Raw genomic sequence first — 57671 nt, 5'->3', positions numbered from 1 at the left:
GCCATTTGACGCGCGGTTGCTTATTGTGCGGTGCAACAACCTCGTAAGATCTCGCATATTGCTGCGCAAAAAATTTATGGAAGAAGACAGGGGGGCAGCTGAATTGCTGGCCACCACCCCATTAGACCGCGAGTTTCTCAAACGATGTGACAGCTACATCGAGGCCAATATGGCTAATTCTGACTTCTCCGTGGACATGATGGCCAAGGCTATGATGATGGGTAGGAGCAGCTTTTTCAACAAGTTCAAGGAGCTCACGGGCATGACCCCAAACGACTATATGCAGAACTATCGGTTGCGTGCCTCCGCTATTTGGCTGAAAGATAAACCTGATTTGCAAATATCTGACATTGCCTATCGGTTAGGGTTCAGTTCGCCACGCTATTTTTCTTATTGTTTCAAGACTAAATATGGCATGACCCCTAAGGAGTTCAGGAGCAAGGACGCATAACAACGCTTGGATGACTTGAGTATTTGAAAATATAAGACAAAAGGGCTTTCATTTTTCGCTTATTTCCAAACGATGGCATGCTTGCTCGTAAATACGCGAAAAATGGACGTGTTTTGTATTATGCAGTTGTACAGCAAGTTATACAAATTTTTTAGTTTTTCTTTCAAAAATTCATATTTTCTGTGTTGCGATTGGGTATTCATGGCGGGCCGATTACGCCTTGATCGTATTGTGTGTAAGGCTTAAACGCGTTGCGATTGGGCACTAAAGGCGTTGCCAATGGGTAGCAATGGGCCTAAACCTATGTGAGAACGCTGGTGACGAAGCTGTTTTTACCTGTAAAATTTATAATTTTTTATGTAGAAGAGATGGCGTTCAGAGGTCTTTTTTTATGATTTAAAATTGACAAAAAGTATTTGCTGTGGTGTGTTTCCAACTTTTCTGTTGCGATCGTAGGGCTGTTAGCAGGGTGGAAGATAACCATGAATTTTACAATATGATTATACTGCATTGTCTGTGCCATATTGAGTTAATGCTTTGTGAGACAGTATGGATAGGTATCTGGAATGCTTGTTAAAAACTATGATTAGATTATTTTGTACATAGTTTGTACAATGGTGGCACCTGCTCGTGGATAGTATTTCGTAACTTTGCGACGAAACAATCAGGAAACTTTGCATAGTCTATATTTTAATTTGAATAATCTATATAATTTAATATGAGAATAAGAACGAATAAAGGTGTTGAACTGAAAAAGACGTTCGGCATATTGGCAGGAAGCATGGCTATGGTGCCACAGATGGGCCTGGCTCAATCTGTTGCCTCCCAAAACCCGAGGCTGCCAAATGTGGTTTATGTTTTTCCTGATCAGTTTCGCAACTTTGCTATGGGATTCTGGGGCCGGCCAGAATATATGAACAAACTACGTACAGTGGGCGATCCGGTCCATACGCCCAATATAGATAGGTTCGCAGGCGAATCAGTGGTGCTAAGCTCAGCCATGAGCAACTGCCCACTGAGTAGCCCGCACCGTGGCTCCTTGATGACGGGGATGTACCCCAACAAGAGTGGAGTGCCACTGAACTGTAATTCGAGTAGGCCGTTGAGCAGTCTGCGTGATGACGCCAAGTGCGTGAGTGACGTGCTGAGTGAGGCTGGCTATGACTGTGCGTATATCGGCAAATTGCATGCCCACACCCCGCTTCGCAATGACCCTGACCGTCCTGGACAATACGTGGAAGACCGTGTGCCAGCGTGGGATGCCTATACACCGGCTAACCAACGCCACGGCTTTAACTATTGGTATTCTTACGGAACCTTTGACGTGCACAAGAACCCACACTATTGGGACACCAATGGTAAGAAGCACGAGCCTAAAGAGTGGTCGCCCATTCATGAGGCAAAAAAAGCAGTGTCCTATATCAAGAACGAGGGCAACGTGCGCGATTCGAACAAGCCTTTCTTTATAATGGTGGGTATGAATCCGCCTCATAGTCCCTACAGGTCTTTGGACGACTGCATGTCAGAAGACTTTGCGCTCTATAAAGACAAACCCCTTGACCAATTGTTGGTACGTCCTAATGCCAACACCAAGATGGAAAAAGCAGAGAGCGCTCGTTATTATTTTGCTTCGGTTACGGGCGTGGACCGTGCGTTCGGCATGATTTTGCAAGCCCTTAAAGATGCCGGCTTGGACCAAAACACTATCGTGGTGTTCACGTCTGATCATGGAGAGACCATGTGTAGCCAGAACACTGACGACCCGAAAAACTCGCCTTACGCTGAGGCGATGAACGTGCCGTTTATCGTGCGATACCCCGGAAAGATGACCCCTCGCGTGGACAACTTGTTATTGTCATCGCCAGATATCATGCCTACGCTGCTTGGTATGGTCGGACTGAAAGACAACATACCTGCCGAGGTGCAAGGAACCGACTATTCGCAGCTATTTTTTGACAAGAATGCCAAGATAAAAAGACCAGAGGGCGTGCTATACATACAAAATGTAGATGGTGATAAAAACGCCGAGGGTAAGGTAATGAACTATTTTGCCAAGGCTCGTGGTATCAAGACCGCCGACTATACGCTGGCTTTTTATGTAAACCGAAAAAACCAGTTGCAAGAGGTAAGATTTTTTGATGACAAGAATGATCCATACCAAATGCACAACCTCGCCATAGAGAAACACCCCCAAACAGTCAAAAAACTATGTGCACAATTGGGAAAGCTATTGAGAGAAATAGACGATCCTTGGTATCAAAAACGCGTTTTGCCCCAATTGATAAAATATTGATACGCACACAAAATATTAACTATATAAACATTAATCTATAATAATCCTAAAAATTAACAGCATGGAAACTTCTAAAAGTAATGTGCATTTGAAGAGGGTGTTCCTGTGTACGGCAATGTCTTTGACATTTTTTGCGCCCATGGCGGGTGTTTATGCCAGTAACACTAATGCCCTCGTCTCTGCCCAGAAAGTGGCTCAAGACGCGATAACCGTGAGCGGAACCGTGTCTGATGCCTTGGAACCCATGATAGGCGCGACCGTCATGGAAAAAGGCACTACAAATGGAGCGGTGACAGATATTAATGGACATTTCACCATCAAGGTATCTTCACCAAACGCCACGTTGGTCATTTCGAGTGTGGGATATGTGACGCAGGAGATCAAGGTAGGTTCGCAACGCAACATCCGAGTGACCCTGAAAGAGGACAACAAGTCGCTCAATGAAGTTGTCGTGGTGGGTTATGGTACCCAGAAAAAAGTAAACATGACAGGCTCTGTATCGGCTGTAAACGTGGCCGAATTGGCCGAAAGCCGTCCCATCACCAATGTGTCGCAAGCCTTGGCAGGTATGGCGGCCGGTGTGTCTGTGCGCTCAAACAACAATCAGCCTGGCAACGACAACGCGTCTATCTTGGTTCGCGGTCAGGGCACATTGAACTCTTCAGCCCCATTGGTGATTATTGATGGTGCCGAGGCTGGTATCAACACGGTGAACCCACAAGACATCGAGTCGGTGTCTATATTGAAAGATGCTGCCTCGGCCGCTATCTATGGTTCGCGTGCTGCTAACGGTGTTATCCTTATTACTACCAAGAAGGGTAAAGCCGGCAAGGTGAAAGTGGAATATAACGGTTATATGTCGTTTGAGTCTATTCGCAAGACTTTGACGCCAGTTTCTGATTATGCCACTTACATGGAATTGATTAACGAGGGCTATATTAACAGTAAAAAGGCGGCTCCTTTTACCGAGGACGTAATCAAAGAGTGGAGAAACGATGGTGGCAAGAACCCACTGAAATATCCCAATACCAACTGGATAGACGAGACATTCAAGCCAGCCGTGGCAACAAACCATGTGGTTTCGGTGTCGGGCGGTTCGGACAAGGTTCGTTTCTATGGTTCGTTCGGCTACCTGAACAATCCCGGCGTGATGGCTAACGCTGGTTTCAGCAAGTACAACGGACGACTCAGTGTGGACGCGGACGTGACAAAATGGCTGAGCGTGGGTATGCAAATCAGCGGGTATGTGTCTGACATGCAACCGGGTGTAAACGAGATTAAGAATGTGTTTACCTATACCGCGGCCACCACACCGGGTATGGTATTCAAGGCCCCTGACGGTCGGTTTGGTGCCGTGAACAACACGCAGGATGCCTCTCAATCGTCTAATAACAACCCGTTAATTCGTGCTTACGCATGGGAAGGAGACAATCGCAAGAATAATTTCCATCCTCGTTTCACGGCTACCATCAAGCCAATGCGAGGGCTTTCCTTGGCACTGAGCTACTCGTATGAGTTCCTCGATCACTTTACTTCTCGCAAACCAGTGTTCCTCGAGGGTTGGAATTTCTTGACAGAGATGCCTACTTTTACTAACAAGAGACGAACTACTTATCAAAATTATAATGGCAAGACGGAGCGTTATTTCAATGACGCGGTGCTGCGTTACGACAACAAGTTCTTCAAGAAGAGCCTCGCGATGAACTTTATGTTGGGCGCAAGTCAGGAGCTTTACCGTTTTAAGAGTTTCAGCGCGAGCAAGCAGGACATGATAGATCTTAGCATGGACGCCTTGGATGGTACCACGGGACAGGCTAACGCTGGTGGCTCGAGAACAGAATGGGCTATGCGTTCTTTCTTCACCCGTTTGAATTTAAACTGGCAAGAGAAGTATCTTTTTGAGTTTAACCTGCGCGCCGATGGCTCGTCAAGGTTCCAATCAAATAAGCGTTGGGGATATTTCCCATCAGCTTCTGCCGCATGGCGCATTGACCAAGAGAGGTTCATGGAAGGAGCTTTCAATAATCAATTGAGCAACTTGAAAGTCAGAGTGTCTTATGGCGCGCTGGGTAACAACGCTGTCGGAAACTATGATTCTCAATCGCTGTACACCACCAACAAGAACGAGTACAATTACGTTTTGGGCAATAGCATGGTGACAGGTTTGGCAAAAGCAGCTTTGGCTAATCCGCTTTTGACATGGGAGAGTACCAATGTGTTTGACGCTGGTTTAGACTTTGGATTTTTTAATAACCGCTTGACAGGTACGATCGACTACTTTAACAAGCGTACTACCGACATATTGATTAACCTTCCGGCACCCGGTGTGCATGGAACTACATCATTGCCTAAATCTAACAGCGCCATCGTGACCAACAATGGTTTTGAGCTTACGTTGGGATGGCAAGACAAAGTGCAAGATTTCACTTATGGCGCAACAGCCAATTTGACTTATGTCACTAACAAGGTGAATAAGTTCAAGGGTACTGACAAAGGTGGCATGGCCATCAGTGGCGCCAACCTGATATGGGAAGGACACAGTATCAACTCACAATATTTGCTACGAGTGGACAGAATTTTGCAAACCGATGAGGACATGAAGCTTGTTCAGCAGATGATTGACAATGCGCCGATGGGCTCTGACGGAAAGAAAGTAAATCCTTTTGCCGCTTTCGGCAAGCCAGAAAAGGGTGACCTGTTCTATAAGGATGTGAACAAGGATGGTATCATTGACAACACTGACAAGGAAATAGTGAGCGACGGTCCCAACCATAAGGTGATGCTTGGACTTAATCTTAACGCCGGGTGGCGAGGCTTCGACTTGGCCGTTTTAATGCAGGGAGCTTTTGGAGGAAAAATGTTCTGGAGAACAGACGCATACAACACTCCATCCGTTCGACGCGGATACCAACTCAATAAAGAAGTTGTGGAAGGCCGTTGGTATGAAGGACGCACAGATGCCACATATCCGCGCCTGCTCGAGTATGGCGATAGGAGAAACCTTGGCTTTAGTGATTTCTTTTTGCAAGACTTGAGTTTCGTCAAGATTCGTAACATTCAATTGGGCTATTCGTTGCCTAAAACTCTTATCGGCAAATTGGGATTGGGGCGTGTTCGTGTATATGGCAGCTTGGAAAACTTCTTTACCTTCACCAAGTATAAAGGCTTCGACCCGGAGGTTAGTGGTATGGCTTACCCATCGATGAAGCAAGCTGTATTTGGTCTTAACGTATCATTCTAATAAAACGCAATCACAATGAAAAAGAAATATATAACAATAGCGTTGGCTGCCATGACATTATCGCTTTCAGGTTGCTATGACCTTGATCGTGTTCCAGCAGACCAACTCAGCGCCAGCAAGTTCTACAAGAACGAGGATCACGCCAAAGCCGCGATGATGGCCGTGTATAGCAAGATGAAACATGAAGAGGTTTTTGGCCTGCAATTTGCGATGGACGGTCTGGGAGGCATTGCCATGGGTTATGACAATGCGTCTTATCAGGTGTTCCAGCGTGGCAGGTACGATGTCAAAGCGGGTAAGGTCTTGGCAAAATGGCAGCATCTTTATGAGGGTATAGCGCGGGCCAACGACGTGCTCCAGAATGTGGACAAGTGTGAGATGACCGACGAGTTGAAGGCCCAATACAAGGGCGAGGCCAAGTTTATGCGCGCCTTGTACTATTTTACGTTGATGGATTTCTTCGGCGGCGTGCCAATCTATGACGAGTCTGTTGTCGTGGCCGATAGCTATGCGGAGATGAAAGAGCCCCGCAGCTCGGTTGAGCAGGTGAGAGAATTTGTGCTTAAAGATCTCGCCGAGGCAGAGCGCGTGCTTCCCGAGGCGTGGGGGAAAACTGATGAAGGTCGTGCCACCAAATATGCGGCCATAGCCCTCAAGGGTAAGGTTTATCTCTACAACAAACAGTATAAAGAGGCAGCCGACTGCTTCAAGTCTGTGGTAAATAGTGGTAAATTTGCCCTCTACGATAATTATGCGGAGCTTTTTAAACCTGGAGGCGATGAGAGCTCGGAGATGATTTTCGCCATCCAGAACATGGGAGGCGTGGGCACCGACAAGGGTATGCCTATGTGCTTCTATATGGGAACGCGCGCATCGTTTGGCAGTTGCTGGAACAATGTGATGGTGGCCACTACCTTTGTAGACCAATATGAGTGCAAAGATGGAAAGCCTTTCAATTGGGACGATTGGTTCCCCGGCATCTCCAAGGACAAGAAAGTGAAAGAGAACACGTTCCGCGCAAAATTGGATAAGAAAACGGGCAAGGTGGTCAAGTATCCTGACGGAAAGGAAAAATTGCTCCAAATGTATGACCAGCGTGACCCGCGCATGGCTGCGAGCGTCATCCTGCCATATTCGAATTATATGGGATGGTTTAAAAACCAACTCGCCCCTTGTGAGTATGTGATAGCTGGGGGAATTAACGATGGCAAGGGTTACATTCGTGTAAATGGAGGCTACGAGACCTATCTGTGGCGCAAATTCGTGCCGGAGGGCAACATGGATGGGGCTCTCAACAACCGCGCGCACACGCCAATCAACTTCCCACTGATACGTTATGCTGATGTGTTGTTGATGTTGGCCGAGTGTGAAAATGAACTTGGAAACCAAGCCGAGGCGGTCAAATTGATTAATCAAGTGCGTGCCCGCAAGTCGGTTAACATGCCTGGTATCAACAGTGGCCCCGCTTGGTTGAAGGCCAATACCAAAGAGGAGGTATTCGCTCGCATACGCCATGAGCGCGCCGTTGAGTTGGCTGGAGAGGGACTCAGCTTTAGTGACATGAAACGCTGGCATCTGCTTGAGACTCTCAATGGAAAGAAAGAGAATGACATTACAGGTAAGTTCCGCTACGAGCGCGTAGTGACTTCACGCGATTATCTTTGGCCTATACCGGCTGATGAAATCGAGAAGAATGACAAATTGGTGCAAAATCCAGGTTGGTCATAATCTTCAATCAGTGTATTCAATATAAATAATGATCATGCTCCCTGTATGGGTGTGAATCTGTACAGGGAGCTCTTTTGAAAAATCAATTACATTATGAAGAAATCTCTTGCCTTCATAGGTTTGCTCTTCTTTATGCTTACACGTTTGCAAGCATATGAAATGCGCAATCTTTTGCAACATTCCGCAACAGAAAGCCAAGTGCGCCAATCCTTGGTAATGGATAGAAAATGGGTGCCTTATCCAGCTTATTCTGACAGAGAGGGATGGGATAAGTTTTTGGGAAATTACAAATCCACGATCATTAAGAGCGGCGAAAAGTATCTGGATTATCATTGGCGGGTCGTTCGCGCCTCTGAATATTTGGAGTACGAGAAATCGGGAAGCCGCAAGATTATGGAAAATCCCAATAACAGTAACGCCATAGCTTTCAGCGCAATGTTGATGGCAGAGCTTGCCGAGGGAAAGGGACGATTTATCAATGACTTGATGAACGGTGTGTTTTATTTTTCTGAAATGACTTCGTGGGCGGAGTCTGCACACCTTATGGCTTACCAAAAAACCAAGCGGTCTTTGCCCGACCATCGTGAGCAGATATTGGAACTGCATCAAGGTGGGATGGCGCAGATGCTTTCTTGGACCTACTATTTCCTCAAACCACAGTTTGATGCCATTGACCCTGTCATTGCCATACGCTTGCGAGACGAACTTCAAAAGCGTGAGCTTGACCCTTATTTGCGGCGTGATGACTTCTGGTGGATGGCCACAAACTATAAGCCGGGCAGGATGGTTAACAATTGGAATCCATGGTGTAACTCCAACGCGCTGTTCTGCTTTATGCTTTTGGAAGATGATCCCGATGTGTTGACAAAGGCTATATGTAAATCAATGAGGTCTGTAGACCAATATCTTAACTATGTAAAAAGTGATGGGGCCTGTGAGGAAGGACCTTCTTACTGGGGGCACGCGGCGGGCAAACTCTATGATTATCTGTCCGCCCTTCGCATGATTACGGGCGGCAAAATCAATCTATTTACAAATCAACAGGTCAAAGCTATGGGCGAATACATTGTCCACTCGTATATTGGTGATGAGTGGGTGGTTAATTTTGCCGATGCCGCCGCCCGCGCGGTGGAGGTCAACACGCCCCTGATTTATCGTTATGGCATGGCTGTTAACAGTACGCCCATGAAGGCTATGGCAGCCATGCGAGAAAGAATGTATCCTACAAAACTGCCTTCCAAGTGGATGGATTTGTACATTGGGCTTGAGACATTGCGTTTCTTGCCTCTGTTACAGGCTGAGACAGCCGTTTACAAACCTGCCGACTTTACGTGGTATCCACAAACCGAGTTTTGCTATATGCGTAGCGGCAAGGCTTTCCTCGCGGCCAAAGGCGGTTTTAATGATGAGAGTCACAACCACAATGATGTGGGTACTTTCATCTTCGCTTATAACAATACGCCCCTTCTCGTCGATGCTGGCGTGGGCACTTACACCCGTAAAACCTTTAGTAGTGAGCGCTATTCTATTTGGACTATGCAGAGCAACTACCACAATTTGCCATTGATTAACGGCGTGGCGCAGCCTCATGGGGCTGGCTACAAGGCTTCTGGCGTGAAGGTAGACCGGCGCAAGCAAACCTTTGCGGCCAATATCGCGACAGCCTATCCGGTTGAGGCCCAAGTGGCCAAGTGGGTTCGCGGCTACAAACTAAAAAAGAATGGCCTGATCGTAACCGACGATTTTGTGTTGAATAAAGTCAAAGTTCCCAATCAAATAAACTTTTTGACGTGGGGCGATGTAGATATTACGACCAATGGCGTTGTCAAGATTGTTGCCAAAGGAGTAAGCGCTCATCTCAAATATGATGACACTACGTTCAGACCTTCGATAGAAAAAATAGAACTATCAGACCCTCGTCTTTCCAATGTTTGGGGCAAGTCGCTCTACCGTGTCACCCTAACGGCAAAAAAAATGCCCAGTACAGGCGACTATAAATACGAAATACAGGTCGTAAAATAGACTTTAGTCCATGAGACGTTGTCACACATTACGCAGTGCCGGAGACACACTTCGTCTAAAAAAATAAACCATATAATATAGCAAATCACATGAGAAAAACTATCCTGACTTTAGCTTTTTTGTCAAGTATGACAATGATTTCGGCTAAGCCCAATTGTGGCCCGAATATTTTGGAGACCAAAAAGGCCATCGAGAATGCCAGCGCGCAGCTCAAGAATGAGTTAGACGTGATAGCGCGTAGTGGCAAACTGCTCAACCCTGTGACTCTCACCAAGGACAACAAGGTTTTCTATTGCGACTACGAGGATTGGCGCAGCGGTTTCTTTCCCGGCAGCCTATGGTATATGTATGAACTTACCGGAGACGAATATTGGGCTGACAAGGCCGCTACGTTCACCAAGTCTATCGAGCAGGCCAAGACCTTGACATGGCATCATGACATTGGCTTCATCGTCAATTGTAGCTTTGGCAATCAGATGAGACTGTCTCCCAAAGGCTACGAAGAGGGCAAGGAGGCCATGATAGAGGCCGCCAAGTCGCTCATCACCCGTTTCCGTCCATCGGCCGGCATAATCCAGTCGTGGAACGTTGACCGTGGTTGGCAAGCCAAACGAGGCTGGCAATGTCCTGTTATCATTGATAACATGATGAATCTCGAATTGCTTTTCAAAGCTACGCAGCTCACCCACGACTCTGTATATTATAAGGTGGCCGTGAGCCATGCCGACCGAACTATGCAAGAACAGTTTCGGCCTGACGGCAGCTGTTACCACGTTGTGGACTATGATTTGAGTGATGGACACGTGCGTCACCGCCATACTGCTCAGGGCTATTCGCACGAATCTATCTGGAGCAGGGGCCAAGCATGGGCCATTTATGGATATACCATGTGCTATCGCTATACCACTGACCCTCGCTATCTCAACCAAGCTATCAAGACTTACAAGATGATGAGAAATCATCCGGCCATGCCTGCCGATGGCATTCCTTATTGGGACATGAGCACTCCAAGTATTCCCAACGAGTATCGCGACGTCTCTTCTGCTTCGTGCATAGCCTCTGCACTCTATGAGATGAGTACCTACGATTTGCAGAACGCCAACGAATACAGGGCCTATGCAGACAAGATTATGACGAGTCTGGCCTCGTCGGCTTATACAGCCAAACTTGGTCAGAATGGCAATTTCATCTTGATGCACTCTGTGGGCAGCATTCCGCATGACAACGAGATAGACAAACCGCTCAACTACGCCGACTATTACTATCTCGAGGCATTGGTGCGAAAGGCCCATTTGGATCTTTATTTCCAAAAGATAATTGCGCGAGAAAAGCAAAAGTGAGTTGAGAAAATAGGATGAAATACTAAAATAAATAAGAAGAAAAAATAACAAAATAAAGTTATTTGTCTTTTAATGGCTGGAGCAAGTTTTTTGAAACTTGTTCCAGCTTTTTAGTTAATATGATAAAAAATGATTTTATTTAGTTTTATTTAGTTGTTTACCATAAGTTATAAAATGTGTTTTTTAGTACACAAATTCTTTAGGAAAGTAGCTATTTATGTATTTATTTCTTAAAATTAGAATTATTTTTTCGTTTTCCTTAAAAAAAAGTCGTTTTAATTTTTGATTTTTTTCAGATTTTCTTTAAATTTGTTCCCGAGTAATTATCATAGTTGTTTCTTGGTGACAAGACAACACATATGAAGAAATTGACTATGTTTTATCAACTTTGACATCCTGTTGGCGAGACAAGTGGTCTGCTCCATATAAGGACGTTTTTTATTTTGCAGATGAAAATCTCCAATTGAACGAACAGAAGTTGAGAACAAAATACATAGTTCTTTGCTATTTGAAATGCATCTTCTCTTGATGAGAAGAATAAGTGTAAACCATTGCAGAACATTCTGCTCTCTCTCTTAGTTAACCAAAGAATTTGAAAAATCGCAATTTGTAGATGTACAGGTTGACCAAACGCAAGGCAAAAGAAATAACTATTAATCAATATTACAGGTAGGAAATAAAACTGTGGTTGCTTTTTCTTTGACATTATTTTTTTATTAACCAATTTATTAAACTCAATCTTATTATGAAAAATTTCAAATTGCACTCGCCAAAGATCTGGCTCTCGATTGCAGCCGTTTTGGCTTTTAGTGCTTGTTCAAGTGAGGATCCATTGGTCGATGAGAACACCAATCCAAACGTTAATGAATCGTTCTCATTTTCCAATTATACACTTGGCGCAGGTATGTCGCGTAGTGGTGTACCAGGTCCTAACGTTCCTCCCACGCCCACTCCAGGCACCGAAACTTCTTCTTACGATTTCGAAAATGGCGTTCGTGGTGTAAAAATTACGCGCACTACCTATCACCAGTCAGGTACGGCTTACAATGAGTTCATGATTTTTAACCCTGCACAGACATCCATCTATCCAGGCCACGTGTTTGTAGGCGGAAGCGTTACCAGTGGTGAGTACAAACCCGTTAAGGGACAGAAACTCAATCCTGTCGTTATTTCCAACACACTTGTGCCAAGAGAACCGGGTTCGTTGAGTTCTAGACCGCTTAATGACCCAACATGGAGCTCTTATCAGGATGTGCTCAAAGATTGGCTCTCTTTTGGTGCACAGGACGCTGGTGCAATGACCGAATATGAGTATCATCAGGTAACACTTGACAGATCTGGGTCTGTACAGCTCTCTGGGTCTATCGGTACTTCTGCAAAACTTACATGGGACTTGAGTAATTCTTGGCAGCGCAATAAGACACATGTGCTGTTGAAGTTCATCCAAAAAGTTTATAGCGTTTCCATGGATACGCCAACAGGATGTATTCTTGCCAATGCACCTGAGGTGGCAAAAAATTTCGAGGGCACCATTCCTGTTTATGTTAGTGACGTGTATTATGGACGCATCGCTTACATGTTGGTATCGAGTAACTATACCTATGACGAAGTTACAGCCGCTATTGGCTTGTTGCTTCCCAACTGGGGCAATCTTAGTTTGAACTTGCAAACACAATATAAGAAGGTGCTTGATGAGTCTGCGCTCCATCTGCTCTGCATTGGTGGCAAAGCTGAGCAACACGGACGTCTCGCTGATGGTGGCTGGGAAGGTTTCCGTAAGAGCCTCGCCGAGCCCATGCCTATTTCTACAGCAGAACCAATTTCTTACACGCTCCGCTATGTAGATGACAACTCTGTGGCACAGGTGCTTACTACAGATCGATTCCCGATTATTTCTTCGGTATTTGTACCAGAGTGCAACAGTATTTCTTTCAAACTCACACCTTCCGCATTGGAGGCCGCCGCAGCCAACAAACCAGACCTTTATGTTTGGGGTAACGCAACGATGAAATTGCCAAATGGTCAAACGATATCCTTGTTCAAAGCTCCTTATTCAGATGCTTACAAGATGAATGGTCCGAACATTTACACCCAAATCGATGCACCTACAGCAACAGTTACGCTGAATAGAAACGGCATGGACATGGATGCATTCCTCAATCAGAAGGTCGAAATTAACCTTACGTTGGGTAATACTGTTGCAGCAGGAACCACTAAGGGTGACGATCTTGGTACAGTTACTATAACCAAGACGCTAAAAGACTTGATTTTTGATGCAAAAGATTACCAGTTCGGCATGCAGACACGCCGTAAGATATCAGTGGACTTCCACGGTTCTATTGTCTTTGACGTAAGTTACGCTACTGAATAATTTTTTCTTGGCGGAGAAAGTTAAATTCTCCGCCAAGCATATTACATGCTATAGGTGGAAAGTGTAAATTCATTAAAAATTTGCACTTCCCTTTATTCCTATTGGCTTATATAAATCGTACTTTTCACATTATTAATCCTTTACGCTGATGAAACGTTTTTCCAAATTATTGTATGGCCTTTTCTTCGTTGGCTTGTTCACCCTTTGGGGATGCCAAACTGATGAATTCCAATCCATCAGCACAAACAATAGCGAAAGTAATTTTGTAGAAGAAAAAGAGGCCTTGGAAATCGCAGGGAACTTCCTTGAGCAGAACAGTGATGTGGCCCAAGTGAAAACCAGGGCGAACGGCATACCTGAACTAAAAATGGTTTATACTGATGGTAAACCGCTTACCCGTGCTTCAAATGCACAACGCTCCACTTATTACATCATCAACTATGGTGATGATGGCTATATTGTAGTATCCGCTTCGAAGGGTACCTATCCCATTCTTGGCTATTCTACCAACGGTAAGTTTGATCCTAACAGGATACCTGTGAATATGCGAGAGCTTCTTGACGGCTATTCTAAAGAGATACGCTTTGCCTATGACAATGTAAAGATAGACGACCGTATCAAGCAAATGCGCCAGACGGCTATTGCAGGAACCAATCAAGAGATGAATGCGCAAACAGCAGTAAGTCCGCTGTTAGCAAATATTCATTGGAACCAAGCCCCTTATTACAACGCTTACTGTCCAGCCAACTGTCCTGTGGGTTGTGTAGCTACAGCTACATCCCAAATCATGCGCTTCTATGAGTATCCTGCTCGGGGCAAGGGATACCACTCTTACAACTCCAGCTATGGAACACTATCTTTCAATTACAACTATGATTTGAATTGGAAGAACATGCCGTATTCAGTGCTCCGTGGCTCCAACGACGATGTGGCAAGTCTGTGTTACGGTGTCGCTGTGGGCCTGGACATGGGCTTCTCGCCATCTGGTAGCGGTACTTTCCAGCAGTATGTTCCGCAGATGTTGAAGAATTACTATTCTTATCCTGATGCCGTAACCAGTTTAGAGCGTTCAAACTATTCCACCACACAGTGGGAGAGTATAGTGCGCAATGAACTTGACAATCGCAGGCCCGTGCAGTATGCCGGAAGCGGCGACGGTGGCGGTCACTCCTTTGTTTGCGATGGTTACAGTTCTAACGGATATTTTCACATCAATTGGGGATGGGGCGGATATTCAGATGGCTACTTCCTGCTCAATGCGCTCGACCCGAGTGGATTAGGTATTGGTGGTGGCTCCGGTGGTTTTAACTATTGGCAAACCATTGTGGTGAATTTCGCACCTCCAGGTTATAATGATGGTAACGACCCTGATCCGACGCCCGATCCAACGCCGACAGATAATTACGCGCCTTCTTATTCAGACTATTTCAACTCCACCTACATCTATTATGTAAGTATCGGCGACATGCAAAACTATAGTGGAGCTTCTTCCTACACATTCTTCAATAATAAGAAAGTGGAGCTTGAGGCTGGTAGCAGCAACTACATTACGCTCATGCCGCGATTTCCTAACGGGGTTTATCCCATGTACTGGTGTGTGTGGGTAGACTTTAATGGTAACAAAAAGTTTGAGGACAACGAGCGTGTGTTGGCTCAGTACATGAATTCTGACAACTATTTCTATCGTATGTTCAAGGTTCCCACCGACGCCGTGAAGGGAGAGACTCGGGTGCGTGTCAGTGCAAAATGGGGTAGCTATCCTAAGCCTGACGAACATTTCACTTATGGCGAGGTTGAGGATTATACAGCTGTCATTACGAAGCCTTCTGTGCCAGAACCTGATCCTAAGCCAAATCCAGACCCTGACCCAGACCCTAAACCAGATCCCAACCCCGACCCGACACCCGATCCTACACCTGATCCAGACCCTGATCCGACACCCAATCCAACTACTTACTGTACTGTTGGAGCTGCCAATTTCTCATCAGCTTATATCAGCCAAATTAGTCTTAGCACCATGACGAAGGTGTCTGGCGGAAGTGCATACTCTGACTTTACTTCTTACATTGCGTACGCAAGCCAGGGGCAGTCTTTTAAGTATGTGCTCACTCCGGGTTTCAAATCTTCTTTCAGAAATAAGATGTATTGGCGTGTTTATGTTGATTTCAACAACGATGGAGTATTCTCACCAAACGAGAAGAAGGTGGAACGCTACTCTTATTATGGTTTCTCGGGCTACATATATGTACCTGCAACCACTCAAAAGGGTAACTATCGCATACGAATTATAGCCAGCCCCGACCGTTATCAAGATCCATGTGGAGGATTCTCTAATGGTGAGGTTGAGGATTACACGCTGCAAGTGCGTTAAATTTCAAGCCGTTTAGAGCTGATAGATCAGTAAAACAATAATTAAAAGTCCGTAATACCAGTGATTGGTATTGCGGGCTTTTGCCTTATACACAATATGCCTGTGCGAGCCTTTCTTCTTTCTTTATCCCACTTTTTGTTGCGTATGTATACGTTGATCCGTCACTTTGAAAAGCTCTTTATCAACATATTGCTTGATAATTTTGAAAGAATATCTTGCATGTAGCCATACTTCACATATACTGTTTCAACCCCAAAAAATCTGTTGCATAAATGTTATTTCTCTCTTTTTTTATCCCTAAAATAACGGACAAATGGTGGCTCAGGATTTGTGTATTTGCAATCGCCTACCTCTTTGCTCGCAAATACGCCAAAAATGAACGGTTTTTACAACGTGTTGTAACATAGATAGTTGAGGCGTATTAGAAGTTGCGCCAACTAAAATGGTCATCTGTTGGCTTGCCATTAAGCCTTAATCGCCATGCGTTTAAGGCTTAAAGGCGAGTCGATTAGGCTCGAAACGCGGCGCGTTTGTAACCTAATTGCGTTGCCTATCGGTATCAATCGCATGCTACCAGTGCTATGACTGTGTTACCGTAACTTGTCTTTTGATGAATTTGCACGATTTTCAGGCTCTGTAATGGCAGTGTGGTGGGTGCCGTTTTTTGTGATTATTTTTTGACAAATTGTCGTGGGTGAACACGTTTGCGTATCTCTTAAGACTATCATATATAATAGCCAAGCGGAACAGACGCTCACTTGTCGTCTGTCCCGCTTATAATACACTCAAGGCTTAGCCTTGCGAGCTTCCCATGACGTGTCGCATGGCGGAAAGCTAAGCAAAGCTCCACCACGGCCCCATGGGTTAAGGCTTGGTCTTGCTTACCTTGGTGAATAACACGCGCAAGGGGCATGACAACATGACGGGTTCACCCTCCACAGCAGAGTATTCCATCATCTCATAGGTTTCTTTCCATGTAGATCCCCAATCCATCTTGACGGTGTTTTCCACTGGCTTGTAGTCGTAGATGGTCATCTCAAGCATCTCCTCGCCAGTTTCCTCGCTCTTCACCAATCTAAATCCTACGCGAGCCTGCTTTATGTTTTGGTCTTTCTCGTCCATGGACAGGTTCACGTTGTCTATCCTCAAGACGCTAAGTTGCACTTTGGGCATTGGCCATCCGCCATACTCTTGCATCATTTCTATGCGCGTGCCCATGTAGGTGGCCTTGCCCGGGGCTGTGAAATAGTTTTTCAACTTGCCTTTCAGTTGAGGCGTGAAAATGTAAGCGTCGTTGTCTCCCTTGAACGTTATGAAGTCGTTTTCGGGCGTTCCATCTACCAATACTTCCGCGTTGGCTCCCATGTTATCCTTTAGCCACTTGGCGTTAGACACGGTCTTGAAGGCCCACGTGCCGTTGAAGTTGGCCGGCCCTACTATTTGTATGGTCATCATGGCGTTTTCTCCTACTGACAGGTTGTCGGTAGCGGGCAGCCTGAGCACTATTTTGTCCTTGCCTTTTTCAAGTTTCAGAAAGTCGAGGGTGATAGTACCGGTGTTGTCCCCTGGCTTGAAGACTATTTTCTTCTCGTCGTTCGCAAATTTGAAGTGTGTGCCCTCGACGGCCGTGGAGAGCTCTTTGTCTAACTCGACATCTAATTTTGTCTCGGTGTTGAAGCTGAAACGGTCACCCTTGTCGGTCCTGATGGACACGGCGAAAGCGTTGGACAGCGCCAACTGAGCCTTGGTGTCCTCGAACGAGTAGATATTGGCTCCCACGAAATACACCTCAGAATACTTGAGTATACCCACTTTCACGCCGTTTGTAGGTTGCAGCGTTGCCATGAGAGTCTTGCTGGCAGACACTTTTTTCCGGGTCAATGTGATAAAGGCTTGGCTTTCGCCTTTTTTTACATGAAAGGCGTTTGCCGATGCCGTGAAGTCCACGCCCTCTTCGGCTCCGGTGAATTTCACGGGTATCTCAAGGTCGGTCTCGGCTGGCTTGATGGTTTTCATGCCAAGTCTTACCGTGGCCCCCACCTCGTTTTGGAGGGTGTAGTAGGCTTTCTCTGTGCCTACGGGCATGCCTGTCTGTGTGCTCTCGTCTTCTTTGCAAGATACGAAAACAAGGCAGAGCAGCGTCATTAGAAATATGGTTTTCTTCATGATTGAAAGTCTATATGTCAATAATGTTATGCCTATTTTACGGCGTTCTCGTACTCATTTTTCACGCTGTCCACCATGTCTCGTTCCTCATTGGTTAGCGAGGTGGGGTCGGGCAGCTTGTAAACACGGTTTGCCGTGGCGTTTTTGTCAATGCGCGGTGGCATCTCATCGGCCTTTTCGCATGCGCAGAAAGTTGCCATGCCGATACACATCGTGACTGTGAGCGCTAATTTGAATATATTGTTTTTCATCGTTCGTTCTCCTATATTGAATGTTATATGGCATCTTTGTAGCCTTCGTTTTGCACGATGCCGGGATTAATGCGCAGCTCAGACTCTGGGATGGGCATGGTGTACATGTATTTCTCCGTGTTGTAGCGCAATCCGTCGTAGGCAGTCCAAAATTCGGGTGTGCCGTTTCGTTTCAGCTCAAACATGCGATCGCCCTCCATGAACATCTCTTTGCGGCGCTCATTCAGAATCACAGCCATAAGTTTGGACAGTGGTTTGCCCTCGGCGTCTACCACGATGCGTTCTTGGCTGTTCCTCTCGGGCAACTTGTCGAGGCTCAGTGGCTGGGCGTCTTTAATGCGCAGGCTACGCAGCAGGTTGATGGCGGCCAATGCTTCGGCATCTTTGCCCATGTGGGCGTAGCTTTCTGCCAGCATGAGTTGCAGTTCGGCGGAGCGCATTCCGCAGAAAATGGGCTTTGTAGCCTTGCGCTTTTTGTTTACAAATAGGCTTGCTCGCACATCGTTTGCTATCTCGTCTTTCGCGAAACACTGCATGTAGCGCTTGCTTACAGGCCGATAGGCTATGGAAGCGGCTTTGCTTTCGTACTCCTGCACGGTGGTGGTGGTCGTCGAGCGATATGCGGTCATGATATGGTTGCCCTCTTTTGGAGAGCCGGGGTTGATGACCATCATCTTGTATGCCTCGCCTCCCACAAGTGGGTATAGCTTGATTAGCTCGTTTGCCAAAGGCACCACCTTGTCCCATTGTTCTGTCCAGAAATAGAGCTGGGCTAAATATCCTTTAGTGACAGGCTCCGTAAAACGATACAAATCGTTAGTGCAATGATAGTTGATAGAGGCTTTTAGGTCACGCTCTATTTGGTCAATGGTTTGCTGTAAGGTGCTACGGATAGGCCGAGCTTCCATGTCAAAGCTGACCACCAATGGCAATCCTAATTGCTTGTCGAACTGTCCTTTGATGGGCGAGGGGCAAAACATGCGCATAAGCTGGTAGTAAGCCACGCCGCGCAGGGCATAGGCGGCGGCCAAGACATTGTTAGCCTCTTGGGTGTCTCGTTCTTTCATGTTGGCGATTACGATGTTGCAGTCTCGAATCAGGGCATAGTTTCGCCAATATGCCGATTGCGAATAGCTGTTGACAATGTTGCCGATATAGAATGGCATGGCTCTTCCCGATTGCTCGGTGAGGCTGGCTTCGAAGTCGTCGCCCCCCGCAAGGTCAAAGTCAAGACAAGCGGAGGCGTTAAATACAACATAGTTTTCGCTGCCCTCATCAATGACGTTGAGATATGGGTGGATGAGAGCGGCAAACTCTTCTGCCGTCTTGGGGATGGTGCGTCCATACGGTTTGATGTCAAGGTATTTATCGCACGAAGTCAACAGCAGTATTGTCGATATGATAATGAATATTTTCTTCATGTTTTGATGTGTTATGATTTAGAAACCTACTGATAGTCCGAATGTGAATGTTCGTGCCATGGGGTAAACCGCTCCGGGAGTTTCTGGGTCTATTCCCGAGTAGTTTGTCAGCGTGAGCAGGTTGTTCATGGTGAACGATACAGACAGTGAACTGAGGCGTAATGAGCGAATAATCGATTCCTCAAACGAGTAGTTCAGATAGAGAGAGCCTATTTTGAAATAGGATACGTCTTCCAATGTGGATGCCTTCGTAATCGTGCTCTCCGTTGTCATGTAGTTCTTCAGACCTAAAAACTCGCCGTATGCGTCGATAATCCGTGGGTATGCGTCGGTGCGTGGGTTGTCTGGAGTCCAGCGGTTTACCACGTCACGCCGCACGTTGAGATGGTTGACGTACAAGTCGTTGATTTGCGCGGGGATGCGCTCAATGGTCTTACCCTCGAGAGAGCTGTAGTCCACGGGGCAAGTTACGTCGTTCACGATTTTGCCACCAATAGAGAAAGAGCCTCCCACGCCAATGGAGAACCGCTTGTAAGATAGACTGATGCTGTAACCACCATTGGTGGGTGCGTTGCCCGTGCCAAGGTAGAACAGGTAGTTCTCATAGTTGTAGTAGTCGGCCGCGCTGTTGAACACCGCGTCGGGGCGAGGCTGGTAAGCGTAAATACCGGTCATTTCGTCTACGCCGATAAGTTTTCCGCTGAAGATACTTCCCAATGGATAACCCTCGTATCTCCCAGAGCTGAGGCCCGAAGTGGGTGGCGTGTACTTCACCAACTTGTTGTAGTTGTATGCCATGTTGGCAGTCAACGAGCCGCTCCAATCTTTTGTTTTCAGGAATTGGGCATACAATGTAAGTTCCAATCCATTGTTTTCAAGGGTTGAGGTGTTAAACTTTTGTGTGCTAAAGCCTGTTGTGTAAGGCACTCTTATTTCTGACACGGCATCTTCCGTACGCCTTTTGTAGACCTCGGCGCTTAGTCGTAGTCGCTCGTTGAAGAAGCCCGCGTCTAATGATAGTTTCATGTCGCGTGTCTTTTCCCAGCGCAGTTTGTCGTTGGGGGCGTTCTTCAGGAAGCCCATGCGATAGTAGTCGTTGTCGGTTCGCCTGAACACATTGACATAGTCCATTACTAATTGGGGATAGACAGATTTGTTAATGTTGCCCGTATAGCCGAAAGCTGTTCTTACCGACAGACTGCTCACGATGGGTTTTAAAGCTTTCATGAAGTTTTCTTGGTCCACGTTCCATGACAGGCCGAGTGACCCCGTGGGGTTGAATTGTTCGTTGCTGCCAAAGTTGTTGGACCCATCTGTGCGCGCCGTTAGGCTTGCTACGTATCGATTGCGGTACGAATAGTCCATCGACATGTAGAAAGACGCGAATCGATCTTCCACGATGCTCTGTCCGCTCAGGCCGTTCACGATACTCGCGTAGCGCAGCAAGGTTCCGGTGTCAATCTTCGTGCCCTCGGGGAATGTTGGTATGGAGGCGTTTCCTGACACAGGGTCGTAGCCGTAACGCTTGGTGAAAATGCTTTTGGCATATTGCCCGCGAATCTCCGCCCCCAACAGCGCGCTCACGTAATGGTTATCCTTGAATGTGTTGAAGAAGTGGAATTGGCCGCGCAAGTTGTAGTTTTTGTTGTAAGCGGAAGATTGCGATATGGAGCTGTACACTCTTTTCGAGGTTTGGCGATTGGGCTCGAATGGCCTGTCCATCCAAGCCGCGTAGGTGTCCTTGCCGTTATAGTTGTCAGAGTTGTTGTTATTGTATCCATATGAGGCCAAGCCCTCGAAGTTCAGGCAATCGAGTATTTTCACCGATAGGTTGGCGATGGTCGTGACGTTGAAGTTCTTGGATTCAGAGTTTGTGTTGTTTAGCTCGCGCAGCACGTTGAAGCCGTTGGGCGGCATGGGAAAATCCATGTTGCCATTGGCCAATCGCAAATAGTGGTATGTTTGGTCACCGGCGTAGCTGCCGTCATCGTTGTATGGCCGTTCGTAAGGGTTGGCGAAGTAGGCGTAATTGAACATGTCCACCCCGGCGGATGAGCCGTGAGACCCTTGCCAAGACAGGTCTATGGATAGCCCTAACTTGACCCTGCTGTTGGCTTGCATGTCTAATTTTGACGAAATGTTATAGCGGTCATAGCTGCTTCGTTTAACCAAGCCGTTGTTGTTGCCATATCCCAATGAGATGTAATAATTGCTTTTCTCGCCACCTCCAGACATGGATAGGTAGTGGCTTTGCGACACGGAGTTGCGAAACAGCTCTTTGAACCAGTCGGTGGAGTGACCTCGCAGTTTTTCTATCTCGGCGTCTTGCTGTTGCTTCGACAGCCCCGCGTATTTGCCATATCCTGACCTTATCATGCCCACCGCACCTATCACGGGGTATGTTTGCTTGTTGTTGAAACGGCTGGCGGAGAACTGATCCCAAAGTTTTTGCTCCCAGTCGAGTTTCTCGCTTGCGTTCATCAGGTTGGCGTCTCTTGGCGGTGTCGTGGTCAATGACACGTTGGTGGAGTAGCTCATGTGCATTTTTCCTTTTTGTCCGCGCTTGGTTGTCACCACGATTACGCCGCCAGCGGCACGCGAGCCATAGATGGCGGCTGCCGAGGCATCTTTCAATACCGTCACGGACTCTATGTCATTGGGGTTGATGCCGGATATGCCATTGGTGAATATCTCGCTGAAATCGCCAGCCCTGATTTGGCTGTTCGTGGCTATGGTGGGCACGTTCTGTTGCAATGGCACGCCATCTACCACCCAAAGAGGGTCCGCGTTGCCGGTGATGGTGTTGGTTCCCCTGATTCTCACCTTAGCCGTTTCGCCGGGTCTACCTGACAATGCTTTCACGTCCATGCCCGCAACCTTGCCTTGAAGCAACAGGTCGAGGTTGTTCAAAGGTCTGTCTTTCAGTTCCTTGGCGTCTATCGTGGCCACCGAGCCTGTGATACGGCGCTTCGTGGTGCGCTGATAGCCGGTAACAACAACTTGATCGAGTGTCTTCTCGTCATTGCTTAGCGTGATGGTGCCAGATATAGGCTTGTTCACAACGAGCACGCGAGGCTGCATGCCCAAATACGAGACGGTGATTTTTTCACCTTTCCTAACCCAAAGTTTGACCTTGCCATCCATGTCGGTCAACACGGGGATGGGCTTGCCCGACACTTTTACGGTAGCTCCGGGCAGGCCTTCTCCTGTCGCGTCCACAACGACAATGTCGACAAGAATGTCGGAGTCGCCGTGCGTATTTTGTGCATAGGTAGCTTGCAGAACGCATGCACAAAACAACATCAATAATAAAACTTTTAATTTTGTCATACTGTCCGTCATTTTGTTATTTATGGTTGATAATGTCAATGTCTCTCCCCGAGGGGTTGATGAGGTTCTCCTTGAAGTAATATCTTATCAGGTTTTGATAGTAATTGTCCCACACTCCATGGTCTTTCCCGGGCAGGATTATCATGTCAAACCGCTTGTTTTTGTCTATGAGAGCCTTGGCCAAGCGCAGCGTCGAGGCGTAGGGCACGTTGTTGTCCACGTCGCCCGATATGAGCAGGAGCTTGCCTTTGAGGTTCGCGGCCAATTCCATGTTGGTTGGAATCTTCTTTAATCCGTGGAAAGTCTCTCCCCACCACTGTATGTAAATGTTGTTGTCATGGTTGCCGGAGGCCGCCACCCCCACCTTGTAGAAGTCTGGATAGGTCATCATGGCGGTCGCGGCCATGGCTCCACCGCCGGAATGCCCGTATATACCCACCCTTGTTGTATCTATAAACGCATATTGCCGGGCGAGCGTCTCAATGGCGTGTTTGTCGTCCGCGATGGCGTAATCGCGCAAATTGCCGTATCCATAGCAGTAAAAATCGCGTCCTCGCAGGGGCGAGCTGCCTCTTGGCGCCACTGTCACCACCACGAATCCCATCTCCGCCAAACTCTGGTTCCCGTTGTCGTCAATGGCAAACGAGCGTGGCAATTGGTCGTCTTGCGGTCCTGGATAGACGTTGGAGATGATGGGATATTTCTTGGCTGGGTCCATGTTTGTGGGCGTGTACATCAGTCCGTAAAGATCCGTCTTGTTGTCGGCGGCCTTCAGTTTGACGCGCTTGGGTGGCATCCAGCCGGCTTTTCTCAATTTGTTGTCATCGCGTTGGGCAAACTCAAAATACCGATTGCTGTTTTTCATGGACACAATGTTGTACACTGTCGGCAAATCCATGCGCGAGTAACTATCTATGGCATACATGCCGTCATCGCAGAATTGCAATTCGTGCGTGCCGTCTCCGTGGCTCAGGCACTGTTGCCCCTTGCCATCAAGCGAGGCCCTATATTGATATTTGTAATAAGGGTCAACGCCCTTTTCATTTCCGTACCCGGTGAAATACACTTGTCGTTTGAGCGTGTCGATACGGATTATGTTGCCCGCCACAAGATTGTCACCTTTTGTCACTCGACGTATCAACTTGCCGTTCCTGTCGTAAAGGTAGTAATTCCCTTTGCCTGTTCTCTCCGACCACCACAAAATTTCCTTGCCTTTATTCAGCAGTCGGTAATCGAAGAGGTTCACGTTGACATGTGGACGGCAAACCTCGCTTATCACGGTCTCCACCTTTCCAGTGGGAATGTCGACCCGACAAAGTTCCAGTGTGTCCACCCCTCGGTTCCTGCGTATGAAATATAGGTCATCGCCCGCGTCGCCAAAGTTCATTGACACAAACTGGTCTTTAAATTTATAGATGGGCAACAAGCGGCCTTCCCGCTTGTCCGCGTCATACCAAAACAGCTTGAACTGCCTCACATGCTTCTCGTTGGGCAGTGGCATTTTTTTTGTTATGAGCTTGGGGCGTCTTTTGGCCAAGGCGTTGATGATATACAGGTCGCCCACCTTGCTGTCGTCATTGACAAAGTTCAGGTATATGTGCCCTTTCCATTTGCCGCTCTGGTTGCTTTCCAAGAGCGTGTCTTTGGCCGATTTGTAGCAGTATGAGCCGTTCTCCACGCCGTCTGTGGTGAGCTGTGTCGTCTTGCCGGTGCTATTGTCCCGTACGTACAGGTTGTATTTGTCGCCAAGCATTGTAAACGTGGAATCGACCGTTGATGAGCCAGAATGGTAAGATGGCACGCGCGAACGGTTGCTCCGCGACGTTGTTTCGCGATTGTCCAGGGTCATTTCTCCGCTTTTCCTATGGTACACCAAGCGTTTTCCTTTGCGTGTCCAGTAGAACTTGGACGTGTCGTCTGCGCTCATCTCGATAGAGTACAGCGTAAAGTTAGCGGTGGTCATCGTGGTGTCGCCGGTGAGTTTGCGATATTGTCTCACAAAGTTGTCGACGTTGGCTATCAGTCGTTCAGGCCTCCTGTTTTTCAGGCTTACTATATAATATACGTTCTGCCCATTCTCCATTTTGTTGTATTTCACGAAGTGAGAGCCTTTCACCCAATCGGGCAAGACGGCATTCTCGTAATACAATTTAGAGAGGTTGCCCTCTGACATCCGCTCCACGCGTTTCCAGTCTACGTTTTGGCTTTTGGCCGTGCACGCGCATAAGCATGCCACGCCAAGTATGGTTAGTTTAAAAAATCTCATATATCCTATTTGTATTGTCGTGCCATTTTCACAGCCGCTAACGCATCTACAATGCCGTTGCACACCGACAGCCCTTGCTCGTCCATGCGCGAGGCGCTCTCCATGAGAATGTGTTTCACCTCTGTGGCGGTGAGTCTTGGAAAATAAGAACGTATCATTGCCGCTACGCCGGCTACCACCGGCGCGGCCAAACTGGTGCCCTGCGAGAGGTCTTTCTTGTTGCCTGGAAATACGGATGCGATGTACTCGCCCGGCGCGAAAATATCAACGTTTCGCGCTCCATAGTTTGACATTTTTGAGACGCGCCCATGCATGTCCGTCGCTCCCACGCGTATGTAGTTGTCAAAGCGCCGTCCCTGTTTGTCCACCGCTGTCGGGAAGTAGTTCGTGCGGTCTGTGTCCTTGTGGTTGTTGCCTGCCGCTTGCACGATGAGCGCGTCGTGTCGCGCCGCGTAGGCGATGGCATCGTTCACCATGTCAGCCTGTGGCGAGGTGTATTTTCCAAAACTCATGTTGATGACCTTGGCGCCATTGTCAACGGCGTAGCGTATGGCCGTGGACACGTCCTTGTCATACTCATCGCCGTCGGGACAAATCCTGATCGTCATAATCTTGGCCTCGGGACAGATGCCCTCATATCGTTTGTCGTCTGGCGTTTGTCCGGCGATGATGCCAGCCACGAACGTGCCGTGCTCGCATCCATCCACCGTGAGCGTGTTGTTGCCATAGTGGATGTCGCTTGCGTCGTTCATGTTGTCACCCATCAGGGTGCGCTTGTCAATGTCGCGCTCTATGCTGGCAATTCGATTTTGCATGAGTTGCAGTGCCGCTTGCTGCCTCTGCTTGAACTTTGTCCAACTCATGCTTCCTCCGGAGCGCACGATGTCTGCTATCTGCGTGCTCACCCAACTCTCCCATCGAGGCTCGTTCACGTCAAGTCGCATCACGTTTGTCACGCTCATGGTATCGGCGTCGATGCCCGGCATGGCTTGTACGATCGAGTCTATGGCGTGGCGTGCCATGGCTTTTTGTTGTGCAAAGGCGTAAGCCTTCAAATATCCGTTAATGCTCGCGGCCTTGCGCATGGCCAGATAATATTGGTATTCGGCGTTGTTTGCCATCTCTTCGGCGTTGACATGCTTGTATTTTGGGTACAAACGCTTAAATTCCCTGAACTCCTGGGTGCCCGCGGAGGTCATGTTGAATGTTCCATCGGCCGTGCCAAGGAAGTTCCAGCCGTGCAAATCGTCCACGTAGCCATTGCCGTCATTGTCCTTGCCATCTGGTTTCTCCTTGGAGTTAGACCATAGGGCGGGCCGAACGCTCTCAAGGGTGGTGTCTATGCCTGAGTCTATAACACCGACAACGATGTTTTTTTTGTTGCCAAACCATCGTTCACCCATGTATATTCTTGCCGCCTCTGTGTTGGCTCCACGCAGGTTCTCACCGCACAGCTTGTGCCACCCGGCGTAATTTCTTATTTGTTTTGATTGCGAGAGGGCGGACGTGAAACACGCGCCCAAAATCAAGAGAATACCTATTTTTTTCATGTCATATACTTAATAAAAAGCGTAAAGCATCATAAAAAAATACAAATTTAGCTATAATAAAATGATTTTCCTACTTTTTCGCCTGTTTATTTGTAAATAATCATGTTTTTATGTTTTTTTACTCACATTTTCTTACATTGCAAACGCTGTTTGCAATAAATCCTCAAAAAAAACGGACAAAAGGTCTCTCGTGCTTCGCGTATTTGCAAGCAGCCGACCTTTCGCTCGCAAATACACGAAAAATGAGCATATTTCGCAACTGCCTATCATTTAGAAGGTTACGTTGTTTTGTATGCGAACCTGTCATTGAAAAACATTTGTGGGCTTGCCATTAAGGCTTAATCGGCATGCGTTTAAGGCTTAATGGCGAGTCGATTAGGCTCGAAACGCGGCGCGTTTGCAACCTGATTGCGTCGCCTATCGGTACCAATCGCATGCTGTCATCGCTATGACTGTGTCACCGCAACTTGTTTTTTGATGAGTTCGCACGGTTTTCAGACTCTGTAATGGTCGTGTGTTGGGTATCGTTTTTTGTGACTATTATTTGACAAATACGAGTTTGCTTCGTTGCGAAAAACAAAAAGAGGCAAACTGCTTTTGCGCAAGTTTGCCTCCAATGAAAAGGTCACTAATAGTGTAATTTTAAACTGCTCAGACTTGATGCCATTTGGCATTTCGCGTCACTAATCTCTATTGCGGCGTGATCTCTGTGCCCAAACCTCTTGGGCTGTCGCCACATGTCATAGCCGACCGATTTTTTTGCCGTCGCGTATATACAAGCCTTTGGGCAATTTGTCGATGTTGGTGCCCAGATAATGACCGTTAAGACTGTAAATATTGGGGTTATGTTGGCGTCTCGTCAGCGTTGTGTGGCCTATGCTTGTGGGTAGGGTGTTTCCGTCTTTGTCTTTTATTGTGATGCTGTACACATAGATGCCATTGCTCGAGGTGATGGCCACGTCGCCGTCTTCGGCCACTTTTCCGATGCAGATTTGCTCTTGCAGGTTGTTCGGCGCGGCGTTGCCAAAGCCCTCTTCCACATTAAGGTTGTGAGCGTCGAGATAGCGAGGGTTTTGACTTGTCACCGACCGGCATCCCACGATGACCGTTTGTCCCGCTTTTAAGTTGGGTATAACGATGGCCAAATTCTTGGCGTTGAGGTTGATGGCTTGCCTCTCAGCGTCGGTGTATATGCGCAGTTTGCCTATGCTTACAGGCTTCACGGTTTTTGTCTCGGGTATGTAAGTGCAAAACAACAGTCCACGCGCAAAGGTGGGTTCCATGTTGTTGACCATGAGTTTGCCGGCGTATTGCGACAAGTGCTTAGCCTCTACCGGCTCGGTGCCTGCCTTACCTATGGCGCTCGCGTTTTGGAACACGGGGTTGTTGCCGTTGTCAGTGGTTTTCTGCCATTTGCCAACGCCGCTTGCGTCGGTTTCAAACGCGTTCCTGTCTTTGTCGGCCATGAAGTTGAAAATCCATGTTTTCCCGAGTGCCGACACATGGTCCACACGCTCGAGTTCTGACAGCCACGTGGGCACGTGCCCCAATCTTTGTTTCAGTTGTTCAGCGTAGAGCGAGTGGGGTAGTACGGGTGTGCCGTGGCTTTCGTCGCGTTTGGTTTGGCCGTCGGCGAATTTCATGTCGTAGTCGCCGTGTATGCCCACGATGGTAGGCGGCAACATTTTTATCCAGATGTTATTGTTGTCCCACCAACGGTAGGGCAGCATCTTGAGCGTTTGGAGCGACGTGTTGGTCACGTACAGGTTCCAGAGCGTGAGATCGTCAAGGTGGTTGGGCAGCTGGTATTTGTCTCCACCGCATCGCAGTTGCATCAGTCCGCCCCGGCATACGTCTATGAGTGTGGCTCGTGGCTGTGTGGCGTGCGCCTCGAAACATGCGTCCACGCCCCATGCGCAGTTCCAGATGACAGTGCCTATGCTCTGCTTGGACACGCCACAAGCGTGATATTGGCCCACGCTCTTGGCCCATGCGTTGCGCGTGTCGTTGTAAATGCCATCAGAGTAGTCGCTCACTTTGCCGATAAACACGCGCGAGGATGCCTGCGAGCGAATGGAAGAGTGGCCGCGGTTGCCTGTGATGAGGATGTCGTAAGCCGAGCAGTTGGCGCACCAAGTGAAAGTGAGGGCCTCGCTCACGCTGTGAAACGCCACGCGGCGCACCCACGAGTTGGCCAGCCTGACCATGTCTAAAGGCTTGTATGCGCCATCGTCTTTCCACGATCCGTGGTGCTTAAAGTCGGGTTTGGCATCGCCCACGAAGGTCACATCCTCCACGCCCACATTCTCAAAGCACTTGTAGTTTTGGATGGTCCAGCCGTATTGACTTTCCACGGCGTGCATCAACGGCTCCTTAAATGTCACTTTGCCGTTGCCCACCGCCGCCACTTGATGGTAGTCTACAACCTGCACCCCCTCGTTTATGAGGTTTGTCATGGTTTTGTACAAGGGTTGTCCTAACAACTCCTTGTCGATAAGCGCGCGATCGTTGTTCTTGAGATGGAGCGTCACCCAGTCTCCCACGTGGATGTTCTTGGTATCGTCAACCGCCACCTCGAAGCTCCCCTTTGGGGCGTTGGCGGTCACGTTGGCCCATACAGGGACAGGCTTTTCACCATTGTTCCTGATAGATAGCATGGTGGGTGAGGTCCACATGTTTTTAGGGTTTTTAGGCAAGTTGGGGTCTTGCATCACCAATTGGGTTTTGTCACGGCCTGCGCCCTTTATAATCAGGTTGCCCGCGACGATATTGATGGTCTTGGAGGCAAGCTTCCCAGCGCTGTTTGTGAAATTGTCCGCGCTGGTGTGTAGGATGTATCGTCCTGCTGGGAAATAGATGATGGCGTTGGCTTGGCCGCCATTTTTTCTCGCCTTGTTGTTGATTTCGCCCACCAACCGGTCAAAAGCGGCACGGTCTGAGAGATCGTCGGTGCCGTCAAGCCCATATTTTGTCACGTCGTATACGGTGTAACCCAAGGTGTAGACATCGGCGGGAGCCACCTCGCCGTGCTTGTATCCGGCGAAGGAGAAATCCAAGAGTACGTTGTCGGTCGATCGGTTAACAAACTGTTGCCATGCGATGGCAGTGTTAGAAACACCACCATCCGCCATGAGTGGCAGGGTGGTGGTGAAAAGTATTGATACCAGTAAGTTTCTGTATCTCATAGATAAATGTTTCAAGATTATTTGACGATCTTCTTGCCGTTCACGATGTAAACACCCCTCTGCAGGTTGTTCAGGTCGTTGCCCACATATCGTCCGTTCAGGTCGTAGGCCTTACCATCAGCCGTTGTCTTAGCCTCGATTTCTCCAATGCCTGTCAAGACGTTCAGCTCATCTATGGACAACACTTTGCCAGAGGCATTCTTGACGGTGATATCGTAAACGTATATGCCTTTTGTTGAAGTAACCCAAGCAGCACCATCTGCAGCCACTGTGCCTTCACCGGTGTGATCTGTCTTGCCCGGTTCAGCATCTGTGGGTGCCACGAAAGTGTGTCCATCTTCAAAGTTAAATCCGTTAAGATAACGGTTCTCCTTGGATGTTGTGGAACGATATCTCACACTGACCTTCATTCCTTTCTTCAAACCGGGGATAATGATGGCCAAATTGCTGGCGTTGAGTTGCAACGCATTCTTGAATGCCTGTGTGTTATCAACATTGAACCAAATATTTCCAATGCCTGTTTCTTTTTTGGGATATATAGCTTTACATTCCTTTTTCTTATCCACATATATGGCGAACAGCGGACCTTTTGTGAAAGAAAACTCTTTTTTTGATTTGTTAACGAGCGGATCGCCGCCTAACTTGGCAATGTTAGTGCAATCTACTGGCTTTTTGTTTCTGCCAATTCTTTCTGCTGACTTGTAGACGTTGTTGTCTAATTTCCATGAACCATCATTGACAGCAACTGTCAATTCTGCTTTCTGTGCATCCGAGAGGTTTGCAAAGTCATAAGTCTTTGTCGTTTCCTGCGCATTCATGGTCACGGCCACAGCGCACATCATGGTGATGAGTAAAGATTTAGTTTTCATACACTTAAATTTAAAAATGGTTGTATTTGTGTTATTATTGATTAAGTTCCAAGTCGTAGCTCAAGCCGTCTTTGCAGACAAATCGGATGGTGGTGGTCTTGCTGTCTTGCGCCACTAACTTGATATTGTCTGTCTCGTTGAACTTCCATTTGCCTATCAGAGTGACCGTGACGGGTATCTCCAAGCTTGGATTGTCTCTCCATGGGCGACCGTAGATGCTGCGTTCCACGCGCTTGCCGTCTTTATAGACATCGTCGCTGGGCCCGCGATAGAGTGCGAGATCTGGCTGTGCCACGGTGAGTATCATGTGTTTGGGCGTGATATAGCGCGCCATGGCAAGGCACGAGGTGTCCGTTCGGGCTATCGAACTGCCCGGGAGGTAGCCCTTGGGGGTCTCGAAGAGTGCGTAAGAAATGGTGTTGGTGGCCTTGGACGACACGATGTGCGCGTCTCTGTTTTTGGCAATCACCGTGTAAGAGGGATGCTGCGCGAACGCCTCCATTTGCTCGGCGGTGGCCTGAGGCATCATGGCATACTCGTATTCGGCATTCTTGGGTGCCTTGCCGTGGTTGATGACGAGCGATGTCCATGTGCCCTCGGTCTCGGATCCGGTCTCCTCATTGCGCGATTTTTGCAGCACCAAGGGTGTGAACTCTGCCTTTTGCGGCGAGTAATAGCCCGTGCCGAGATTGTCTAACCACCATTTTCCGTTGTCATGGAAGCCCTGCCAATACTTGCGGGCGGCGTTATCGTTGGCCTCCAATTGGAATATTGTGGTCTCGGTGGGGTATTGGTCTACGTCATTCTCAATGTCGCTGCCAAGACAAACGATAACCCTGTCGAAGAAGTGGTACGACTTGCGGGCGCGGTGCGAGCCGTTATACTTGTCGTGCTCGTGCAGCTTCATGGCGAAGTTGCCGTTCACGCCAAGTTGCGACAGGCCGCCTGCGAATGCCTCGTCAGAGTATAACATCTCTTCAACGCCAGACGAGATGTCCACGTTTCTGATCTTGGCTTTCAACTCATCGAATGGCAAATGTATGGACGTTACGCCCGGAATGCGGTTCCAGTCGAACCCGTCTTGAACCCATCCGCTGGTTTTTGGCGTTACGTCTACGCCCTCGGGGGCGGTCATAATCTGCATGCTTCCATAGCCCAAGTAGCGTCCGTAGAGGTTCTCGCCCACGTAGTGCTCGGCTCCCCAAAGATAACGGCTTGTGCCACGAACCACGGCCGACCAGTTGGCGCGGCGCTGTACGGCGGTGCATCCATAGCTGAGCGAGAGGTTTCCTTGTGGGTCTTCCTCTGCAAAACAACCTTTGATTTGGAACCGCTGGTATGTTTTTTTCTCCAATGTGGAGCGTGGGTTGTTGCCCAGACGCATGTAGACGGCCGCCATGTCGCGGTCGAAGTCGTGCTGTTTGTCGGGTGTGCCTGCCATCGCCATGTAGGCATAGTGTATGGGTGTGAGCCTACCTTTGCCGTCAGGATGGCGACCGGATAGGGCGAGTGGGAAGTGCAGCTTGTTGCAATAGAAACGCATGGCTAGCAAAGCGTTCTTCACTGTTTGGTGTGCTAACTCGCCAACGGCAAACTGTGTGTCGCTCAAGATGTAAATCATCTGCGTCGCACCGTTGAGGCCTCCTACCGCATAGGCAGGATAATTGTTGCAATGGTGGTAGCCAGAGCCATCAATCTTGAATGCGTCGGCCAGTCCGGGGGCAGGTCGGCATCCCCAATCAAGCCAACGACTGCACGAGCGAAGGTATCTCACTTTCTCCGGAGAGTCGTCCATGAGAAGTATGCTCGACATGCATCCCACTGACGAAGTGTTGAACGTATCCATGTCAATGCCATTGCCAACCGGTTTTTGATAGAGCTTGTTGGTTTGCCCATACCATAGCATGGTCTTTACGGCCTCGTCTAATTTGCCCTCTTTTTTGAGTGCGTCTTTCATCAGGAAGTAGGCTATATACATGTCCCTGAGACTGTAACCATAATGATGAATGTTGCCCCAGCAAGAGCCAAAGGTAACGCCTTGGTCAGTGATATGATCGTACATGAGCATGAACATATCCTTCAATGCGGCCTTGTCTGTCTCGTTGGTGGCATTGTTATAGCCAATGGCCATGCGTTGCATGAGCTTGAAATAGTCGGCCATCTCAAACCCGGTGCGTGTCAACATGTCCTTGTTCCAATTGGGAATCATTCGCTCGTAGGCCTCGGCATGGCGCACAAACCATATCGGCATGCCAGAAATGACGCCCTTTTTGCGGCTGATGCGATATTTGGCGAATTGCGTCCGCATCTCATCCATCTGCTTGGGATAGAGTTTTGCGGGTGTGTAGATGATGGAGCGGAACTTGTCTTCCATCTTCTTGATGTCGCGTCGCTGTTCGTCGGTGACAGGTTGCAAGGCGATGTCGGGCTGTATGCGGTAACTTTGGTTCACCACCAACCAGTGATTCTTGGTTTTCTTGTTGACGAAAGGCACTTGCAAGTCGGCCGTTTGCTGTCGTGGATCCACCTTGATGGCGGTGATGAGATGGTCGAAAAAGAGCGTGCCCTTGGTGTCGGGGGCCACTATCTTGACTTCGTCCATGCCCACTTCGGGTTTGCCCTGCATGTCGCGCTCATAGCATACCCATGCGCCCCGCCACCCTTTGAAGTTGATGCCAAAGGGAAACGAGGTGCAAAGTTTGCCGTTTTTGAGAAATTGGAAGGTAATGGTTTTGCCCGGTTGGGGCTTCTCGCTGTACACCCAAACGATGAAAGCCGAGAGATAGTTGTCCCTATCGCCCTTTATTTTAGGCTCAAACCGCAGGTCTCTTTTAAGGCTGAGAGTCGCGTTGGGAGAGTAATTCCATTGCAATGACTTCTTGCCGTTTTTGTAATGGGCGGTCGAAAGTTCCACGCTCGATTTGACGGTTTGCGCCGATTGCAAATCTTTCTCGTTCTCGAAAGAGAACATCCTTGGGTCGTCGAAGAGCTGACCCTTCGCCCCCATGGGTGCAAAGAGCCAACCGATCGCACCTAAAAGTATGATAGAAACTGTTTTTTTCATGCTTATTGATAATAAAATGTTGTTATCAATCCACGACCTTAACCTTGATTTCGCGGATAACTCTTGACTCGTGCTTGTAGTTGCTGTTGGTGGCTACGAACGTGGCCTTGTATTCTCCCGTCTTGTTATAGGTGTGGGAATAGCTGTTGAGAGCCTTGGTGATGTTTTTGATGGCCATGCCTTGATCGGGCGAGCAGGCATTGGACATGATAAGATCGGACACAAGCCAGCTGTATTTGAGGGGGGCACCGCTGCCTGAACTGTGGATAAAGAAGTTGCCTTTGCCTGCGTCTTCCAGGTTCCAGATGCCACTCATGTTGTTGGTAACGGTGCCGTAAGCCCTGTTGTCTTTCATGTTTTTCTGGTCTTTCAAGTTGTGTCGCCACATCATATTGAGGGGCGTGAAACCGAAATTACCTGCATAAAGGGTAGAGGTTGTTCCGTTTTTCAACTTGTTATCTATCTTCATATCCACGAAATTCATGCGAGGTTGGGCAGCCTTGTTGCTGTGTCCGGTATAGGATATGGCCAATGCAAAGCGTTTTCCCAGATAGGGTTTGAGGTCGATCTCGTAAGATAGCGCTCCCTTGGCGTTACCCGGTGCCTGTGGAAGCTCTGCCTGTGGCACCAAGTCTTTCCACTTGTGGGCCTCAACCAACATGGAGTCGGCGTTGAAATCTTTTTTATTCAAGCCCGCGAAATCTTCCGAAATCATCATCTTCAGCACATTCTTCGTGCACTCTCCGTTGCCATATTGCGCCCAAACCGAGAAGGTCAGCTTGGACGAAGTGATGTCTTCGGGCGAAACCTGGTCACGGTCTCTGTATTGAAACTCATGGCCAACCTCGCCACTGAAGAAAGATATGTTATCTGGATCGCCCGCGAAAAGGAATTGCACGGGCTGTCCTTTCTTGACGACGAAAGTGTCGTTTATCTTAGAAATGTTCTCGTTTTGCGCCACGTCAACGTTCAACATAGCCTCTTCGGTAAGCTCATTGTTGCACGCTGCGAACATCGCTGCTATCGCGGAGAATAGTATATATTTGCTTATTTTCATGACATTTTAAATTGAATGTGAACAGAATATTTGTTTTTACCAACCGGGATTGTTTTTGTTGATAAGCTTGTTGACCGCTATCTCGTTGGCCGGGATGGGGAAATAGTTGTACGCATCGGATATTTGATAGTACGTGTACACGTTGCTTGGGCCAAATTTCCAGTTGGTTCCGCTTTGTGCGCGCGGTGCCAAGGCATTCATATTCTTGACGTATTCGCCCCATCTAATGAGGTCAAAGCGTCGTGTCATCTCAAAGCACAGTTCCATGGCGCGCTCGTCTTTGACAGCCTGTCTAAACTCGTCCTTGGTCATTCCTTCTTCTAACGGATTGATACCCGCGCGGCGGCGCACCGCGTTGATGCACTCGTAAGCCTTTGCCGTGGGTGCGTCGTTCACCTCGTTCTCGCATTCTGCGATCATCAACAGCACGTCAGCGTAACGCAAGATAGGGAAGTTAATGGATGTAAAGTTCTTGTTCTTTTTGTCGGCCTCGTATTCACGACGCCACTTTCCGCACGCCAGGTCATAGTCTTTGGTCTCGTAGGTTTTCTCCCGGTCGCCCTTTTTGGCCTTGGAATTGGTGTCGCCATAAGAGAATGACTGGTTATAATACTGACCTTTCACCTCTTCTAACTTGCCCTTTTCGAATAGGCGGCCGTCCACTCCCTTGCCCTTTACAGACTCGGTGTAGGTGAATGGTGCGATGCTCCAGTTCATACGCTTGGTATCTCCGTTAGCGACATACAGCTCGTATAGCTTGGGTGTGCTCCAGAAGAAGCAGTAGCCAAATCCCGGATCAAGCTTGCCAGTAAGCTCAGTTTTGCTCGAAAGGTCGGGCCCCAGAATGCCTATGATATTGCCTACACGACCCTCCGTGCGAATATCTGTAGAGTAGTTACCGGTAAATTCAGCCTCCCACATACTCTCATTGGCAGTGGAATTATATCGGTTGGCGCACTGGTCGATGAAAAAGTCCCAATAGTTGGGGGCAAGGCTAAATCCTCCTTCGTCTTTCACTTTAGACGCAAAGAGTCCTGCCTGCTTGAAATATTCTTTTATTTTAGCCTTGTCTGGCGATGTCTTGTCTCGATAGTGTTCGCCTGCTCTGAACATGTACACTCTGGCCAAGATACCCCAAGCGGTCTCTTTGGTCACTCTTCCGGGGCGATACGCGATGCTGGAGGCTTTTAGAAGGTCGTTGGAACTCTCTTCCATCTCTTTGCAAATAAAATCGTATATTTTGGCTTTTGGGGTGCGTTCGATGTCCAATCCTACCACTGTTTGTGTGGAATAGGTCCTGAAAGGAACATCGCCCCAGCACTGTACCAAATTGAAATAGTAGAACGCGCGCAAGAAACGAGCCTCGGCAGAGTATATTTTTTTGTTCTTTTCGTTTATGTCAGACACTTTGTTTATCTCTTCCAAGAAGATGTTGGCACGATTGATACCCGAATAAAGCGTGTACCAAAACGTATAAACTGCGGGGTCGCTGGTTGTTGCGTTGTTAGAAATCAATCCTTCTTTGCTTGGCGCGCGTCCTGGCCCTCCGTAGGCTTCGAGGTCGTCGCCCCCCACAAGATAAAAATATTGGTTGCCGTAAAACGATGTCTGCGTTAGTATGGCGTAGACCCCTCGAAGAAAAGACTCGGCCTCTGTTTCGTTGTTAAAGTAGTTGTTCGAGGTGGTTCTGGTCGGCTCTTTATCGAGAAAGCTGCACGAACCAAGCCCAACTACCGTAGCCATGATTAATATAATAGACTTAAAGTATTTCATATTTGAATGAGTTTGGATGGATAATTTAGAAAGTAAGGTTAACGCCAAAGCTTACGCTGCGAGCGCGAGGATAGGCCGAGAAGTCAAGGCCTGGGGTCAAAGCGCCGTCTCGAATTGACACCTCTGGATCGTAGCCATAATAGCTCGAGAATGTGAGCAGGTTTTGTCCGGCGAGGTATAAGCGCAGTTTGTCTATACCCCAGCGACTTGTTGTGGTCTTTGGCAGGGTGTACCCCAATGTCAATGTCTTGAGTCTCAAGAACGAGCCGTCTTCTATCACACGCGTAGAGAACACGCGGTTAGAGCTTGAAGTGGTGGCTCGGGGTATGTCGCTGGTGGGGTTTTCTTCTGTCCATCTGTCGGCATAACTTGCATATTGGTTCAACTCGCGAGCCTTGTTCCATGAGCTTTCAAACATGAGGCGGTTGGCATTGAGAATGTCGTTGCCGTAAGACCACTGGAAAAACATGCTCAATTCAAAGCCATCATAGGTGAAAGTGTTGGTAAATCCACCCGTGTGGATGGGCAGGCCGTTGCCAATCATGGTGCGGTCATCGTCATTGATGACACCGTCACCATTAATGTCACGGTATTTTGGCATACCGGGCTGTGTATTATTTTCGGATGCGAAGTGCGGCACATTGGCTTTCAGCGTGTACGAATTGCCCGACTTGTTGAAGTCGTCGTACTTGTAAGTGCCGTCGTATATATAGCCAAACATGGCTCCCATGGAGTATCCCACCTTTGCGATATAGCTGGTTTGGGTATTGAAGTTTTGGTCGAATTGCGCCGAGGTGAGCAGTGAATTTTGGTTTTCAGCCAACGCCATCACCTTGTTTTTATTAAAGGCTATGTTGAAATTGCTGGTCCATTCAAACTTTTTTGTTTTCACGTTGACGGTGTTAAGCGTAAACTCCAATCCTTGATTTCTCACTTTGCCAATATTTTTCATGGCACAGTTAAATCCAGATGAGGGAGCTAAGCTGGCCATCAGCAACAAGTCACGTGTAGACTTGCTGTACAAATCGAGCGTCATGTTGATGCGCTCGTTCAAGAAACTAAGGTCGAGACCCAAGTTCCACTGTTCTGTTGTTTCCCATTTAAGGTCCCTGTTAGGTATAGTAAGGGGCACCATACCTACGTTCCTGTCATCATTATCATAAGGATACACACCGCTTGGCACTGTGCCTAAATTGGCAAGGTTGCCGTTGGCGTCTTTCAGTAGCTCATAAATGCCGTATGTGTCATATTCTCCCACGCGGTTGTTACCCGTCAATCCCCAGCTCAGGCGCAGCTTACCGTTGCTCGCCACGTCTCGTATGGGGTTCCAGAAGCGCTCTTCTGTAAAGTTCCAAGCCAATGAGCCCGATGGGAAATAGCCGAAACGGTTCTTGCCACGAAACTTGGAGCTGCCGTCCGCGCGCATGGTGAAATTGCCATAATATTTTGATTTGTAGTTGTAGTTGAGCCGTCCGAAGAAAGACATCATTGCCCAGCTCGATGCCGTCGAGGAGGTGCGGGTGGGCGTGCCTTGGCTCATGCCTGCCATTCCGAGGTTCTCATTGGGAATGTTGATGGTCTTAAACTGATAGAACTCATAGTCAGAATTTTGGAGAGAGAAACCCAACAGCGTGTTGAAAAAGTGTTGTTTTTTCAGGTTTGTCTGGTAGGTCAGGGTGTTTTCGTTCAGCCATGTGGCACGTTTGTAGCGTGTCACCTGTGCGTTCACCTTCTCGATGGATGTCTTTCCGCCGTAGCGTGTCTTGGAATTATTAAAGTTGTCCAAGTTCCAACGAGCATCCGTATATCCGCCCGAAACCTTCAGTCTCAGTCCTTTCATGATTTCATATTGTAGAAATCCGTTGAACTGTATATATGTGTTGTTTCGTTTGTTATACTCATTGTTGAGCGACATATAGGGGTTGAAGCGGTAGTCGTTGGAGTTGTTCACATCCTCATCGGTGGCATTCTCCAGCAGTGATGTTAGAGGCAGGCCCGGTTGTGTTACTGGGCGATAGCCCCACACACTATAAAAGAGGTTGTTCATACCCGAATAAGACGCTTGCGATGGCGAGGCACCCATTTGGTTGGTCTGCGAATAGTTTACATTCAGGCTCACCTTGAGTTTGTTTTTGTCTATCGTGGTGCCCAAGCGTCCCTGCGTGCGGTTGTAGTTGGAGTTAATCACGATACCGTCTTGATCAAAATACGACAGTGATGCGTTGTATCTCAAGCCTTTGTCGCCTCCGTTGATGCTCACGCTATGGCTCTGTATGGGGGCGGCCTTGAAGATCATATCCTGCCAGTTGTATTGCTCAATGTTGCGGTAATCATCCAATGTCCACTGCTTGCCATCGTGTTTCGCGAGGTAAGTATCCGCGGCTTTCTCTGGGTACATCTCGTTCTGCAGCCTCACAAACTGGTACGCATCCATCATTGGTATCTTGCGCGTTATGGTCTGCCAACCTATGCTACCGTCATACTGAACCTTAGGCTTGCCAGCTTGGCCGCTCTTGGTCGTGATGATGATAACGCCATTGGCGCCGCGAGCACCATATATGGCCGATGCTGACGCATCTTTAAGTATGTCTACCGACTCGATGTCAGCTGGGTTGATACTGCTCGCTATGGATGGGTCTTCCACCGGGAAGCCATCTACAACATAGAGGGGAGAGTTGTCTTGGGTGAGCGAGTTGTTGCCTCGTATCACGATATTCATCTTGGCACCCGGCACGCCCTCGCCCGAACTCACGTTCACACCAGCGATACGGCCACCCAAAGTTTGGTCGAACGAGCTTACGGGGGTACTGATTAGCTCTTTCACGTCAGCTTTGGCGACAGCACCTGTGAGGTCGCGTTTTCGCACCTCTTGATAACCCACTATGACCACTTCGTTCAACAACTTGTGGTCTTCTTTCATCACTATGTTGACATTGTCGCCAGGCACGACGCTCTTTTCCACGCTTTCATATCCGATATAAGAGAAAGTCAGCGTGGCTTTCTTTGTTTTGATGTCTAATGAGAACGAACCGTCCAAGCCGGTGATGGTGCCTGTAGTGGTGTTTTTTACGGTCACCGTGACACCCGGCAAGGTCTCGCCCGTTTCGTCTTTCACAATTCCCTTTACAAGAGATTGAGCGTAAGATACCGTTGCTGAGAAACAAAGCATCAGCAAGATGGCACAGAATCTTAACTCTGCGAATTTAAGATTTTGCTTATTCATATACATTATATATTTAGGTTTTGATTTTTGGCGTTCAGGTAATGCTAATGCAAAAATAAGCCTATAATCTGTAAAACATGTATGACATTTGTACAAAATAATGCAGATATTGTACAAACGCAAAAGTTAATATTGCTTGTATCAGCGTATTAGCTTGTTTTGTTTTCTTTAATATAATTTACGTTTCTAACTTTTAAGAATTATCATCTATAACAAATGCTGCTTGATAGCTTGCATCACATTGGCGGGCGGACGTTGGTTGAGCAGCTCATTTTTCATAAAATTCATGTAGGGCGTGACAAAGTTGAAAAAGGCTTGGTACCCTTCGCAAAGATAGTTGAGCCCAGGATTGCCATAGCGATCTTTCACAAATCGATTTTTAGGGCATTCTCCATGACACGCAAACTCAAACCGGCACTCTCTGCATTGGCGTGGCAATGATTGGTGTTTCAACATGCTGAAACGCGATTGCTTCTCTCCATAAAGCATCTCTGCGATGGTTTGCTGCCTGATATTGCCCAACTTGTATTCTGGAAACACAAAGTGGTCGCACGAATACACGTCGCCATTAAACTCCATCACGCCGGCATGCCCACACTCTTTGGCGTAAACGCACACGCCAGGCTGCGCCCCAACCCAATTTGCCAAAGTGGCGTCAAACAATTGGACAAATGTTGTCCCGACATCATTTTGCACCCATTCCTTGAAAATGGTGCACAGAAAATGTCCCCATTGCCGTGGCGTTACGGAGAAAGGGGCCGTTCGTGCCTCGCTGCCATCTTGCAGACTGGCTAAGTGTCGGCCATCAGCGTGCGGTAATATTCGCTCAACAATGGGCGTGAATTGCAGAAACGCACTGCCGTATTCCTTAAAAAAATGATAGAAGTCTATAGGGTGGTTGGCGTTGTAGTCGTTTACAACTGCCATCGCGTTCCATTCCACGCCATGTTTCTTGAGCAGCCTAATGCCTTGCATCACGTTTTTCCACGTGGGTTTTCCTGATTGTGCATGCCTGTAACGGTCGTGAAATTCTTGTGGTCCGTCAATGGATACTCCTACCAACCAGTTGTTGGTTTTCAGAAACTCGCACCATTCATCGGTAATCAAGCTGCCGTTGGTTTGTATCACATTTGTTATCACCCTGCCTTTGGCGTAGCGCCTCTGGAGCGCGATGGCTTTTTTGTAGAAAGCCAATGGGCGTGCCATCGGTTCGCCCCCATGCCACGTGAAAAGCACCTCGGGCGTGGTTTGCGCCTCGATATACTCCTGTGTGAACCGTTCTAACAGCTCTTCTGACATGATATGCCGTGGCACGTTGTCATATAGTTTTGATTTTTCGAGGTAGTAACAATAGTCGCATGCCATGTTGCAGTGCGCGCCTACCGGTTTTAACATGACGTATAGGGGTCTCGAAAAAGGAGCGATGGTGTTTGTCATTGGTTGTCGTGTCGTTTAGTAGAGTTTTGTGTAGTGTCTTTGGCTCAACCCTCTCTAAGGAAGTCGAGCGCTTCTTTTATCTCATCGTCGGAGGCTGTCTGGTTGATGCGTATGTCGCCAATGCCGCCCAGCAAGGTGAAGTTGATGACGCCGTCTTTGTTTTTTTTGTCGTGTGCCATCAACTCCATCAGCTCCGGATAGTCATCGCAGGTGATGTCAAGCTGTCCGTAATGGTGGCGAATGAACCTCACGGTCTGCTGCATTGTGTCGGTGGGGAAGCCTGTCTTGACGGCCGAGAGATATAGTTCGCATACCAATCCGAAGGCCACGGCGTAACCGTGTGGCAATGGCTGTGTGCGTGATGGCGCGTCTTCGCTTTTCGCTTTGTCGTTTTTTGCTGTGTGTGCAGGTGGCTCGACGCCTTTCTTAATGCATCTGAACGAGAAACTCTCAAAGGCGTGCCCAAAGGTGTGCCCGAAGTTCAAGGCTTGTCGAGGGCCTTTTTCTTGGGGGTCTTGGGTTACGATGCGCTCTTTTACTTTTATGGAATCGGCGAGAATACGCTGCAAATGGTCCAAGTCGGGGGTTGTGAGATGAAAGTTTATCAACTCCGCCCAGTGCTTTTTGTTGGAGATGAGTCCGTGTTTCAGCATTTCGGCATAGCCCGAACGCAGGTTGGTCGTATCCAGTGTTTTGAGAAAATCTGTGTCGATGATTACGTATTCCGCGTCGCTGAAAACGCCAATCTCATTTTTCAAGCCGCCGAAATTGATACCCGTCTTTCCACCTACCGAGGCGTCTACCATGGCTAAGAGGGTGGTGGGTATGTTGATAAAATTAATTCCTCGTTTGAAAGTGGAGGCCGCGAGGCCGCCTAGATCGGTCACCATTCCACCTCCAAGGTTGAGCAAGCATGAGTGGCGGGTAGCGCCTCCACGTTGCAAGGCTTGCCATACGTGGGTGAGAGAGTTGATATCCTTGTGACTGTCGGTAGGCTCGATAATGATGTGCTGTGCCCCTTTCAGTGAAAAAAGCGATTCTATCTTAGGCCAACATTTGCCATGAGTGATGGTGTCTGTAAGGACAAAAATCTTGTCGTGCTCACACTCTGAGATGGCAATGGCCAATGCCGTGTTTATCTTTTGAGATATAATGACTCTCTGGTTCATGGTCCTAATTGTTTTATATTTGAATGGATGCTCTAAAATCAAGCTTATAGGTTGTCCACCTTTTTTCACGTTTCACGTTGCCATTATTTTCATGTACCGTTGTCGTTATTCTACACTTTTTCTTTAGTCGTATGGCCCGCTACGCACTTTCTTCAATCCAATAAACCAAGATAAAAACTGTATGCGTATTTGGTGGCAATTAGTTTTGGGCACCTGCTAAGTACAAATATACAGATAAAAAATCATCAACATGCCAGATGGCGCACGCTAATTAACACTTTTTAGTATTTGGGAAATGCTATTTCGCTCATGCTTGTTCGCATCATGAGATGAGATGTCGAAAATTATTTCTTTAAAAAAGACAAGCCAAAAAACACGACAAAACACCTTGTGAGCGTGGTGTATTTGCAAAAGGTAAGGCAGATGGTTCAAAATACGCGAAAAATGAAGTGGTTTTGTATTTGTCAGAGTATCAGCTGTTTGAGTGGATGAATGCTTGGTCCATGCGCAAATCGTCATGATTTGAGCTTGCGATTAGAACTCAATGGCTTGCCGATTCGGCATTAAAGGCGTGCCAATTAAAGCTCAATGAGTCTGCGTTTTGGCACAAAACGTATGACCAATAGATACCAATGACAAGACAGTCTTTGCGGAATGGTCGAAAATGTGTATGAAAATGGTGCGAGCATTGCTCAAAAATTTGCTAATAGGCTACTATTACTACCACCTGTTTTTGTGATATAAAATTGACAAAAAGTGTTAAGTCGACTCTCAAAAATACGACATGGCATTCTTCATTAGAACCTGCGGCATGAATTTGTGTTGAGTATTTTGCTCCTGTCTTCCACAGCACCATGTGATCACTCTTTCAACAAAGCACAAAAGAATCTTCATGGTTCTTTTGAAGTTAAACGTGGCAGCTGCAAGCATGACATTGATGAAGCCTCCGAAGAGACCCTTGCAGAAGTTCCTCCCTGGCCGTTGGTCCGCCTTGCGGTGCCCTACAACAGACTCTATTGCCGCCTGCTATGACGAACGCTCGTAGGCTCGCCAGAAAAGCTCCTCCCTGTAGAGGATTATGCCGCCGTTGTTGGCGGCATCCAATGCGATGATGTCCTTTCATGTCATGGTTGCTATATGCTTATTTGTTTTGAAAGACACAATGAGACAACACCGCATGGGGAAAACAGCCGTCCCTCACTCCTTGTGGGGAATGAAGGCTCGCAGAATGACTTGAGGCTTATATCCGGATTCTTGAAATACTGGCGAAGGAGAAACTCTTTCTCCAACGGGGTTTAAATGCTTCTTCATAATTTTACGTATTGAGGGCAAAAAGTAGGTGTAGGGAAATATAGGATTTTAATTTTCCAATAGAATAACTGAGCGCTTTTTTGGGGACGTTTCCGTGTAAACTTTTTGAGTAGCAGTAGTTCTTTGATTTTGATATTGCCATGCTGAATAGTAATGGAAAAAGGAGCTAAGAATGAATAAACCTCATTTTCTGAATCATGCTTTTTATATTTATTAAGGCACGTGGATTAAACCAATATGATGCCATTGCGTCTTAAAATAAACAGAAATTCTATATACAAAAGATTTCCAAAGTATGAAAAAAAGTCTTATCGTCGCTGTGCTGATGATGATATCAATAGTAGTTAGAGCGCAAGAGAGAGAGATTATGGGTGCGCTCGTAGATGGCGACACGCAAGAAGCCATGTCGATGGTGACCGTTCAGCTATTGAAAATGGACTCAACTTTTGTCGCTGGTGTTGTGTCTAACAGCAAGGGCCGTTTTATACTCAAGGCTCCGACTAATGGCAGATATATCTTGAAGATGTCGAGCGTGGGCTATGTGCCTGCATTTAAGAATATCAAGGTGACAAACGATCATGGGCTTAATGTTGGGCGGGTGTCAATGCGTGCCGACGCCGTGATGCTGAAAGGTGCGGAGATTACGGCGCAGGCCCTGAAGGTAAGCGTGAAGGAAGATACTTTTGTGTATAACAGTGCGGCCTACCGCACGCCTGAGGGATCGACCATTGAGGAATTGGTGAAGCGGTTGCCGGGTGCACAGGTGGACGAAAACGGCAAGATAACGATTAATGGCAAGGAAGTGAAAAAAATATTGGTTGAGGGCAAGGAGTTTATGACCGGCGATACCAAGACGGCTTTAAAAAACATTCCCACCTCCATCGTTGACAGGATTAAATCGTATGATCAGAAGAGCGATCTTTCGCGTGTGACAGGTATTGACGATGGCAATGAGGAGACAGTGCTTGATTTTGGCATGAAGCCTGGCATGAACAAGGGGGCAATGGTTAATGCCGACGGGGCCGTCGGAACCAAGAGCCGATATTCGTCGAGAGTGTTCGGTGGCTATTTTAACAGTGACATGCGCATCTTCGGCATGGGCAATGCCAACAACGTGAACGACATGGGGTTTGGTGGCAGAGGCGGATGGTATGGACGTGGACGCAATGGGTTGAATGCCACCAAAATGGCAGGTCTCAATATTAACTATGAAAAGAAGAACGTGCTGAAGGTTGATGGTAGTGTGCGTTGGAACCATAGCGATGGCGATGCATTGAGCAAAAGCTCTTCTGAAAATTTTGTCAGCACGGTGGGCTCGTTTTCTAACAGCCTGAACAAAATATTTTCGCGAAGTAATAGTTGGAACGCACGGGCTCGAGTGGAGTGGATGCCTGATAGCTTGACCAACGTGATGTTTAGACCATCGGTAAGTGTCAGCACCAACGACCAGCTCTCAAGTAATAGGTCGGCGGCGTTCAACGCAGACCCATATCGCTATGTTATGGACCCTCTTGCGCCAGAATCGATGGCTCAACTTGAGGCAGACAATCTTGTGGTAAACTCAAGAGACGGGAATGCTATGAGCTATTCTGACAATAACAACGTGGGCGCGATGTTGCAATTTAACCGCCGTTTGAACGCTCGGGGGCGAAATATGACGTTGAGAGCGGATGTGAACTATAGGGACAATGGCTCAAAAAGCTTATCCATCAACAACGTGCATCTGTACCAAATGAATAATACGATGGGGGCAGACTCCATGTATCAGACCAACCGCTACACCGTAACGCCTACCAGAAACTGGAGCTACACCTTACAAGCCACATATAGCGAGCCGCTATGGCGAGCTACATTCTTGCAACTGCGCTACCAGTTCAGTCATAGTTATAGCAAGAGTGACCGGTCAACATACGATTTTTCGAACCTTGGCGATAATTTCTTTTCTGGCATAACGACTGGATATAGGCTTTGGGATAGTTATTTAGGTCGACTCGAAAAAGATTACACGCATTATCGGGATGGCAATTTGAGTAGATATTCTGAATATTCCAACAATCGTCATGACATTGAACTGATGTTTAGGATGATACGCGAGAAATATCAACTCAACGCTGGCATATTGTTTCAACCGCAACGGTCTAACTATGTGCAGGACTACCAAGGCGTGAGCGTTGACACTGTTCGAAATGTGTTTAATGTGTCGCCGACATTTGATTTTCGTTATCGTTTCAACAAGGTGAGCAATCTCCGACTGAACTATCGCGCGTGGACCAATCAGCCGAGTATTGGGCAGATGCTTGACATCTATGATGACTCTGATCCTCTGAACATATCGACAGGTAACCCGGGACTGAAGCCTTCTTTCACACAAAACCTGCGTTTTTTCTATAATGGCTATTTTCAGGCGACGCAGCGCTCGGTGATGACTCATCTGAGATTTGCCACGACGAGCAACGCTATCAGTAACAAGGTGACTTATGACGAGCGCACCGGAGGCAGAACCTCGCGCCCAGAAAATATCAATGGAGACTGGAGCTTGAATGGTGTTTTCATGTTCAACACGCCTATAGACACGGCAGGCGTGTGGAATGTCAACACTTTCACAAACATGAGCTATAGCAACAATGTGGGGTACGTGAACTTGCGACGAAAAACCAATGCCGATAAAAATACTACGAAGGATTGGTTTGTCGGTGAGCGATTGGCTGGAAGCTATCGAAAAGACTGGTTGGAAGTGGAGCTTGACGCTTCGCTTAACTATCGACACTCTCGCAATAAACTCCAGACTACAGCCAATCTTGACACGTGGCGATATGCTTACGGCGCAAATGTCAACGTGACAGCTCCATGGGGTATGGCTGTATCGACAGACATACACATGAATAGCAGGCGTGGATATAATGACAATTCGCTCAACACGAATGAGTTGGTGTGGAACGCACAGGTGTCGCAGAGCTTCTTGAAAGGTAAGCCGTTAACGGTTATGCTGCAATTTTACGACATTCTGCAAAAACAAAGCAACTTCAGTAGAACCATCTCGGCCATGCTCCGAAGTGACACTGAGTACAACGCAATCAATAGTTATGTGATGCTGCACGTGAACTATAAGCTAAACCTTTTTGGTGGAAAGGCTGCACAAGGGGAAATGAGGCAAGGTATGTGGCGTGGTAGACATGGGCGTGGAGGCTATCATGGGAATCATGGTGGAAGATTTTAAACAAGTAGAGGAACAAGAGGCGCATACGAAAAACAGAGGCTATGGGTGAACGTTTCTTCATCTATAGCCTCTATTGTCAAGTGTTAGTTTTGTGATTTGGATAGTGTCTTTTTCCGATCCAAATGGTTGCTACTTGTTGCTTAAAATAATCTTTTCGATAATTTGTGGGAAATATTTCATCTCAAGGACATGCTCTTTCTCCGCGATATTATCAGGATTATCATCAGGCGAAAGGGGCGTTTTGTACTGGGCTATGATTTCTCCTCCATCTATTTCAGAGCTTACCCAGTGTACGGTCATGCCCGTTTCTTTCTCGCCAGCAGCCTTGACGGCCTCGTGTACATGATGTCCCCACATGCCTTTGCCACCAAACTTGGGCAAGAGTGCGGGGTGAAGGTTAAGCATCTTGTGTGGATAAGCCTTGATGAGAAAATCTGGAATGAACAGTAAAAAGCCCGCCAACACTATGAAATCAATGTTATGGCGCTCAAGTATAGGCATGAGTTTGGCCGCGTTGTTGAAATCGGCCTTGGATAGAACGCATGTTTCCACGCCTAATTTTTGGGCTCGCACGAGAGCGTAAGCATCGGCTTTGTTGCTAAGTACAAGATTGATTTTGATATCGTTGGAGCCTTGAAAATAGCGTATGATATTCTCGCAGTTGGTTCCGCTGCCCGATACAAAGATGGCGATGTGAGTCATGGAGGTGATAGTGTAAGAGGGTTTCTAAATATTGGAACAAATGATAGGGTAGGTGGGTCAGTCTATGTCGTCCCAGCCATCATCGTCAAAACCGAACATGGTGGGTGTAACAAAAGCCTCGAGAGCTCTGCGGTCTTTTTTTGTGGGGCGCCCGGTACCACGCGCCCTGTCCACGAAGCCGCTGATGCGACTCATCTCCAACAACTCGTATTGTTTGGGGTCGGTGATGTTCTCGTACACCTGTGGTACCAATTTAGCACCTACGCGCTGCTCTATACAAGATAACACCTTGAAAGAATACGTAATGGGTGGTTTCTTCACATTGATGATCTCGCCAACCTTGATGGTTCGGCTGGGTTTGACATTAATGTCGCCTACCGTGACGCGGTTGTTCTTGATGGCATCGACAGCTACGGAGCGCGTCTTGAAAATGCGTGCCGCCCATAGCCATTTGTCAATGCGAGCAGAGGTGCCGCACTTGGGTAACGGCTTGGCGTTAGTCACGCTTATGGATTGGTTTGCGTTGTTTTCGGATTTGGTATTGTCTGACATGATAGATAAATGGAGTAAAATGAACGGCCGTGGCGTGGTGGCCATTTTTGATGGTCGAAATAGAAGCTGTTATCGTTTATGTTTGCCCATGCTGTTGAATTGGTTCATTGTAGCGTTGATACCTTGGAGAACAAAGCTCTTGATGATATTGATGGACGTGTCAATGGTGGGCAGGAGTGTTTGCATTTCGTCTTCGTTGTAGCGGCCGAGCACCCAGTCTACTTGTGCGCCATGAGGATAATCATTGCCCACGCCTATGCGCAGTCGGGCATAATTGGTGCCAATGAGCTGAATGATGTGCCCCAAGCCATTGTGCCCACCGTTACTGCCACTGGCCTTGAGACGATAATCGCCCAAGGGAAGTGCCACGTCGTCACTGATAACGAGTAGTCGGCTTTGGTCTATTTTCTCTTGGTTGAGCCAATATCGCACAGCATTGCCACTGAGATTCATAAACGTAGATGGTTTGAGCAGAAAGATTTTTCGCCCTTTGAGAGATGTCTCGGCAACAAAACCATAACGTTTGTCCTCAAAACAAATATTGGACGCCTTGGCAAAGGCGTCCAATATCATAAAACCTGTATTGTGTCGGGTGCCAGCGTATTCGTCGCCGGGATTGCCCAATCCACAAATTAAATACTTATCCATGGATGAATTACTCGCCCTCTGCAGGTGTCTCTGTTGTCTCTTCTTCTGGAGCTTCCTCCTCGGTTTGGGCAGCGTTGCGAGTCATCTTAATGGAGCAAACTACGACGTCTTTGCTTGTTGCAAACTCCAGTCCTTCAAATGACAAATCACCTACCTTGATACTCTTGCCAATCTTGAGGGCTGTAACATCGATGTCAAGATGCTCGGGTATCTGTTGGTAGGGCGCCGTGACAGCTATCTTGCGTATGGAAAGGTTCATACGTCCACCATCGCGAACACCTTGTGCAAGACCTGTCAATTTGACGGGAATGCCAATGGTAATGGGCTGCTGGTCGTTCACTTCGTAGAAATCAACATGCAAGGGAGCGTCAGTTACTGGATGAAACTGGATTTCTTTCATCACGGCAGTGTGGCTTGTGCCATCGATGTCTATCTTGATGACGTAGATATGCGGTGTGTAGATAATCTTGCGCAGCTCGCTAAAAGGCGATGCGAACGCTAAAGCTACTGGTTTGCCATCTTGTTTATTCTCGCCATAGAGGTTGCAAGGAATCATGCCTTGTTTGCGAATGGCTTTAGAAGCTTTTTTACCAAGGGCCTCTCGCTTCTGACCTGTGATACTAATTTCTTTCATGATCTTTCTTTTAAATGTGTTACTCTAAATTAAATTGTATTGTTAATTCACCATCACACTGGAAATCATTTTGCCAAAGTGAAAATGCGATGCAAAATTACCCTTTTTATTTGAAATGTGCAAAGTTTTTCTAAAAAATAAGGTTTTATGCAGACGTTTCTTGCAAGTATATGGATTTTTAGTTACATTTGCAGATAGTAAAAATAAATTTCTTTGAATCATAAGACCAATGATTAATCGTGATCTAATACGTATTAAGGTACTCCAGTTAACCTACGCATATTATCAAAACGGTAACAAAAATATCGATATCGCAGAAAAAGAGCTGCTCTTCAGCCTATCAAAAGCATACGATTTATATAATTTTCTCTTGGCACTTGTTGTCGCTGTAACCAAAGAAGAGCGCCGACGTATGGACTTGTTGACACAGCGGGCGGCGCGTGAGGAACTTGAGGCGCCTTCGCAGAAATTTGCGTTCAACCAGTTTGCGGTGCAATTGGAGGAAAACAAGATGCTAAATTCTTTTCTTGAGGATAAGAAACTATCGTGGGAAGACGATATAGAGTTTGTGAGGAGACTGTGCAACCAAATAGAGCAAAGCCAGATTTACAGTGAATATATGTCCACTCCTGAAAATGATTATGAAACGGACAGGGAGCTTTGGCGTAAACTCTATAAGTTGTTCATACAAGATAATACAGATTTAGACACGCTTTTGGAGGAGAAAAGCCTGTATTGGAATGACGATAAGGAGACGGTGGACACATTCGTACTCAAAACCATTAAACGGTTTGAACTTGAGAACAAAAACAAACAAGAGTTGCTGCCAGAGTACAAAGACGAGGAAGACAAAGAGTTTGCACGCAAGCTTTTTCGCGCAACGATACTTAATGCGGACGATTATCAACGCTATATGAGCGAGACTTCTCGTAATTGGGATTTCTCTCGTTTGGCCTATATGGATGTGGTCATCATGCAAATAGCCATCGCTGAAATGCTCAATTTCCCCGGCATTCCCGTCATGGTGACGATAAATGAGTTTGTGGAGTTGGCCAAATTGTATTCCACGCCGCGCAGTGGCTCATACATTAATGGCATGCTTGACGCCATAGCTCGCTACTTGATAGGCGAGGGAAAGATGCTCAAGGACATGCCTGAGCCACGCCAACGTTTTTCGCACGATGATAACAGGCGTGACAAAGAAGAGGGAAACGGACCTGTGAGGTTTGTACACAGGCCTCGTATCAATGAGCAAACACAATCAGAAACTAACAACACGGACAACGAATTGGGTATGCAGGCTAATATTGAGGTTGGTGAAGTAGAGGATTCTTCGAGCGAAGAAACGCCTGTGGACATGACGAAAGAATAGATAATTTTTAGAAAATCAAATAATATATAGACAATGAGTACATTAATATTGGCTGCCCAGGCAGCTCAAGGTGGAGGAGGCATGGGAGGCATGCTTATTATGATGGTGGTTATTTTTGCCATCATGTGGTTTTTCATGATTCGCCCACAACAAAAAAAACAAAAGAAGATACGCGAGTTTCAAAACTCTCTACAGGAAGGATCCAAAGTGGTAACTGGGGGTGGAATCTATGGCACAGTAAAGCGTTTAGACGCCGCCACAAACACTGTTGACGTGGAAATTGCTCGTGGCGTGGTCATATCCGTAGACAAGAGCTATGTATTTGCGGACGTAAGTCAGCAACAACCTAATGCATAGACTGAAGAAAATATATCATATCGTCAGGAACTTCTTGTTCGGATTGCTGAACAAGGAGTTCTTGATTTTTCTATTCTTTCTTTTTCTCAGCGGCATCTTCTGGTTGATGATGACGCTCAATGAAACTTATGAGAGAGAACTTCCAGTGGCTGTTCGTATTAACGGCGTGCCCAAAAACGTGGTGATAACCACTGATATTTCAGACACGATGTATGTCACTGTGCGTGACAAGGGATTTATTTTGGCGTCATATTCTTTAAGCAAACGCATACGCCCCATTGTGCTCAACTTCTCAACTTACGCTAATAAGCAGTCTGGTCATGGTCAAATCCCATTGTCTGATTTGCAGCGATTGGTGAGACAAAGGATATTCGCATCTTCAACAATCGTGTCTGTCAAAATAGAAAAACCTGATTTTTATTTTAACTATGGACGTAACAAGAGAGTGAAGGTGAAACTTGTAGGTAATATCATTCCTCGCAAGAACTATTATTTATCCCACGTTCAGTTTGTTCCAGATAAGGTGATAATTTACGCGTCGGCAGCAAAATTAGATAGTATCAATGCGGTTTTTACCGAATATCAAAACGTTGTCAACTTTGACGATACGGTGGTGAAAACGGTAAGATTGAAGGCTATGACAGGAGTGAAGATTGTGCCGCAGAGTGTCAAGTTATCATTATATCCCGATATATTGACAGAAGAGAGTGTGGTTGTACCTATCACGGCCATCAACAAACCAGAGAATTTAACCGTTCGGACATTCCCACAGAAGGTAAGGGTACATTTCACGGTAGGGGCTAGTATATTCAGAACTATCAAGTCGTCTGACTTTAGGGTTGTGGTAGACTATCGAGAAGTGGCTGCCCGGAGAAGTGAGAAGTGTAAACTTTATTTGCAAAACAAGCCTCGCGGTGTGGGTAACGTCAGAATGGAAATGGAACAGGTGGACTATCTCATCGAACAATAGACCATGAAAATAGCGATAACTGGTGGTATAGGAAGTGGAAAAAGCTATGTGTGCCAATATCTTCGACAACTTGGTATACATGTCTATGACTGTGATGCGGCGGCTAAACGATTATTGGCTGAAGATATACGTATCCAGCAATCCCTACGCCAACTTGTAGGTAACGAGGTCTATACGGATGGCGTGTTGCAAAAAAAAATATTGGCTCAATATATTCTAAAATCCGCACAAAACAAACAAGCTGTTAATGATGTGGTTCATCCAGCAGTCGCTCTTGATTTCATACGCAGCGGCTACTCATGGTTGGAGAGTGCCATTCTCTTTGAAAGTGGGTTTGACAAACGTGTCGATTTCGACTGTATCGTATGCGTTAGCGCTCCGCTCAAAATACGAATTAACCGCATTATGCGGCGCGATGGCATCAGTGAAGAGAAGGCCTTGCAGTGGATAAACTGCCAAATGTCGCAAGAGAAAATGGAGAGCCGGTCAAACTACGTTATAATAAACGATGGTGAAAAAAATATAGAAGAACAATTTAAAGAATTATTTAACAATATAAACAAGAAATAAAATGGAAACAATACTGTCAATTTCTGGTAAGCCAGGACTATACAAACTCGTGTCACGTGGCAAGGCAAACCTCATAGTAGAGACGCTCGAAGAGCCTGGTCGCCGTATGCCAGTGTTCGCATCTGATAGGGTAACAAGTTTGGCTGATATTGCAATGTACACCAACGAGGATGATGTGCCTTTGTGGCAAGTGTTTGCCAATGTTGGGAAAAAAGAGGATAACAAAGAGGCTTCTATCAATTATAAGAAGTGTTCGAGCAAAGACCTTCGTGTGTATTTTGCTGAAATATTGCCCAACTATGACCAAGATCGCGTGCATGACAGTGACATAAAAAAACTCTTGCAATGGTATAATATCTTGGTGAAAAGCGGAAACACCAATTTCAAAGAGCTGCTCTCGCCTACAGAGGGTGATAATGTGGACGATCGAAAATAATCGGATTTTAACACTGGCATAACTTGTTGGTTATTGCTGTCCGGTAAAACTCAAAAATGGCACGTGTGAGATGCAATTTCGAAAATCTGGCGGCTGACGATAAAAATGCCGCCCATATTTATCGAAACGATAGCCATGCTTTATGAGTTGGAGGAAAACCTCAGGCACAAGAAAGCCCCACCCGAGGAAGTTGAGACGGAGCGAAAAGCTAAAGCTTACCCCATCCTTAAGTATTTGGAGACTTATATGCTGGATGTACACAAGCAGTACACCGCTGGCTAAGCTATGGAGAAGGCGTTGCGTTATGCCTTCACCGTATGGATACGCGTTGTCAGGTACGTGCAGGACGGACGCTTCAACATAGACAACAATCTCATGGAGCAAGCCATCAGGCCTATCACGCTTGGAAGAAAGAATTATCTGTTCTGTGTCGACAATGAAGAGGGGGCGGAGAACGATGTCATCTTCTACACCTGCATGGCGTGTTGCAGGGAAGCAGACATAGAGCCACGCAAAATGGATTAGAGAAGTCCTTTCAAAGCCACTGCCAGAAATGACGGAGTAGGAGCTAACAAGAATACTGCCTTCAAATTTCAAATACACAAATAACCCTTATATGCTGCCAGGCACATAAGGGTTATTTGTTAGTGTGAAAGACGGCTAATATTGGATGATTATGGCGTTTCTTGTCTTGCCATTTCCATGCATAGCTACATGCACTATGGGTGGAAGAATTTGTGACATGTGTTTGATGTGTCAAAAAAAATCACCAAAAACAACACTTTGCGGATTGTCCAATCCGTGCAGGAAAACCGAGACTAATGACCCAAAAATACAGACGTGACATCGCAAAATACGCAACCAGCATGCGATAAATACATAATCAACGTGCATTTAGCCCATAATGGCAAGCTGATTAGAACGTAGACGTCACCCCATTAACCACTAATCATACCTCGATTAGTGCTTAATGATAAACCGAACAGAAAACTTCTTATAAGCAAACTGTTGAGAGAATACTACAACTGTATAATATATAGGTACTTATAGAAAACTCTCATTTCTCGCATATTTGCCAGCTATCTGTAGGATGTTTACAAATAAACGATTTTTGAGAGACTACTTGTAGTAATTTCTCACCATATTTTTTTTGTTTTATTGATTATACCATGCCCTTTATTATCCTTATTAAACAAATACCTAAAACTTTCTACTTGATAACCATACGGTGTTACTTACAACTACACTTAGAGCTATATTCACTCAAAAATCTGAACTAATGAGACGTATGCACACACTTGCCTCTCCCATATTACCTATGGATTGATAACATTCAACTCATGCTACTGTCTTACAAGCATGATGTAAAAAAATAACCGCAGACAACGGACCTGAATTTGCAGACTGCAAATGGTTGGCAAAAACATTGGATACGAAATATACCATTGAGGAAGTAGCAAGAAAAATGGGGATTTCAAGAGTTAACGCTTAGTCAGAAAATGAGCCGTAACCCTACAATAGGCACTTTGGAACGGATAGCAAATGCTATCGGCTGCAAGGTAGTGGACTTCTTCCAAGACGAAATTTCCTCTTTCTCTGCTATCATCAAGCACAACGGCGAGTTGAGGGAGATTACTTCGGTAGAAGAATTAGAAGAGATAGTCGGAAAGTTGAAAACAGGAGGAGTAGTTGCACTTATGATGAAATAATGCCTAATTTTACTATACGGTAGAAAAAACAGCAGAAAAAGTTGTTATATATAGAAACTTTTATTACTTTTGCAGTATGAGACGAATAAGAACATACGGTGGCTATTTTCAGGCATTCATGCAGACGTTGGATGAGAAAGTGCAGCGAAAGATAGACTACGCCTTGCAGCTACTGAAAACACAGGAAAGACTTTCGTCAAAGTTTGTCAAAGCAATCAGAGATGGATTGTTTGAATTGCGAATTGAATACGAGAGCAATATCTACCGTGTATTCTTTATTTTTGACAACGGACAAATCGTGGTGCTGTTCAATGGCTTTCACAAAAAGACACAGAAAACACCCAGACAAGAAATAGAAAAAGCACTAAAGATAAAGGAAGCATATTATGAAGACAAACAACCACAAGATTGAAGACTACGACCTCGTGCTGGATGAAAAATACGGCAAGGAGGGTACACCGCAACGTGTACAGTTTGAAAATGAGGCAAAGGCTTTTTATGCCTCGCAAATCCTTTTACAAGCACGCAAGGAAGCAAAAATGACGCAAACCGAATTGGCAGAAAAAGCAGGTACGACCAAGTCATACATATCAAAAATAGAAAACGGATTGATTGAGCCTGGAGTAGGACTATTCTTTCGCCTTGTTAACTCTCTCGGATTGCGCATAGACATATCAAAGCCAATAGGATAGTTACATCAATAGGCTTTAATATGATGACCAGTTAAGATACTTACGATATTAGCGAATTGGCAAGGATACTTCTCGCATATTTGCCAGCTATCTATAGGATTTTTACAAATAAACGATTTTTGAGAGACTACTTGTAGTAATTTTTCACCATAATTTTTTTGTTTTATTGATTATACTATGTCCTTTTTATCCTTATTAAACAAATACCTAAAACTTTCTACTTGATAAACATACGTGTTACTTACAACTACACTTAGGGCTATATTCGCTCAAAAATCTGAACTAATGAGACGTATGCACACACTTGCCTCTCCCATATTACTTATGGATTGATAACATTCACCTCATGCTACTGTCTTACAAGCATGATGTAAAAAAACAACCACAGACAACGGACCTGAATTTGCGGCACATAAGGACATTACAAAGTTCTTAGGCGTACCCGTGTACTTCGCTGATCCATATTGTTCATGGCAAAAGGGAGCTATTGAGAATACAAATAAACTAATCAGACAATATATACCGAAAAAGGATTCGTTTGAACATTAAAAGGATTCGTTTGAACATTAAAAGGATTCGTTTGAACATTACACATACAAGAGAATTATGTCGATACAAAAGAAACTGAACGAAAGTCCGAGAGAAAAATTAAACTTTTCTCCACCTAAGTGCGAGTTCTTCAAACACGTTTAGTAATTTTGCATTTGCTGGTTGACTCTACGCACCCGCATATTTTGCTGTCATTGCATCAAAAAACTTGCAGAAATCATCTGCCATACAAAATATTTCAGTAACTTTGTCTTCGGTGATCATAGCGATTTTTGTTTGTAATTCTATGTATATCAACACTTTAAAGTTGCAACAAATTTCGCAAATCACCAAATTTACAGACACTTATAATTCGTCGAACTCACGTTATATTTAGTAAACGATGCGAAACAGAATCTCTACCCTATCATTTGTCCTCCTATTGTGGCTAAGCGCATTTGGTGTGCCTGTGAGCAAACAAAAGGCTCAAAAGTTAGTGGAAAACTACAATCAGATGGCGAAACTCTTGCACCTTACGACTGATAAGAACGTACAAAACCTTTTCCGTGAACTTATAAGATTCACGGAAAAGTTCAAGTTACTTCAGTAACAAACTGTGGAGTTAACAGAGGTCTGTCGTCATATTCATATAACAATTATTCTTTCTGCATCTTATAAAAATATATATCCTTTATAACTTTTTTTTTAGGTAATTCGCAAATGTTATAGATTTTAGCCACAAAGGTATCGGGTGGAGCTTGCCTCTCAAAATAATAATTAAGAGTGTATGGTGCTTCGAATGCAGGGATGTCATCTATTTCCCAAGTTTCTCCATAACCTTTGTTTTGCAAACTATCTCTACCTGACAAAATAATTATAAATTGATAATTATCTCTGTCAACTATTAACATATCACTGTTGTAATCTCTGTAATTATATGGATGTTCGACAAATGCTTCTTTTATATGAATGTATATGCTATCAAATACTATTGTGTTTTTGTCTGCTTTATATAGAGATACAAGTGCATCTCTCCTTTGGGACTCTGTTGCAGACATACTGTTTGTAATCCTTAAGGTCTTTCGTTTGTAAAAACAATTGCATGATGATAACGTATTCATTATTACTATTGCCAAAATTGTCAAAAAAAGCTTTCTCATCATATAATATACACCCGTTGGCGGAATTAATTTAGTGCATACTTAATTCTGCCAATGGGCTTGTTGTTAATGAAGTTTGCGTATTGCAGAATGGTGAGTGCACTAATTTTGCCAATGATTCTGGCAAACAAACCATTCGTTAGTCGACCCTCAAAAAGGCGACATCGCATTTTTCATATAGACCTGCGTGATGATTTGGTATTGAAAATTTAAGTTCAGCCTCCCACAGCACCAC

At 46.5% G+C, this 57671-nt stretch carries 38 protein-coding genes and 3 pseudogenes (1 of these 41 running past the window's edge); 20 read left to right on the top strand and 21 right to left on the bottom strand.

The features are described from left to right. The 8 genes from C7379_RS06440 to C7379_RS06400 form a co-directional block, all read left to right on the top strand. A protein-coding gene (locus C7379_RS06440) for a hybrid sensor histidine kinase/response regulator transcription factor (protein WP_116616541.1) crosses the window boundary here: on the top strand, positions 1-451 show its 3' portion. It extends 3617 nt beyond the left edge of the window; 451 of the gene's 4068 nt are visible here — the last part of the coding sequence; the start codon falls outside the window, past its left edge; the stop codon is at positions 449-451. A 748-nt stretch (positions 452-1199) separates the two neighbouring features. Then, a complete protein-coding gene (locus C7379_RS06435) occupies positions 1200-2744 on the top strand; it encodes a sulfatase family protein (RefSeq protein WP_419185307.1) in 1545 nt (514 codons plus the stop codon). A gap of 139 nt (positions 2745-2883) precedes the next feature. Then, positions 2884-5985 carry a SusC/RagA family TonB-linked outer membrane protein gene (locus tag C7379_RS06430; protein WP_375712926.1) on the top strand — a complete coding sequence of 1034 codons (3102 nt, stop codon included), beginning with the start codon at positions 2884-2886 and terminating at the stop codon, positions 5983-5985. A 15-nt stretch (positions 5986-6000) separates the two neighbouring features. Further along, complete coding sequence (locus tag C7379_RS06425) at positions 6001-7713, top strand: RagB/SusD family nutrient uptake outer membrane protein (protein WP_116616539.1); 1713 nt, start codon at positions 6001-6003, stop codon at positions 7711-7713. A 93-nt stretch (positions 7714-7806) separates the two neighbouring features. Beyond that, positions 7807-9735 (top strand): heparinase II/III family protein, encoded by a 1929-nt coding sequence (locus C7379_RS06420; RefSeq protein ID WP_116616538.1) that lies wholly within the window; start codon positions 7807-7809, stop codon positions 9733-9735. 134 nt (positions 9736-9869) lie between these two features. Then, the gene (locus tag C7379_RS06415; RefSeq protein WP_419185306.1) at positions 9870-11075 is read left to right on the top strand and encodes a glycoside hydrolase family 88 protein; all 1206 of its coding nucleotides are present in this window, start codon (positions 9870-9872) and stop codon (positions 11073-11075) included. 745 nt (positions 11076-11820) lie between these two features. Then, on the top strand, positions 11821-13446 hold the full coding sequence (locus C7379_RS06405) for a thiol-activated cytolysin family protein (RefSeq protein ID WP_116616535.1): 1626 nt from the start codon (positions 11821-11823) through the stop codon (positions 13444-13446). Positions 13447-13594: 148 nt separating this feature from the next. After that, complete coding sequence (locus tag C7379_RS06400) at positions 13595-15817, top strand: C10 family peptidase (RefSeq protein WP_116616534.1); 2223 nt, start codon at positions 13595-13597, stop codon at positions 15815-15817. Positions 15818-16681: 864 nt separating this feature from the next. Here the strand turns inward: C7379_RS06400 and C7379_RS06395 are convergent. From C7379_RS06395 to C7379_RS06330, 14 genes are all read right to left on the bottom strand, one after another. Next, positions 16682-17983: a hypothetical protein gene (locus C7379_RS06395; RefSeq protein ID WP_116616533.1), complete on the bottom strand. Its 1302-nt coding sequence runs from the start codon at positions 17981-17983 to the stop codon at positions 16682-16684. A 32-nt stretch (positions 17984-18015) separates the two neighbouring features. Beyond that, positions 18016-18234, bottom strand: coding sequence for a hypothetical protein (locus C7379_RS06390; protein WP_116616532.1), 219 nt, complete (start codon positions 18232-18234; stop codon positions 18016-18018). Between the two features lie 23 nt (positions 18235-18257). Continuing rightward, the gene (locus C7379_RS06385) at positions 18258-19655 is read right to left on the bottom strand and encodes a RagB/SusD family nutrient uptake outer membrane protein (protein ID WP_116616531.1); all 1398 of its coding nucleotides are present in this window, start codon (positions 19653-19655) and stop codon (positions 18258-18260) included. Between the two features lie 18 nt (positions 19656-19673). Next, entirely contained in the window at positions 19674-22985 is a 3312-nt protein-coding gene (locus C7379_RS06380; protein ID WP_116616575.1) for a SusC/RagA family TonB-linked outer membrane protein, read from the bottom strand. A 16-nt stretch (positions 22986-23001) separates the two neighbouring features. Continuing rightward, positions 23002-25251 (bottom strand): S9 family peptidase, encoded by a 2250-nt coding sequence (locus C7379_RS06375; protein ID WP_116616530.1) that lies wholly within the window; start codon positions 25249-25251, stop codon positions 23002-23004. Positions 25252-25256: 5 nt separating this feature from the next. Then, a complete protein-coding gene (locus C7379_RS06370) occupies positions 25257-26801 on the bottom strand; it encodes a S8 family serine peptidase (protein WP_116616529.1) in 1545 nt (514 codons plus the stop codon). 740 nt (positions 26802-27541) lie between these two features. After that, entirely contained in the window at positions 27542-29986 is a 2445-nt protein-coding gene (locus C7379_RS06365; RefSeq protein WP_133241877.1) for a DUF4955 domain-containing protein, read from the bottom strand. Between the two features lie 17 nt (positions 29987-30003). Further along, on the bottom strand, positions 30004-30855 hold the full coding sequence (locus tag C7379_RS06360) for a hypothetical protein (RefSeq protein ID WP_116616527.1): 852 nt from the start codon (positions 30853-30855) through the stop codon (positions 30004-30006). Between the two features lie 34 nt (positions 30856-30889). Further along, on the bottom strand, positions 30890-33919 hold the full coding sequence (locus C7379_RS06355; protein WP_207773404.1) for a chondroitinase family polysaccharide lyase: 3030 nt from the start codon (positions 33917-33919) through the stop codon (positions 30890-30892). 25 nt (positions 33920-33944) lie between these two features. Beyond that, the gene (locus C7379_RS06350) at positions 33945-34976 is read right to left on the bottom strand and encodes a DUF5017 domain-containing protein (protein ID WP_116616525.1); all 1032 of its coding nucleotides are present in this window, start codon (positions 34974-34976) and stop codon (positions 33945-33947) included. A gap of 36 nt (positions 34977-35012) precedes the next feature. Further along, positions 35013-36749 (bottom strand): RagB/SusD family nutrient uptake outer membrane protein, encoded by a 1737-nt coding sequence (locus C7379_RS06345; RefSeq protein ID WP_116616524.1) that lies wholly within the window; start codon positions 36747-36749, stop codon positions 35013-35015. A gap of 25 nt (positions 36750-36774) precedes the next feature. Beyond that, complete coding sequence (locus C7379_RS06340; RefSeq protein ID WP_116616574.1) at positions 36775-39918, bottom strand: SusC/RagA family TonB-linked outer membrane protein; 3144 nt, start codon at positions 39916-39918, stop codon at positions 36775-36777. A 261-nt stretch (positions 39919-40179) separates the two neighbouring features. Beyond that, the gene (locus tag C7379_RS06335) at positions 40180-41409 is read right to left on the bottom strand and encodes an anaerobic sulfatase-maturation protein (protein ID WP_116616523.1); all 1230 of its coding nucleotides are present in this window, start codon (positions 41407-41409) and stop codon (positions 40180-40182) included. A 44-nt stretch (positions 41410-41453) separates the two neighbouring features. Next, the gene (locus C7379_RS06330) at positions 41454-42578 is read right to left on the bottom strand and encodes a 3-dehydroquinate synthase (protein WP_116616522.1); all 1125 of its coding nucleotides are present in this window, start codon (positions 42576-42578) and stop codon (positions 41454-41456) included. A gap of 1606 nt (positions 42579-44184) precedes the next feature. On the opposite strand from C7379_RS06330, the gene C7379_RS06320 reads away from it, so the two are divergent. Then, the gene (locus C7379_RS06320) at positions 44185-47106 is read left to right on the top strand and encodes an outer membrane beta-barrel protein (protein ID WP_116616521.1); all 2922 of its coding nucleotides are present in this window, start codon (positions 44185-44187) and stop codon (positions 47104-47106) included. Between the two features lie 129 nt (positions 47107-47235). Here the strand turns inward: C7379_RS06320 and purN are convergent, their stop codons facing one another. From purN to C7379_RS06300, 4 genes are all read right to left on the bottom strand, one after another. Next, positions 47236-47808: a phosphoribosylglycinamide formyltransferase gene (gene purN / locus C7379_RS06315; protein WP_116616520.1), complete on the bottom strand. Its 573-nt coding sequence runs from the start codon at positions 47806-47808 to the stop codon at positions 47236-47238. A 57-nt stretch (positions 47809-47865) separates the two neighbouring features. After that, positions 47866-48360 (bottom strand): RNA-binding S4 domain-containing protein, encoded by a 495-nt coding sequence (locus tag C7379_RS06310; protein WP_116616519.1) that lies wholly within the window; start codon positions 48358-48360, stop codon positions 47866-47868. A 69-nt stretch (positions 48361-48429) separates the two neighbouring features. Next, positions 48430-49008: an aminoacyl-tRNA hydrolase gene (gene pth / locus C7379_RS06305; RefSeq protein WP_116616518.1), complete on the bottom strand. Its 579-nt coding sequence runs from the start codon at positions 49006-49008 to the stop codon at positions 48430-48432. Positions 49009-49015: 7 nt separating this feature from the next. Then, complete coding sequence (locus C7379_RS06300) at positions 49016-49642, bottom strand: 50S ribosomal protein L25/general stress protein Ctc (protein WP_116616517.1); 627 nt, start codon at positions 49640-49642, stop codon at positions 49016-49018. 229 nt (positions 49643-49871) lie between these two features. On the opposite strand from C7379_RS06300, the gene nusB reads away from it, so the two are divergent. The 11 genes and pseudogenes from nusB to C7379_RS06250 form a co-directional block, all read left to right on the top strand. Beyond that, on the top strand, positions 49872-51014 hold the full coding sequence (nusB, locus tag C7379_RS06295; RefSeq protein ID WP_116616516.1) for a transcription antitermination factor NusB: 1143 nt from the start codon (positions 49872-49874) through the stop codon (positions 51012-51014). A 33-nt stretch (positions 51015-51047) separates the two neighbouring features. Beyond that, positions 51048-51371 (top strand): preprotein translocase subunit YajC, encoded by a 324-nt coding sequence (gene yajC, locus C7379_RS06290; protein WP_116616515.1) that lies wholly within the window; start codon positions 51048-51050, stop codon positions 51369-51371. Next, positions 51364-52341 (top strand): YbbR-like domain-containing protein, encoded by a 978-nt coding sequence (locus tag C7379_RS06285; protein WP_116616514.1) that lies wholly within the window; start codon positions 51364-51366, stop codon positions 52339-52341. Before yajC ends, C7379_RS06285 begins: the two co-directional genes overlap by 8 nt. A gap of 3 nt (positions 52342-52344) precedes the next feature. Further along, a complete protein-coding gene (coaE, locus tag C7379_RS06280) occupies positions 52345-52911 on the top strand; it encodes a dephospho-CoA kinase (protein WP_116616513.1) in 567 nt (188 codons plus the stop codon). A gap of 1 nt (position 52912) precedes the next feature. After that, on the top strand, positions 52913-53347 hold the full coding sequence (locus C7379_RS06275; RefSeq protein WP_116616512.1) for a DUF5606 family protein: 435 nt from the start codon (positions 52913-52915) through the stop codon (positions 53345-53347). A 105-nt stretch (positions 53348-53452) separates the two neighbouring features. Next, entirely contained in the window at positions 53453-53629 is a 177-nt protein-coding gene (locus C7379_RS12950; RefSeq protein ID WP_243406732.1) for an IS66 family transposase, read from the top strand. 3 nt (positions 53630-53632) lie between these two features. After that, positions 53633-53872 (top strand): IS66 family transposase, encoded by a 240-nt coding sequence (locus tag C7379_RS12945; RefSeq protein ID WP_243406731.1) that lies wholly within the window; start codon positions 53633-53635, stop codon positions 53870-53872. A 974-nt stretch (positions 53873-54846) separates the two neighbouring features. Next, on the top strand, positions 54847-55056 hold the full coding sequence (locus C7379_RS12845) for a hypothetical protein (RefSeq protein WP_207773403.1): 210 nt from the start codon (positions 54847-54849) through the stop codon (positions 55054-55056). Positions 55057-55132: 76 nt separating this feature from the next. Beyond that, positions 55133-55468 carry a type II toxin-antitoxin system RelE/ParE family toxin gene (locus C7379_RS06260; RefSeq protein WP_004349760.1) on the top strand — a complete coding sequence of 112 codons (336 nt, stop codon included), beginning with the start codon at positions 55133-55135 and terminating at the stop codon, positions 55466-55468. Continuing rightward, positions 55443-55748 (top strand): helix-turn-helix domain-containing protein, encoded by a 306-nt coding sequence (locus C7379_RS06255; protein ID WP_116616511.1) that lies wholly within the window; start codon positions 55443-55445, stop codon positions 55746-55748. The genes C7379_RS06260 and C7379_RS06255 overlap by 26 nt, the downstream gene beginning before the upstream one ends. Before the next feature lie 372 nt (positions 55749-56120). Continuing rightward, positions 56121-56441, top strand: a pseudogene (locus C7379_RS06250) (IS30 family transposase); the annotation flags it as partial. Between the two features lie 36 nt (positions 56442-56477). Here C7379_RS06250 and C7379_RS12940 read toward each other — a convergent pair. The 3 genes and pseudogenes from C7379_RS12940 to C7379_RS06230 all read right to left on the bottom strand — a co-directional run. Next, positions 56478-56561: pseudogene (locus C7379_RS12940) on the bottom strand (transposase); the annotation flags it as partial. A 371-nt stretch (positions 56562-56932) separates the two neighbouring features. Then, positions 56933-57334 carry a hypothetical protein gene (locus C7379_RS06235; protein WP_243406730.1) on the bottom strand — a complete coding sequence of 134 codons (402 nt, stop codon included), beginning with the start codon at positions 57332-57334 and terminating at the stop codon, positions 56933-56935. 128 nt (positions 57335-57462) lie between these two features. After that, positions 57463-57576 (bottom strand): annotated as a pseudogene (locus C7379_RS06230) (IS982 family transposase); the annotation flags it as partial. Positions 57577-57671 lie beyond the last annotated feature (95 nt).

It is taken from the genome of Hallella colorans (assembly GCF_003096815.1).
Lineage (GTDB): Bacteria > Bacteroidota > Bacteroidia > Bacteroidales > Bacteroidaceae > Prevotella > Prevotella colorans.
This window is presented reverse-complemented; position numbering and strand designations above follow the sequence as displayed.

Coding starts and splice junctions, on each gene's coding strand:
- C7379_RS06430 (WP_375712926.1), top strand. CDS start 2,884: ATGGCGGGTGTTTATGCCAGTAACACTAATGCCCTCGTCTCTGCCCAG.
- C7379_RS06425 (WP_116616539.1), top strand. CDS start 6,001: ATGAAAAAGAAATATATAACAATAGCGTTGGCTGCCATGACATTATCG.
- C7379_RS06420 (WP_116616538.1), top strand. CDS start 7,807: ATGAAGAAATCTCTTGCCTTCATAGGTTTGCTCTTCTTTATGCTTACA.
- C7379_RS06415 (WP_419185306.1), top strand. CDS start 9,870: ATGATTTCGGCTAAGCCCAATTGTGGCCCGAATATTTTGGAGACCAAA.
- C7379_RS06405 (WP_116616535.1), top strand. CDS start 11,821: ATGAAAAATTTCAAATTGCACTCGCCAAAGATCTGGCTCTCGATTGCA.
- C7379_RS06400 (WP_116616534.1), top strand. CDS start 13,595: ATGAAACGTTTTTCCAAATTATTGTATGGCCTTTTCTTCGTTGGCTTG.
- C7379_RS06395 (WP_116616533.1), bottom strand. CDS start 17,983: ATGAAGAAAACCATATTTCTAATGACGCTGCTCTGCCTTGTTTTCGTA.
- C7379_RS06390 (WP_116616532.1), bottom strand. CDS start 18,234: ATGAAAAACAATATATTCAAATTAGCGCTCACAGTCACGATGTGTATC.
- C7379_RS06385 (WP_116616531.1), bottom strand. CDS start 19,655: ATGAAGAAAATATTCATTATCATATCGACAATACTGCTGTTGACTTCG.
- C7379_RS06380 (WP_116616575.1), bottom strand. CDS start 22,985: ATGACAAAATTAAAAGTTTTATTATTGATGTTGTTTTGTGCATGCGTT.
- C7379_RS06375 (WP_116616530.1), bottom strand. CDS start 25,251: ATGAGATTTTTTAAACTAACCATACTTGGCGTGGCATGCTTATGCGCG.
- C7379_RS06370 (WP_116616529.1), bottom strand. CDS start 26,801: ATGAAAAAAATAGGTATTCTCTTGATTTTGGGCGCGTGTTTCACGTCC.
- C7379_RS06365 (WP_133241877.1), bottom strand. CDS start 29,986: ATGAGATACAGAAACTTACTGGTATCAATACTTTTCACCACCACCCTG.
- C7379_RS06360 (WP_116616527.1), bottom strand. CDS start 30,855: ATGAAAACTAAATCTTTACTCATCACCATGATGTGCGCTGTGGCCGTG.
- C7379_RS06355 (WP_207773404.1), bottom strand. CDS start 33,919: ATGAAAAAAACAGTTTCTATCATACTTTTAGGTGCGATCGGTTGGCTC.
- C7379_RS06350 (WP_116616525.1), bottom strand. CDS start 34,976: ATGAAAATAAGCAAATATATACTATTCTCCGCGATAGCAGCGATGTTC.
- C7379_RS06345 (WP_116616524.1), bottom strand. CDS start 36,749: ATGAAATACTTTAAGTCTATTATATTAATCATGGCTACGGTAGTTGGG.
- C7379_RS06340 (WP_116616574.1), bottom strand. CDS start 39,918: ATGCTTTGTTTCTCAGCAACGGTATCTTACGCTCAATCTCTTGTAAAG.
- C7379_RS06335 (WP_116616523.1), bottom strand. CDS start 41,409: ATGACAAACACCATCGCTCCTTTTTCGAGACCCCTATACGTCATGTTA.
- C7379_RS06330 (WP_116616522.1), bottom strand. CDS start 42,578: ATGAACCAGAGAGTCATTATATCTCAAAAGATAAACACGGCATTGGCC.
- C7379_RS06320 (WP_116616521.1), top strand. CDS start 44,185: ATGAAAAAAAGTCTTATCGTCGCTGTGCTGATGATGATATCAATAGTA.
- purN (WP_116616520.1), bottom strand. CDS start 47,808: ATGACTCACATCGCCATCTTTGTATCGGGCAGCGGAACCAACTGCGAG.
- C7379_RS06310 (WP_116616519.1), bottom strand. CDS start 48,360: ATGTCAGACAATACCAAATCCGAAAACAACGCAAACCAATCCATAAGC.
- pth (WP_116616518.1), bottom strand. CDS start 49,008: ATGGATAAGTATTTAATTTGTGGATTGGGCAATCCCGGCGACGAATAC.
- C7379_RS06300 (WP_116616517.1), bottom strand. CDS start 49,642: ATGAAAGAAATTAGTATCACAGGTCAGAAGCGAGAGGCCCTTGGTAAA.
- nusB (WP_116616516.1), top strand. CDS start 49,872: ATGATTAATCGTGATCTAATACGTATTAAGGTACTCCAGTTAACCTAC.
- yajC (WP_116616515.1), top strand. CDS start 51,048: ATGAGTACATTAATATTGGCTGCCCAGGCAGCTCAAGGTGGAGGAGGC.
- C7379_RS06285 (WP_116616514.1), top strand. CDS start 51,364: ATGCATAGACTGAAGAAAATATATCATATCGTCAGGAACTTCTTGTTC.
- coaE (WP_116616513.1), top strand. CDS start 52,345: ATGAAAATAGCGATAACTGGTGGTATAGGAAGTGGAAAAAGCTATGTG.
- C7379_RS06275 (WP_116616512.1), top strand. CDS start 52,913: ATGGAAACAATACTGTCAATTTCTGGTAAGCCAGGACTATACAAACTC.
- C7379_RS12950 (WP_243406732.1), top strand. CDS start 53,453: ATGCCGCCCATATTTATCGAAACGATAGCCATGCTTTATGAGTTGGAG.
- C7379_RS12945 (WP_243406731.1), top strand. CDS start 53,633: ATGGAGAAGGCGTTGCGTTATGCCTTCACCGTATGGATACGCGTTGTC.
- C7379_RS12845 (WP_207773403.1), top strand. CDS start 54,847: ATGAGCCGTAACCCTACAATAGGCACTTTGGAACGGATAGCAAATGCT.
- C7379_RS06260 (WP_004349760.1), top strand. CDS start 55,133: ATGAGACGAATAAGAACATACGGTGGCTATTTTCAGGCATTCATGCAG.
- C7379_RS06255 (WP_116616511.1), top strand. CDS start 55,443: ATGAAGACAAACAACCACAAGATTGAAGACTACGACCTCGTGCTGGAT.
- C7379_RS06235 (WP_243406730.1), bottom strand. CDS start 57,334: ATGTCTGCAACAGAGTCCCAAAGGAGAGATGCACTTGTATCTCTATAT.